Annotated in this window: 46 protein-coding genes and 1 tRNA gene (1 of these 47 only partly in view); 34 read left to right on the top strand and 13 right to left on the bottom strand. The window is 62.2% G+C overall.

Annotated elements, in window-relative coordinates; translation table 11 throughout:
• The 8 genes from ACCD07_RS07475 to ACCD07_RS07440 form a co-directional block, all read left to right on the top strand.
• Positions 1 to 869, top strand: partial view of an NAD(P)-dependent oxidoreductase gene (locus ACCD07_RS07475; RefSeq protein WP_413446985.1) — the 3' portion only. 502 nt of this gene lie to the left of the window's left edge; 869 of the gene's 1,371 nt are visible here — the last part of the coding sequence; its start codon lies off the left edge, out of view; the stop codon is at positions 867 to 869.
• Positions 869 to 2,164 carry an NAD-dependent dihydropyrimidine dehydrogenase subunit PreA gene (gene preA, locus ACCD07_RS07470; protein ID WP_353399979.1) on the top strand — a complete coding sequence of 432 codons (1,296 nt, stop codon included), beginning with the start codon at positions 869 to 871 and terminating at the stop codon, positions 2,162 to 2,164. Before ACCD07_RS07475 ends, preA begins: the two co-directional genes overlap by 1 nt.
• Before the next feature lie 60 nt (positions 2,165 to 2,224).
• Positions 2,225 to 3,709 (top strand): NCS1 family nucleobase:cation symporter-1, encoded by a 1,485-nt coding sequence (locus ACCD07_RS07465; protein WP_413446984.1) that lies wholly within the window; start codon positions 2,225 to 2,227, stop codon positions 3,707 to 3,709.
• Between the two features lie 18 nt (positions 3,710 to 3,727).
• Positions 3,728 to 5,122, top strand: coding sequence for a dihydropyrimidinase (gene hydA, locus ACCD07_RS07460; protein ID WP_176654554.1), 1,395 nt, complete (start codon positions 3,728 to 3,730; stop codon positions 5,120 to 5,122).
• A 110-nt stretch (positions 5,123 to 5,232) separates the two neighbouring features.
• Entirely contained in the window at positions 5,233 to 6,468 is a 1,236-nt protein-coding gene (locus tag ACCD07_RS07455; protein WP_413446983.1) for a Zn-dependent hydrolase, read from the top strand.
• Between the two features lie 80 nt (positions 6,469 to 6,548).
• On the top strand, positions 6,549 to 8,228 hold the full coding sequence (locus tag ACCD07_RS07450) for a putative bifunctional diguanylate cyclase/phosphodiesterase (protein WP_413446982.1): 1,680 nt from the start codon (positions 6,549 to 6,551) through the stop codon (positions 8,226 to 8,228).
• On the top strand, positions 8,228 to 9,616 hold the full coding sequence (locus tag ACCD07_RS07445) for a tetratricopeptide repeat protein (RefSeq protein ID WP_413446981.1): 1,389 nt from the start codon (positions 8,228 to 8,230) through the stop codon (positions 9,614 to 9,616). Before ACCD07_RS07450 ends, ACCD07_RS07445 begins: the two co-directional genes overlap by 1 nt.
• An 88-nt stretch (positions 9,617 to 9,704) precedes the next feature.
• On the top strand, positions 9,705 to 10,565 hold the full coding sequence (locus tag ACCD07_RS07440) for a PEP-CTERM sorting domain-containing protein (RefSeq protein WP_413446980.1): 861 nt from the start codon (positions 9,705 to 9,707) through the stop codon (positions 10,563 to 10,565).
• On the opposite strand, the gene ACCD07_RS07435 is transcribed toward ACCD07_RS07440, so the two are convergent.
• Together ACCD07_RS07435 and ACCD07_RS07430 are read right to left on the bottom strand one after the other, a co-directional pair.
• Positions 10,556 to 12,319, bottom strand: a complete 1,764-nt coding sequence (locus tag ACCD07_RS07435; RefSeq protein ID WP_413446979.1) for an allantoate amidohydrolase — start codon at positions 12,317 to 12,319, stop codon at positions 10,556 to 10,558. The genes ACCD07_RS07440 and ACCD07_RS07435 overlap by 10 nt on opposite strands.
• Before the next feature lie 36 nt (positions 12,320 to 12,355).
• Positions 12,356 to 13,291 carry a LysR substrate-binding domain-containing protein gene (locus tag ACCD07_RS07430; RefSeq protein WP_176654549.1) on the bottom strand — a complete coding sequence of 312 codons (936 nt, stop codon included), beginning with the start codon at positions 13,289 to 13,291 and terminating at the stop codon, positions 12,356 to 12,358.
• Positions 13,292 to 13,417: 126 nt separating this feature from the next.
• Between ACCD07_RS07430 and ACCD07_RS07425 the strand changes: the two genes are divergently transcribed.
• The 9 genes from ACCD07_RS07425 (at position 13,418) to ACCD07_RS07385 (ending at position 22,437) form a co-directional block, all read left to right on the top strand.
• Positions 13,418 to 14,635 carry a urate hydroxylase PuuD gene (locus ACCD07_RS07425; protein WP_413446978.1) on the top strand — a complete coding sequence of 406 codons (1,218 nt, stop codon included), beginning with the start codon at positions 13,418 to 13,420 and terminating at the stop codon, positions 14,633 to 14,635.
• A 10-nt stretch (positions 14,636 to 14,645) separates the two neighbouring features.
• Positions 14,646 to 15,878 carry a M20/M25/M40 family metallo-hydrolase gene (locus ACCD07_RS07420; RefSeq protein WP_413446977.1) on the top strand — a complete coding sequence of 411 codons (1,233 nt, stop codon included), beginning with the start codon at positions 14,646 to 14,648 and terminating at the stop codon, positions 15,876 to 15,878.
• Positions 15,879 to 15,880: 2 nt separating this feature from the next.
• Positions 15,881 to 16,324 (top strand): thioesterase family protein, encoded by a 444-nt coding sequence (locus tag ACCD07_RS07415; RefSeq protein ID WP_176654546.1) that lies wholly within the window; start codon positions 15,881 to 15,883, stop codon positions 16,322 to 16,324.
• A 67-nt stretch (positions 16,325 to 16,391) separates the two neighbouring features.
• A complete protein-coding gene (locus ACCD07_RS07410) occupies positions 16,392 to 17,654 on the top strand; it encodes a paraquat-inducible protein A (protein WP_413446976.1) in 1,263 nt (420 codons plus the stop codon).
• Complete coding sequence (locus tag ACCD07_RS07405; RefSeq protein ID WP_176654544.1) at positions 17,647 to 19,278, top strand: intermembrane transport protein PqiB; 1,632 nt, start codon at positions 17,647 to 17,649, stop codon at positions 19,276 to 19,278. The genes ACCD07_RS07410 and ACCD07_RS07405 overlap by 8 nt, the downstream gene beginning before the upstream one ends.
• The gene (locus ACCD07_RS07400) at positions 19,275 to 19,877 is read left to right on the top strand and encodes a PqiC family protein (protein ID WP_176654543.1); all 603 of its coding nucleotides are present in this window, start codon (positions 19,275 to 19,277) and stop codon (positions 19,875 to 19,877) included. The genes ACCD07_RS07405 and ACCD07_RS07400 overlap by 4 nt, the downstream gene beginning before the upstream one ends.
• Positions 19,878 to 19,896: 19 nt before the next feature.
• On the top strand, positions 19,897 to 21,690 hold the full coding sequence (locus ACCD07_RS07395) for an amidase family protein (protein WP_413446975.1): 1,794 nt from the start codon (positions 19,897 to 19,899) through the stop codon (positions 21,688 to 21,690).
• 82 nt (positions 21,691 to 21,772) lie between these two features.
• Positions 21,773 to 22,036 carry an antitoxin gene (locus tag ACCD07_RS07390; protein ID WP_413446974.1) on the top strand — a complete coding sequence of 88 codons (264 nt, stop codon included), beginning with the start codon at positions 21,773 to 21,775 and terminating at the stop codon, positions 22,034 to 22,036.
• The gene (locus tag ACCD07_RS07385) at positions 22,036 to 22,437 is read left to right on the top strand and encodes a PIN domain-containing protein (protein WP_413446973.1); all 402 of its coding nucleotides are present in this window, start codon (positions 22,036 to 22,038) and stop codon (positions 22,435 to 22,437) included. Before ACCD07_RS07390 ends, ACCD07_RS07385 begins: the two co-directional genes overlap by 1 nt.
• Before the next feature lie 9 nt (positions 22,438 to 22,446).
• On the opposite strand, the gene ACCD07_RS07380 is transcribed toward ACCD07_RS07385, so the two are convergent.
• The gene (locus ACCD07_RS07380) at positions 22,447 to 23,361 is read right to left on the bottom strand and encodes a LysR family transcriptional regulator (RefSeq protein WP_413446972.1); all 915 of its coding nucleotides are present in this window, start codon (positions 23,359 to 23,361) and stop codon (positions 22,447 to 22,449) included.
• 93 nt (positions 23,362 to 23,454) lie between these two features.
• Here ACCD07_RS07380 and ACCD07_RS07375 point away from each other — a divergent pair, with 93 nt between their 5' ends.
• The 7 genes from ACCD07_RS07375 to ACCD07_RS07345 all read left to right on the top strand — a co-directional run bounded on the left by ACCD07_RS07375 (position 23,455) and on the right by ACCD07_RS07345 (position 33,578).
• Positions 23,455 to 24,159, top strand: a complete 705-nt coding sequence (locus ACCD07_RS07375) for a histidine phosphatase family protein (RefSeq protein ID WP_413446971.1) — start codon at positions 23,455 to 23,457, stop codon at positions 24,157 to 24,159.
• 10 nt (positions 24,160 to 24,169) lie between these two features.
• Positions 24,170 to 25,408 carry an acyl-CoA dehydrogenase family protein gene (locus tag ACCD07_RS07370; RefSeq protein WP_413446970.1) on the top strand — a complete coding sequence of 413 codons (1,239 nt, stop codon included), beginning with the start codon at positions 24,170 to 24,172 and terminating at the stop codon, positions 25,406 to 25,408.
• A 31-nt stretch (positions 25,409 to 25,439) separates the two neighbouring features.
• Entirely contained in the window at positions 25,440 to 26,513 is a 1,074-nt protein-coding gene (locus tag ACCD07_RS07365; RefSeq protein WP_413446969.1) for a LacI family DNA-binding transcriptional regulator, read from the top strand.
• 278 nt (positions 26,514 to 26,791) lie between these two features.
• Positions 26,792 to 29,254, top strand: a complete 2,463-nt coding sequence (locus ACCD07_RS07360; RefSeq protein WP_413446968.1) for a TonB-dependent receptor — start codon at positions 26,792 to 26,794, stop codon at positions 29,252 to 29,254.
• A gap of 106 nt (positions 29,255 to 29,360) precedes the next feature.
• A complete protein-coding gene (locus ACCD07_RS07355) occupies positions 29,361 to 31,733 on the top strand; it encodes a DNA polymerase II (protein ID WP_413446967.1) in 2,373 nt (790 codons plus the stop codon).
• Between the two features lie 49 nt (positions 31,734 to 31,782).
• Positions 31,783 to 32,757, top strand: coding sequence for a diguanylate cyclase (locus ACCD07_RS07350; RefSeq protein WP_413446966.1), 975 nt, complete (start codon positions 31,783 to 31,785; stop codon positions 32,755 to 32,757).
• A gap of 8 nt (positions 32,758 to 32,765) precedes the next feature.
• The gene (locus ACCD07_RS07345) at positions 32,766 to 33,578 is read left to right on the top strand and encodes an isocitrate lyase/PEP mutase family protein (RefSeq protein WP_413446965.1); all 813 of its coding nucleotides are present in this window, start codon (positions 32,766 to 32,768) and stop codon (positions 33,576 to 33,578) included.
• Between the two features lie 20 nt (positions 33,579 to 33,598).
• Here ACCD07_RS07345 and ACCD07_RS07340 read toward each other — a convergent pair whose 3' ends face one another.
• Together ACCD07_RS07340 and ACCD07_RS07335 are read right to left on the bottom strand one after the other, a co-directional pair.
• Positions 33,599 to 33,811: a DUF2783 domain-containing protein gene (locus tag ACCD07_RS07340; protein WP_413446964.1), complete on the bottom strand. Its 213-nt coding sequence runs from the start codon at positions 33,809 to 33,811 to the stop codon at positions 33,599 to 33,601.
• Entirely contained in the window at positions 33,808 to 35,025 is a 1,218-nt protein-coding gene (locus ACCD07_RS07335; protein ID WP_413446963.1) for an MFS transporter, read from the bottom strand. Before ACCD07_RS07335 ends, ACCD07_RS07340 begins: the two co-directional genes overlap by 4 nt.
• Positions 35,026 to 35,126: 101 nt before the next feature.
• On the opposite strand from ACCD07_RS07335, the gene ACCD07_RS07330 reads away from it, so the two are divergent.
• On the top strand, positions 35,127 to 36,035 hold the full coding sequence (locus ACCD07_RS07330; RefSeq protein WP_413446962.1) for a LysR family transcriptional regulator: 909 nt from the start codon (positions 35,127 to 35,129) through the stop codon (positions 36,033 to 36,035).
• Positions 36,036 to 36,050: 15 nt separating this feature from the next.
• Here the strand turns inward: ACCD07_RS07330 and ACCD07_RS07325 are convergent, their stop codons facing one another.
• Both ACCD07_RS07325 and ACCD07_RS07320 read right to left on the bottom strand, forming a co-directional pair.
• Positions 36,051 to 36,467, bottom strand: a complete 417-nt coding sequence (locus tag ACCD07_RS07325; protein WP_413446961.1) for a DoxX family protein — start codon at positions 36,465 to 36,467, stop codon at positions 36,051 to 36,053.
• A 19-nt stretch (positions 36,468 to 36,486) separates the two neighbouring features.
• Positions 36,487 to 37,308, bottom strand: a complete 822-nt coding sequence (locus ACCD07_RS07320) for a pirin family protein (RefSeq protein WP_413446960.1) — start codon at positions 37,306 to 37,308, stop codon at positions 36,487 to 36,489.
• Positions 37,309 to 37,409: 101 nt separating this feature from the next.
• Between ACCD07_RS07320 and ACCD07_RS07315 the strand changes: the two genes are divergently transcribed.
• The 3 genes from ACCD07_RS07315 to ACCD07_RS07305 all read left to right on the top strand — a co-directional run bounded on the left by ACCD07_RS07315 (position 37,410) and on the right by ACCD07_RS07305 (position 39,823).
• Entirely contained in the window at positions 37,410 to 38,300 is an 891-nt protein-coding gene (locus tag ACCD07_RS07315; protein WP_413446959.1) for a LysR family transcriptional regulator, read from the top strand.
• A 117-nt stretch (positions 38,301 to 38,417) separates the two neighbouring features.
• Positions 38,418 to 38,717 carry a hypothetical protein gene (locus ACCD07_RS07310; protein ID WP_413446958.1) on the top strand — a complete coding sequence of 100 codons (300 nt, stop codon included), beginning with the start codon at positions 38,418 to 38,420 and terminating at the stop codon, positions 38,715 to 38,717.
• Positions 38,718 to 38,833: 116 nt separating this feature from the next.
• Positions 38,834 to 39,823, top strand: coding sequence for an SLAC1 anion channel family protein (locus tag ACCD07_RS07305; protein WP_413446957.1), 990 nt, complete (start codon positions 38,834 to 38,836; stop codon positions 39,821 to 39,823).
• Here ACCD07_RS07305 and ACCD07_RS07300 read toward each other — a convergent pair.
• From ACCD07_RS07300 to ACCD07_RS07275, 6 genes are all read right to left on the bottom strand, one after another.
• Positions 39,815 to 40,792 carry a GlxA family transcriptional regulator gene (locus tag ACCD07_RS07300; protein ID WP_413446956.1) on the bottom strand — a complete coding sequence of 326 codons (978 nt, stop codon included), beginning with the start codon at positions 40,790 to 40,792 and terminating at the stop codon, positions 39,815 to 39,817. The genes ACCD07_RS07305 and ACCD07_RS07300 overlap by 9 nt on opposite strands.
• Positions 40,789 to 42,135, bottom strand: a complete 1,347-nt coding sequence (locus ACCD07_RS07295; protein ID WP_413446955.1) for a diguanylate cyclase domain-containing protein — start codon at positions 42,133 to 42,135, stop codon at positions 40,789 to 40,791. Before ACCD07_RS07295 ends, ACCD07_RS07300 begins: the two co-directional genes overlap by 4 nt.
• Before the next feature lie 122 nt (positions 42,136 to 42,257).
• Positions 42,258 to 42,332: transfer RNA gene (locus ACCD07_RS07290), tRNA-OTHER, on the bottom strand.
• Positions 42,333 to 42,700: 368 nt separating this feature from the next.
• The gene (locus tag ACCD07_RS07285) at positions 42,701 to 44,689 is read right to left on the bottom strand and encodes a UvrD-helicase domain-containing protein (RefSeq protein ID WP_413446954.1); all 1,989 of its coding nucleotides are present in this window, start codon (positions 44,687 to 44,689) and stop codon (positions 42,701 to 42,703) included.
• A gap of 1 nt (position 44,690) precedes the next feature.
• Positions 44,691 to 46,439, bottom strand: coding sequence for an ATP-dependent nuclease (locus ACCD07_RS07280; protein WP_413446953.1), 1,749 nt, complete (start codon positions 46,437 to 46,439; stop codon positions 44,691 to 44,693).
• Positions 46,440 to 46,805: 366 nt separating this feature from the next.
• Entirely contained in the window at positions 46,806 to 47,051 is a 246-nt protein-coding gene (locus tag ACCD07_RS07275) for a helix-turn-helix domain-containing protein (RefSeq protein WP_413446952.1), read from the bottom strand.
• A gap of 187 nt (positions 47,052 to 47,238) precedes the next feature.
• On the opposite strand from ACCD07_RS07275, the gene ACCD07_RS07270 reads away from it, so the two are divergent.
• The 6 genes from ACCD07_RS07270 to ACCD07_RS07245 all read left to right on the top strand — a co-directional run bounded on the left by ACCD07_RS07270 (position 47,239) and on the right by ACCD07_RS07245 (position 56,979).
• The gene (locus tag ACCD07_RS07270; protein WP_413446951.1) at positions 47,239 to 47,616 is read left to right on the top strand and encodes a hypothetical protein; all 378 of its coding nucleotides are present in this window, start codon (positions 47,239 to 47,241) and stop codon (positions 47,614 to 47,616) included.
• 104 nt (positions 47,617 to 47,720) lie between these two features.
• The gene (locus ACCD07_RS07265; RefSeq protein ID WP_413446950.1) at positions 47,721 to 48,143 is read left to right on the top strand and encodes a hypothetical protein; all 423 of its coding nucleotides are present in this window, start codon (positions 47,721 to 47,723) and stop codon (positions 48,141 to 48,143) included.
• 66 nt (positions 48,144 to 48,209) lie between these two features.
• Positions 48,210 to 48,770, top strand: a complete 561-nt coding sequence (locus ACCD07_RS07260; protein WP_413446949.1) for an HAD domain-containing protein — start codon at positions 48,210 to 48,212, stop codon at positions 48,768 to 48,770.
• Positions 48,771 to 50,034: 1,264 nt separating this feature from the next.
• Complete coding sequence (locus tag ACCD07_RS07255) at positions 50,035 to 51,447, top strand: hypothetical protein (protein WP_413446948.1); 1,413 nt, start codon at positions 50,035 to 50,037, stop codon at positions 51,445 to 51,447.
• Complete coding sequence (locus ACCD07_RS07250; RefSeq protein WP_413446947.1) at positions 51,444 to 53,318, top strand: hypothetical protein; 1,875 nt, start codon at positions 51,444 to 51,446, stop codon at positions 53,316 to 53,318. The genes ACCD07_RS07255 and ACCD07_RS07250 overlap by 4 nt, the downstream gene beginning before the upstream one ends.
• Positions 53,311 to 56,979: a DEAD/DEAH box helicase gene (locus ACCD07_RS07245; protein ID WP_413446946.1), complete on the top strand. Its 3,669-nt coding sequence runs from the start codon at positions 53,311 to 53,313 to the stop codon at positions 56,977 to 56,979. The genes ACCD07_RS07250 and ACCD07_RS07245 overlap by 8 nt, the downstream gene beginning before the upstream one ends.
• Positions 56,980 to 57,671 lie beyond the last annotated feature (692 nt).

Below are 57,671 nucleotides of genomic sequence, written 5' to 3'. Positions count from 1 at the left end.
TGATCTACGAGGCCAAGGAGAAATCCGGCGGCCTCAATGAATACGGCATCGCCAAGTACAAGCTGACCGACAACTTCGCGCAGAAGGAAGTGGACTTCCTGCTGCAAATCGGCGGCATCGAGATCAAGCACGGCCAGGCACTCGGCGGCAATGTGCTGCTGAAGGATTTGCACGCGCAGTACGACGCCGTGTTCCTCGGCCTGGGACTTGGCGCCAGCAAGCAGCTAGGCCTGACCGGTGAGGACGCGCCCGGCCTGCTGGCGGCCGTCGACTACATCGCCGCGCTGCGCCAGGCAGATGACCTGAGCAAGCTGCCGCTGCCCGCGCGCGCCATCGTCATCGGCGCCGGCAATACCGCCATTGACATGGCGGTACAGATCCAGCGCCTGGGCGCGGAAGAAGTCACGCTGGTGTACCGCCGCGGCTTCGACGCGATGAGCGCCACCGAACACGAACAACATATTGCGAAGGAAAACCAGGTCCGCATGCGCACCTGGGCCCAGCCGCAGCAAGTGCTGCTGGACGAAGCGGGCCGCGTGCGCGGCATGCGCTTCGAGAAAACCGCAATCACCAACGGCCGTCTGGCTGGCACCGGTGAGACTTTCGAGATCGCGGCCGACGCGATCTTCAAAGCCATCGGCCAGAGCATGGACGAAACGAGCATCAGTGATCCACTGGCGAAAACGCTGAAACGCGACGGCGACAAAATCCACGTCGATGATCAGTTCCGCACAGTCCTGCCGCGTATCTACGCCGGCGGCGATTGTGTGGCGCCCGGACAGGACCTGACCGTGCAGGCGGTACAGCACGGAAAACTGGCGGCGCACGCCATTCACCAAGACATCAACGGTATGAAGGAGGCTGCATAATGGCTGACCTGAGCATAGAATTCTGCGGCATCAAGTCCATCAATCCGTTCTGGCTGGCGTCCGCGCCGCCGACCGACAAGGCCTACAACGTGGTGCGCGCATTCGAAGCGGGATGGGGCGGCGTGGTGTGGAAAACGCTGGGCGAGGATCCGGCCGCCGTCAATGTGTCGTCGCGCTATTCGGCGCACTACGGCAAGAACCGCGAAGTCCTCGGCTTCAACAACATCGAGCTGATTACCGACCGTTCGCTGGCGATCAACCTTGAAGAGATCACGCAGGTCAAGAAGGACTGGCCGGACCGCGTCATCATCGTCTCGCTGATGCTGCCGTGCGAAGAAAAACTGTGGGCCGATATCCTGCCGCTGGTGGAAGCGACCGGCGCCGATGGCATCGAACTCAATTTCGGCTGCCCGCACGGCATGCCGGAGCGCGGCATGGGCGCCGCCGTGGGCCAGGTTCCCGAGTACGTGGAGATGGTCACGCGTTGGTGCAAGACGCACTCGAAGCTGCCGGTCATCGTCAAGCTGACGCCGAACATCACCGACGTGCGCGCCCCGGCGCGCGCCGCCAAGGCCGGCGGTGCGGACGCGGTTTCGCTGATCAACACCATCAACTCGATCACGCACCTGGACCTGGACCAGATGGTGGCCTTCCCCATCGTCGGCGGCGCCAGCACCCACGGCGGCTATTGCGGTTCGGCGGTCAAGCCGATCGCACTGAACATGGTGGCCGAGATCGCACGCGATCCGCAGACCAAGGGCCTGCCAATTTCCGGCATCGGCGGCATCGGCAACTGGCGCGATGCGGCGGAATTCATGGCGCTGGGTTCGGGCTGCGTGCAGGTGTGCACCGCCGCCATGCTGCACGGCTTCCGCATCGTCGAAGAGATGAAGGACGGCCTGTCGCGCTGGATGGACGAGAAGGGCTACAAGAGTATCAGCGAATTCGTCGGCAAGGCTGTGCCGAATACGACGGACTGGAAATACCTGAACATGAACTACCAGGTGATCGCGCAGATCAACCAGGACGACTGCATCAAGTGCGGCCGCTGTTACGTGGCATGCGAAGATACCTCGCACCAGTCGATCGCGCAGCTGATCGACGCCGCCACCGGCACGCGCACGTATGAAGTCATCAAGGAAGAGTGCGTTGGGTGTAACCTGTGCGAGATCACTTGTCCGGTGCAGGGCTGCATCACGATGGTGCCGCAGGATACCGGCAAGCCATACATGAACTGGACGCAGGACCCGCGCAACCCGCGCGCGGAAAACGTGAAGGCGACCGAAACGGCATAGACATCTCGGGTACGGAACTTGCAGCGATAGAAGGATACATCAACCTTTGGAGAAAGCCCCGTGAGCAAAGAACTCTCTGGCAGCACGCAACTCTGGAACGAAGACCTGGCCCCGACCACGGCGGCGCAGCGTACCTGGCGCTGGTATCACTTCGCCGCGCTGTGGGTCGGCATGGTGATGTGCATTCCGGCCTACACGCTGTCCGCCAGCTTGATCGAGGGCGGCATGTCCGGCTACCAGGCGGTGCTCACGGTGTTCCTCGCGAACGCGATCGTGCTGCTGCCGATGCTCTTGATCGGCCACGCCGGCACCAAGTACGGCATCCCATACGCGGTACTGGCGCGTTCCTCGTTCGGTACATCGGGCGCGCGCTTGCCCGCGCTGATGCGCGCCATCGTCGCCTGCGGCTGGTACGGCATCCAGACCTGGTTCGGCGGGCAGATGATCTACACGCTGCTGGGCGTTCTGATGGGCGGTGAAATCGGCGGCGAAAAAATCGCAGGCCTGGGCATCAACGGCGGACAGCTGCTGTGCTTCCTGGCCTTCTGGGGCATCCAGTTCTGGTACATCGTGCACGGCATGGACGCGATCCGCAAGCTGGAAACCTACACCGCGCCGCTGAAGATATTGATCTGCTTCGTGCTGCTGGGATGGGTCTACAACAAAGCCGGCGGTTTCGGCGACCTGCTGTCGGCGCCTTCGCAGTTCGTCGAAGGCGGCAAGAAGGCGGGCCAGTTCTGGTCCGTGTTCTGGCCTTCGCTGACTGCGATGGTCGGCTTCTGGGCCACGCTGGCGCTGAACATCCCCGACTTCACCCGCTTCGCCAAATCGCAGCGCGACCAGGTCATCGGCCAGTCGGTCGGCTTGCCGGTGCCTATGGGCCTGCTGGCGATGATGGCGGTGATCGTCACTTCGGCAACAGTGGTCTTGTACGGCAAGGCGATCTGGGATCCAGTCGACCTGTCCAGCCGCATGACCGGCGCCGCCGTGCTGATCGCATTGGTGATCCTGTTGATCGACACCGTCTCCGTCAACCTGGCCGCCAACCTGGTCGGCCCGGCCTACGATTTCTCGTCGCTGGCGCCCAAGCATATTTCGTATAAGGTCGGCGGCTACATCACGGCCAGCATCGCGATCCTGATGATGCCCTGGAAGATACTGGAATCCACGCAGGGCTATATCTTCACCTGGCTGATCGGCTATTCCGCGCTGCTGGGTCCCATCGCCGGCATCCTGATTGTCGACTACTACCTGGTGCGCAAGACCGAGTTGAACGTCGGCGAGCTGTATCGCGAAGACGGCCAGTACTCGTACGGCAAGGGCTGGAACATGGCCGCGCTGGTGGCGTTCGTGATCGGCGTGTTGCCCAACATACCCGGCTTCCTCAATGCCGCATTCCCGGCTTCCTTCCCCGACGTGGGGGCCGGATTCAAGACGATTTATACCTACGCCTGGTTTGTCGGAATCGCTATTTCGGCATTGGTGTATGGGGTTATGATGAAGGGTAAAGCCGTGCCCGCGATACGGGCGCCGGCCCACCCCTAAAAGATTCAGGAGATGTCCATGTCAACTATCATTCGCGGCGGTACCGTCGTCAACGCCGACCGCGCCTTCAAGGCCGATGTGCTGTGCTACGGCGACAAGATCATCGCCGTGGGCGAAGGCCTGGACGCCCCGCCTTCGGCCAAGGTGATCGACGCCAGCGGGCAGTACGTGATGCCTGGCGGGATAGACCCGCATACGCACATGAATTTGCCGTTCATGGGCACCGTCACGCAGGATGATTTCTACACCGGCACCGCCGCAGGGCTGGCCGGCGGCACCACCACCATCATCGATTTCGTCATCCCCGCGCCGAAGCAGAACCTGATCGAGGCCTACCACCAGTGGCGCGGCTGGGCCAAGAAGGCCGCCGGCGATTACAGCTTCCACGTGGCGATCACGTGGTGGGACGAGACCGTGCACCGCGACATGGAGATCCTGGTGCGGGATCACGGCGTCAACAGCTTCAAGCACTTCATGGCGTACAAGAACGCCATCATGGCCGACGATGAAACGCTGGTGAAGAGCTTCCGCCGCTGCCTGGAACTGGGCGCGATGCCGACCGTGCATGCGGAAAACGGCGAGCTGGTATTTCAGCTGCAGCAGGATCTGCTCAAGCGCGGCTTGACGGGACCGAGCTCGCATCCGCTGTCACGGCCGCCGGAAGTGGAGGCGGAGGCCGCAAACCGCGCCATCGCGATTGCCAACGTGATGAACACGCCGGTCTATATCGTCCACGTCTCCTGCGCCGAATCGCTGGAAGCCATCACCCGCGCGCGTGCCCATGGGCAGCGCGTGTACGGCGAAGCGCTGGCCGGCCACCTGGTCATCGACGACAGTGTGTATCACAGCGACGATCTCGAATATGCGGCCGCCCATGTGATGAGTCCACCGTTCCGCAGCAAGCATCACCAGGCCGCGTTGTGGCAAGGGCTGGTGGGGGGCAACCTGCATACCACGGCCACCGATCACTGTACCTTCTGCGCCGAGCAAAAGGCCGCCGGCAAGGATGATTTCACCAGGATCCCCAACGGTTGCGGCGGGGTGGAGGATCGCATGTCGGTGGTGTGGGACGCGGGCGTCAACACCGGTCTGCTGACGCCGTCGGAGTTCGTCAAGGTCACCTCGACCAACACCGCACAGATTTTCAACATGTATCCGCGCAAGGGCGTGATCGCCGTGGGCGCCGATGCCGACATCGTCGTCTGGGATCCGGAAGGAACCCGCACCATTTCGTCGCTGACGCAGTTCGCCAAGGGCGGCTTCAACGTTTTCGAAGGCCGCACCGTGCGCGGGATTCCGAGCACCACGCTGGCCGCCGGCAACGTCGTGTTCCATCGCGGCGTGCTGATGGCGGTGGAGGGCGCGGGCCGCCACATCGACCGCCCGGCATTCAAGCCGACGTCGGCGCGCTAACCATACCAACCGTCATTCCCGCGAAAGCGGGAATCCATAGGCCATCACCAGGGCGGCGAAGTATGGATTCCCGCCTGCGCGGGAATGACGGATTTAACGGAGATTTGATTATGAGCGACATGCGTATTAATGGCGACCGCCTGTGGGCGGCGTTGATGGAACTGGCCCGGATCGGCGCAACGCCCAAGGGCGGCGTCAAGCGACTGGCGCTGACGGACCTGGACAAGCAGGGCCGCGACCTGGTGGTCGGCTGGGCGAAGGACGCCGGCATGTCGGTCACCATCGACCAGATCGGCAACGTGTTCATGCGCCGCGACGGCACCAACAACGCGCTGCCGCCGGTGATGACCGGCAGCCATATCGACACCCAGCCCACCGGCGGAAAATTCGACGGCAACTACGGCGTGCTGGCGGGCCTGGAAGTCGTGCGCACGCTGAACGATCTGAAGATCAAGACCGAGGCGCCGATTGAAGTGGCCTTCTGGACCAACGAGGAAGGCTCGCGTTTCGTGCCGGTGATGATGGGGTCCGGCGTATTTTGCGGCGCCTTCAGCCTGGAGACGGCCTACGCCGCCAAGGACACCGAGGGCAAGTCCGTCGGCGAGGAACTGGCGCGCATCGGCTACAAGGGAGACCAGGTTCCGGGCGACCATCCTATCGGCGCCTACTTCGAAACCCATATCGAGCAAGGCCCCGTGCTTGAAGACGCCGACAAGGTGATCGGCGTGGTGCCGGCGGTGATGGGCCTGTCCTGGTACGATTGCGTGGTTACCGGCATGGAGGCGCACGCCGGGCCGACGCCGATGGGCCTGCGCAAGGATGCGCTGCAAGTGTCGACCAGGATCATGCAGGAGGTGGTGGCCATCGCCAACCGCTACCCGCCGTATGGACGCGGCACGGTAGGCATGGTGCAGGTATTCCCGAACAGTCGCAACGTGATCCCTGGCGAAGTCAAATTCAGCATCGACCTGCGCAACGTGAACGACGAGCTGCTCAATACCATGCACGAAGAGATGCTGGCCTTTATCGACAAGACCCGCGTCGAGACAGGGTTGAAGATTTCGATTGAGCGCGTGTCCTACTATCCGCCATGCCCGTTCCATCCGGAGTGCGTGGACGCGGTGCGCAACGCCACCGCCAAGCTGGGATATTCGACGATGGACGTGGTCTCCGGCGCAGGTCACGACGCGATCTACGCCGCCCGCCTGGCACCGGCGGGAATGATCTTCGTGCCCTGCAAGGACGGCATCAGCCACAATGAAATCGAGGACGCCAAATCCGAGCATCTGGAAGCCGGCTGCAACGTCCTGTTGCACGCCATGCTGGAGCGCGCGCGCATCGTCTGATTTGCTGCCTCGGCCAGCCGGTGTGGCGCCTGAATGTGATAGGCTAACAACCTATACATCACGCCGCACCGGCTACTAACATGCAAGGACCACCAAAATCGCACGCGGCGGCACTGGAGACGGCCTGCCTGACAGCGACCCTCGAAAGTATCACCGATGCGGTGCTGATGCTCGACGGCAGCTGGAATATCCGCTACATGAACGGCAACGCCGAGCGTTTGCTGCAAGTGCAGCGTGCCGACGTGATGGCGAAGAATGTTTGGTCGGTGTTCCCCGAGGCGGTGGGCGGGCCTTATTACCTTGCCTATCACCGGGCGGTGGAAACCAACAGCGTCGTATCGTTCGAGGAGCACTACGCGCCGCTCAACCTGTGGACCGAAATACGTGCCTATCCGTCGGAGGAGGGCGTGACGATCTACTTCCGCGACATCAGCGAGCGCAAGGCTATCGAGGCCGAGATTCACAACCTGGCCTTTTACGACAAGCTCACGGGACTGCCGAATCGCCAGCTGCTGCTGGAGCGGATCGGGCATGCGCTGTCGCTGTCCCGGCCCGGCGCGATCCTGTTCATCGACCTGGATAACTTCAAGACCATCAACGATACCCGGGGCCACGACAAGGGCGACATATTACTGCGGCTCGCTGGCGAGCGTATCAGCACGGCGGTACGCAGCGACGACACGGTGGCCCGCTTTGGCGGCGATGAATTCGTCGTGCTGCTGGAGGACCTGGGCGATACGCCGGAAGATGTCGCGACTGCGGCGTATGGCCTTGCCGCCAATGTTGTCCGCGTCTTTTGCGACCCGTTCGATATCGCCGGCGTGGAGCACTACAGCACTCCGAGCATCGGCGTCACGGTCTTCGACCATGAAGCCAACGGTGTGGACGACCTGCTCCAGCGTGCCGACCTGGCCATGTACCAGGCCAAGGCCGCCGGCCGCAATACCGTGTCCCTGTTCGACCCCGCCATGCAAATCCGCGTCAACGCGCGCGCAACGCTGGAAGCCGACATGCGGCGCGCCGTGCAGAATGATGAATTCATGCTGCACTATCAGCCGCTGATGGGTGTCGATGGACGCATGGTCGGCGCCGAGGCGCTGGTGCGCTGGAAGCATCCGCAGCGCGGACTGGTGCCGCCGTGCGAGTTCATTCCGGTGGCGGAGGAGTCCAACCTGATCTTGCCGCTGGGCCGCTGGGTCATGCGGGAAGCCTGCCGCCAGCTGGCGCTCTGGAGTCGAGACCCGCATTCTTCGACGCTGGAGATGGCTGTCAATGTCAGCGCAACGCAGTTTCACCGCCCCGACTTTGTCGAGCAGGTGCTGGCGGCGCTGGCCGAGACGGGCGCGCACCCGTCGCACCTGCGGCTGGAGCTCACCGAGAGCCTGCTGCTCAAGGACGTGGAGGGCACGGTGTCGAAGATGCAGCGGCTGCGCGATGCGGGCGTCAGCTTCGCGCTGGACGATTTTGGCACCGGCTACTCGTCGCTCTCCTATCTGCACCGGCTGCCGCTGGATCAGTTGAAGATAGACCGTTCCTTCATCTGGGGCGCTTTCAAGGAAGGCAGCGGCGCGGAGATCGTGCGCATCATCGTCGCGCTGGGCAAGGCGTTGAATATGTCGGTGCTGGCCGAGGGCGTGGAGACGCAGGAGCAACTGGCCTTCGTGGCCGCCGAAGGATGCCAGTACTACCAGGGCTATTTGTTCAGCAAGCCGCTGCCGGCGGCGGAGCTGGCGACACTCATCTCGCATCTGCCGGATTGATGTTTTCAGACCCCCAGCAAGCCTACCTCGATGGCAATCACCGCATGGCCGCCGGCGACCTGGCCGGAGCGGAGGACAGCTTCATGCAGGCCTTGCTGCTGGAGCCGTTGCACGGCGCGGCCCGCGCCAATCTTGGCTATCTGAAGGAGCGGCAGGGCGCGCTGGCGGAAGCGGAGTTCCACTATCTGCAGGCGATAGCGCTGATGCCCGATCACGCGCAGCTGTATCAGAATCTTGGCGTGCTGCTGCTGAAGACCAGGCGCTTCGGCGACTCGGAGGCGTCGATGCGCACGGCTGTCGAGTTGGAGCCGGAGTCGCCGTCCGCGTGGAGCCAGCTGGGCGTTCTGCTGGCTTGCGTGAAGCGAGAACGGGAGGCGGAGCAGTGTTATCTGCGAGCGCTGTCGCTGGACCCGGGCCATGCGCGGGCGCGCTTCAATCTGGCCTATGTGCTGCTGCGTCAGGGACGCTTTGCCGAAGGCTGGCCGTTGCTGGAGGCGCGCTGGCAATTCGACGACCTGGCCCATGCCTTCCATTGTCCGCGCTGGGACGGCGAGCCGCTGCAAGGCAAATCGCTGGTGATCGCGCTGGAAGCGGGGCAGGGCGACATGATCCAGTTTTGCCGTTACGCCGCGCTGCTGAAGGCGCGCGGTGCCGCGCGGATCGCGGTGGTCTGCCATCCGGCGTTGCGGCGCTTGTTCACGACGCTGGCGGGCGTCGATGAGGTGTATGCGATCGACGGCACCGTGCCGGCCGAGGGCTGGGACTACTGGATGCATCCCATGCGCTTGCCGGGATTGTTCGGCACCGGTCTTGCCAGCATCCCGTCGTCGGTGCCCTATCTCGCGGCGGAGCCGGAACTGGTGAAGCATTGGCACGGTCTTTTGCCGCGGCAGGGCTTGCGCGTTGGCCTGGCATGGAAAGGCAATCCGGACTTCGAGAACGACGCGGATCGCTCGCTGCCCTCGTTGCTGACCCTGGCGCCGCTGGGCGGCGTGCCGGCGCATTTCGTCAGTCTGCAAAAAAGACCGGGAGAAGAGGAGGCGCCGCCCGCCGGCATGACGCTGCACGCCATCGGTCCGCAACTGCGCGATTTTGCCGACACGGCGGCTGTCATCGCCAATCTGGACCTGGTGATCAGCGTCGATACGGCGGTCGCTCACCTGGCCGGCGCGCTGGGCAAGCCTTGCTGGCTACTGCTGCCCGACTACCGGTGCGACTGGCGCTGGATGACGGAGCGTAGCGATACGCCGTGGTATCCGTCGATGCGCCTGTTCCGCCAATCCTGCGCTGGCGATTGGACGCCGGTGATCGACGCCGTCGGGCGGGAACTGTCGGCTTTCCTGACAAGCGGTGCCGTGGCGACGGCATCTGGTAGTGCAAGCCCCTGATTTCATTGGGCCGTATTCCGGGGCACAGTTTGTGCATCGCGCCTGAATGGCCGGCAATCCCGTTGGCCATTGACCAGGGAGACGCGACATGAACATCCATTCCAACATCCGGCGCGGCTGTGCGCTTGGCGCACTGCTTGCCGCGATGGCGGCGGCGTTGCCGGCATCGGCCGCGCCGTTCTTTTTCAGCACCGGCACGCCGGACGGCCTGATGGCCAGCGCGACACGGCCCGGTGCCGGCGGAAAAATAGAAATCGAAGCGGCGGACGATTTCATCCTGCCCTCGGAAACGCGGATCAACACCGCCATCTTCACCGGCTTGCTGACCGGCGGCGCCAGCGCCGCCAATATCGGCCAGGTGGTGGCGGAAATCTACCGGGTGTTTCCCAAGGATTCGACCAGTCCCCCCTCGGGCCGGGTGCCGACCCGCGTCAATTCGCCTTCCGACGTGGCCTTCGACAGTCGCGACAGCGCTGGCGGCGGCCTGACCTTCAACATCACCACGCTGGGCACCTTCACCGCCGCCAACAGCGTACTCAATGGCATCAACCCGATACCCAACCAGACCACCGGCGGCGACGGTGCGGTCACCGGCACCGAAGTCACTATCACCGTCAACTTCGGCACGCCATTCGATCTGCCGGCGGACCATTACTTCTTCGTGCCGCAGGTGGAAGTGACTGGCGGGGAGTTCTACTGGCTGTCCGCGCCGCGCCCCGTCGTGGGCGGTTCGGGGCCGTTCGTGCCGGATCTGCAAAGCTGGATACGCAACGAGCCGCTGGCCCCTGACTGGCTGCGGGTGGGAACGGACATCGTCGGCGCGGGCACCTTCAACAATTCGTTCGCGCTGATCGGCGAGGTGCCCGAACCGGGCAGCATGGCGCTGCTGCTGGCCGGCGTGCTGCCGTTGGCGCTGGTGCGGCGCCGGCGCGCCGTGGTTCAGGCGTAATTGCGCAGGAAATCGAGCAGCACCCGGGCGGCGATATCGGCGTCGTCGGCCGTCATCGTCTCCAGCGGATTGTGGCTGATGCCGCCGTTGCCGCAGCGGGTGAACAGCATCGCCACGTCGGTGATGGCGGCCATCGCCATCGCATCATGGCCGGCGCCGGACAGCAGGTCGAAGCGCGGCAGGCCGGCGCGTTCGATGGCGGCGCCGAACTGCCGCATCAAGCGTGGCGCGCAGGGCGCGGCCGAGGCATCGACGATTTGCTGCAGGCTGAAATCCACCTGGCGCCGCGCGCAGATGGCGGCGATGCCGTCCAGTACATCCTTCACCGCCGCCAGCCGCGCCGCATCGTCGGCGGCGCGGATATCCAGCGACAGCTTGCACGCGCCGGGTATCACGTTGACCGAGCCGCCGGGTACCTGCAATTGGCCCACCGTGCCGACCAGCGATGCCCCTTGCCCACAGCGTCGCTCAACCAGCAGCACGATCTCCGCCGCCGCGGCAGCGGCGTCCTTGCGCATCGTCATCGGCGTGGTGCCGGCATGGCTGGCCAGGCCGGTCAGCTCGACCAGGTAGCGCGAGCTGCCGGCGATCGCCGTCACCACGCCCAGCGCCAGGTCGCGCTCCAGCAGCACCGGCCCTTGTTCGATATGGACTTCGACAAAGCCGAGCAGTTCGGCCGGATCGCGGGCGATGGCCGGAATACGCGTCACATCATGGCCGGCGGCCAGCAGGGCGTCGCGCATGGTGATGCCGTCGGCGTCGGTCTGGTCCAGCAGCGACAGGTCGAAGCGGCCTGTTACCGCGTTACTGCCGAGGAAAGTGCTCTTGAAGCGCACGCCTTCTTCCTCCGCGAAACCGACGATCTCGAAGTGGAAAGGCAGCTTCTCGCCGCGCTGGTGCAGATGGCGCACGATGGCGATCGGCAGCAGAATGCCGAGGCGGCCGTCGTACTTGCCGCCGTTGCGCACGGTGTCGTAGTGGGAACCGGTCATCAACGTCTTCGCTCCCGGCGCGTCCGAGCGGTAGACGCCGACCACGTTGCCGACGGCGTCGATGTGCGCGTCCATGCCGGCTTCGCGCATCCAGTCCGTCAGCTGCGTGGCGGTCCTGCGGTGCGCGGGCGTCATGTAGGCGCAGGTCAGGTCGAAGTCCGCGCCGTCGCTGTTGTCCACGTCGCTCCATGCGCCTAGGGTTTCGCACCACTGCATGATGGCCGGGCCGAAGTCCAGCGCGACGCCGAGCAGATCGTTCAACCGCAGCTCGGCGATGCGCTTGATCTGGCGGAGGCATTCGGCGATTTCGTCGGCGCGCTGGCTCTTCAGGCGGCGCGTGAAAGTGGCGATGATCGCGCGGCGCGTCAGCCCCTGTCCATCCGGACCTTTGACGGCGAGGATGAAGGGAAATCCGAATTTGTCGTTGTAGTCTTGGTTGAGCCGATGCAGCGTGGCGAATTCCTCGGCGCTGCACAGATGCAGGCCGGACCTGGCCTGCTCGCTGGTCGATTCCGCCGTCAGCTGTCCGGCCACGGCGGCCTTGCCCGCCAGCTCGGGGTGCGCGCGGATCAGGCCCAGTTGCTCATCCAGCGACGCGGCGCTGACCACGCCCTGCAAGCCCAGCTTGAGCGCCGTGATATTGACGAACGGCCGCTGCGCCGCCGCCCGTTCCGGTATCCATGGCGAATGCTCGTAGATACCTCGAAGGCGCTCGATGAAGGTGGCTGCGTCACAACTGTTTAATTCTGAAAGTGTCGTCATGGATAGGTGGTATCCGTTGCGGTTTATATGGGCGGCCTACTTCCCCAGCGCCTTGGCCGCGGTGGACACCTGCTCGCGCAGCCACTTGTGTTCCGGCGCCTGATGCACGCGTTCATGCCACAGCTGGTAGAAGCGCATCGGTGGAAACTTGACCGGCACCGTGAATGTCTTGAGGGGCATGTTGCGTTCGTAGTAGCGGACGAACTGGCGGCCGGTGGTCAGCACAAGGTCCGTTTGCGTCAGCATGTAGGGGATCAGGCCGAAGTAGGCCGATTCCACCGCGACGTTGCGCTGCAGGCCCTGGCGTTCGAGGAAATCGTCGATGACGCCGTGATAGCCGGGCAGTATCTGCGTCGGCGCCACGTGGGGCAGCGACAGGTAGTCGTTGAGCGTCATGTCCTCGCTGCCGGTGCGCAGCGCATACGGGCAGTCGGAGCGCATCACGCAGATGATCGGGTCCTCGAACAGCTTGGACATGTGCAGGTGCTCGGGCGGTTCGTCCCAGTTGGCGATGACCAGGTCCATCTCGCCGTCCGACAGCAGGCGCACGTAGTCCACGCCCGGTCCCAGGCCGTGGATCTTGACGCGGCTGTTGGGCGAACCGCGCCGCAGCAGCGCCACCAGGTTGGGCAGGAACTGGCTGTCCAGGTAATCCGGCGCGGCGATGTGGAAGGTGCGCGCTTCTTCCTGCGGCACGAACGGCGACTTTTTCAGGAACAGGTTCTCGGTGTCGTCGAGGATGCGCTTGGCGGGAATCAGCAGGCTCTCGCCGTGCTGGGTCGGCACCATGCCGCGCGCGCCGCGCACCAGCAGCGGATCGCCGGTCAGTTCGCGCAGCTTGCGCAGCGACGCGGAAATCGAGGGCTGCGGCTGATTCAGCTTGAGGGCGACGCGCGAGACGTTCTTCTCTACCAGCAACAGATAGAGAATGCGGATCAGGTGCAGGTCCAGGTGTTGCGGCAGGGCGGCCATATGCGTGTATTTCTGTACTTTGTTATACGGGATCGGATATGTTTAATATACTCCAATGTTCATGTAGCCGGAATCAAATCCGTTTATCTTCTGTAAATTAGCCACAGCCTTTACCTGAAAGTATCCATGGAATCATTCGCCTATCTGATCCCGTACGGCCTTGAGTGGCTCAATCTGATCGTGCGCTGGCTGCACATCATCACCGGCATCGCCTGGATAGGCGCCTCGTTCTACTTCGTCTGGCTGGATAATTCGATCCGCCCGCCGGCACCCGGCTCGGAGCTGGCGAAGAAGGGCGTGTCCGGCGAACTGTGGGCGGTGCACGGCGGCGGCTTCTACAACCCGCAAAAATACCTGGTGGCGCCGGCGGAACTGCCGAAGGAGCTGCACTGGTTCAAGTGGGAGGCATATTCCACCTGGCTGTCCGGCATCGCGCTGCTGACCATCGCCTACTACTTCAACGCGCAGGCGATGATGATCGACAAGTCGGTGGCCGACATCGGCAGCTGGCAGGCGATCGGCATCGGCGTCGGCACGCTGGTCGTCGGCTGGACCGTGTACGACCTGCTGTGCCGCTCGCCGCTGGGACAGCGCGACCTGTGGTTCGGCGTGGTGGTGTTCGCGCTGATCGTCGGCGCGGCCTACGGCCTGACCCATGTGCTGAGCGGCCGCGCGGCCTATATCCACGTCGGCGCGCTGATCGGCACCATCATGGTCGGCAATGTGCTGATGCTGATCATTCCCGGCCAGCGCAAGATGGTCGAGGCCATGTCGGCCGGTCGCATGCCCGATCCTATCCATGGACAGAAAGCCAAGCAGCGCAGCGTCCACAATAACTACTTCACGCTGCCGGTGCTGTTCATCATGATCAGCAACCACTACGCGATGACCTATCGGAACGACCGCGCATGGCTGGTGCTGGCCTTCATCATGGCCGCAGGCGTCTTCATCCGTCACTTCTTCAACCTGCGCCACAAGGGGCGCGTGGAGTGGCGTTACCCGGCCATCGGCGTGGCGCTGCTGGCCGGCGTGGCCGTGGCGATCGCGCCGGCGCGCCCGGTGGCGGTCGCACCGGCCGCCGATCCGGCGGCGCAATTCGCCAAGGTGAAGACCATCATCGACCAGCGCTGCGTGGCATGCCATGCAGCGCACCCAACGCAGCCGGGCTTTGCGACCGCGCCGTCCGGCGTGATGTTGGAGACGCCGGAGCAGATCCACCAGAACGCGGAAAAAATCTACAAGCAGGCGGTCCAGCTGAAAGCCATGCCGCTGGCGAACCTGACCAACATCACCGACGCGGAACGGGCGCAGCTTGGCGCCTGGTTCGAAGCCGGCGCAAAGTGAGAGAAAAATAATGAGCACTCAAAAAGAACAACTGGCGCAGTGGATCGATGCGCATTTTGACGAGGAAGTCCGCGTGCTGCAGCAGTTGCTTGGCGTGCCGACCGATACGCCTCCAGGCAACAACGCGCCGCATGCGGATATGGTGGCCGACCTGGTCAAGGGCTACGGCTGGAGCGCGGAGAAGCACGCGGTACCGGAGCAGGTGGTGCGCGATTACGGCATGGAGACCATCACCAACCTGATCGTGCGCCGCCCCTATGCGGCCGGCGGCCCGACCGTGGCGCTGAACGCCCACGGCGACGTGGTGCCTCCGGGCGATAACTGGACCTATCCGCCGTACGGCGGCGTGGTGGAGAACGGCTACATCTATGGCCGCGCCGCCGCCGTCTCCAAGTGCGACTTCGCCACCTACATCTTCGCCACGCGCGCGCTGGAGGCGCTCGGTGTACCGCTGAAGGGCGGCGTCGAGCTGCACTTCACCTACGACGAGGAATTCGGCGGCCTGCTCGGGCCGGGCTGGCTGCTGGAGCAAAAGCTGACCAAGCCCGATTTCGTCATCGCCGCAGGTTTCAGCTACAACATCGTCACCGCGCATAACGCCTGCCTGCAGCTGGAGATCACGGTGCACGGCAAGTCCGGCCACGGCGCGATGCCGGAAACCGGCCACGATGCGCTGCAAGCCGCCACCCACATATTGAACGCCATCTATGGCCAGCTGCCGGAGCTGAAAAAAATCAAATCGAACATCCCTGGCATTGACTCGCCGACCATGCTGGTGGGCCGCATCGACGGCGGCACCAACACCAACGTGGTGCCCGGCAAGGTGGTGCTGAAGATGGACCGCCGCATGATACCGGAAGAAGATCCAGTGGCGGTGGAGGCGCAGGTGCGCGAGTTGATCGAAGATTCGGTGAAGGGCCTGCCGGGCATCACGCTGGAGATCAAGCGCCTGCTGCTGTCGCACGCGTTGCGCGAACAGCCGGGCACTGAAAAGCTGGTGGCCAGCCTGCAGCAGAATGCGCAGACCTGGATCGGCGAGAAGATCCCGGCGCAAGGCACGCCGCTGTACGCGGACGCGCGCCTGTACGGCGAGCAGGGCATCCCGGCCGTGCTGTATGGCGCCGGTCCGCGCTCGGTGCCGGAATCGAACGCCAAGAAGGCCGACGAGCGCTTGCTGCTGGAAGACCTGCGCAAGGCGACCAAGGTGGTAGCATGCACACTATTGGATTTCCTTGGAGAGTAGAGATGTTTGAGAAAAAGATGATGGCGGGCTGGGGCGATATGGATTTCAACAGCCATATGCGCAACACCGCCTTCCTGGACAAGGCGGGCGACGTGCGCATGCTGTTCCTGTCGGAGAACGGTTTTCCGATGAGTGAGTTCATGCGCCTGAACATCGGCCCGGTGGTGATGAAGGACGAAATCGCCTACTTCAAGGAAGTCATGCTGCTGGAAGAGATCACCGTGACGCTGGGCGTCGCGGGTTTGTCCGCCGACGGCAGCCGCTGGTCGCTCAGCACCGACATCATCCGCGCCGACGGAAAGCTGGCGGCGCGGGTCACCAGCACCGGCGGTTGGCTCGACCTGGCCGCCCGCAAGTTGATCGCGCCGCCGGCCAACCTGCTGGCCACCTGGCAGGCCTTGGGCAAGACGGAGAATTTCCAGGAGCTGGCCACCAGCATCAAGTAAGCCGGTTTCGTTTGGATATAGGCTGATTGTCGTATGATATGGTCATTATTGACCAAACGGCCAGCCAGTGCATCGATACGATTTGATCAGTTGCCATGACTGCGGTGTCCTTCACCGCCGAGGCCCGGTGCGCCCTCGCGAGAAGGCGCGCTGTGTGCGCTGTCGTTCGATCCTGTACCGTGGCATCCATTCGGATGTCGACCGCATGGCGGCCATCACGCTGGGCGCCATCTTCACTTTCCTGATCGCCCAGGCCTGTCCCATCGTCGAACTGGATGTCAACGGCTACACGTCCAGCGCCACCTTGCTGGGCGCGATCCGCGTGCTGTGGACGGAGCAGATGCAGATGGTGGCGGTGGCCGTGACCCTGTTCACGGTGCTGCTGCCCGCGGTGGAGCTGGGTGCGCTGCTGTACGTGACGCTGGCGCTGCGCAGCGGCGTGCGGCCGCGCGGCTTCGACCGGCTGCTGCGGGCGGTCGGCGCGGCACGGCGCTGGGGCATGACCGAGGTGCTGATGATCGGCATCCTGATCACCATCGTCAAGATGACCAGCCTTGCGCAGGTGATGGTGCAACCGGGCCTGTTCGCGTTCGGCGCGCTGACGCTGATGCTGGCCATCGTCACGTCCTTCGATCCGCAAATGCTGTGGAATATCGGCGAGCACCTGCCCGGGCCGGGAGGGCCTGCCCAAGCCGATTTTCAATACAAGCCGCACGCGCGGCTGGCCGCCTGCCACAGCTGCGGTCTGGTGGCGCAACTGAATCAGCCCAATCAGAAGAAACAGCATTGCGCCCGCTGCGGCGCCGTGCTGCACCGGCGCCGTCCGGACAGCGTGGGCCGCACCTGGGCCTTCCTGCTGGCCGCCACCATCCTCTATATTCCCGCCAACCTGCTGCCGGTGATGTACACCCATTCGCTGTTCGGCAAGGAGGACGACACCATCATCAGCGGCGTGGTCTACTTCTGGACCAGCGGCTCGCCGGCGCTGGCGGCGATCATCTTCATCGCCAGCATCGTGGTGCCGGTGCTGAAACTGGCCGCGCTGTCGCTGCTGGCATTGACGGCGCAGCGGCGCTCGCGCTGGCGGCCCTTGCAGCGCACGGTGCTGTACCGGATCGTGGAGTTTGTCGGCCGCTGGTCGATGCTCGATATTTTCGTCATCACGCTGACGGTGGCGCTGGTGCGCTTCCAGTCGCTGGCCGTGATTACCGCCGGTCCCGGCGCAATGGCGTTTTGCGCCGTGGTGGTGCTGACCATGCTGGCCTCGATGCAGTTTGATCCGCGCCTGATCTGGGACCCGATCGATTCAAATGGAGAGAACCATGCCTGAAAACGAAGGCGGTCCGCCGCCGTTGCCCGAACCGAAAGTGGAGAAAGCCAGCCGCTGGCTGCCTTCGCTGGTCTGGCTGATTCCCTTGTTGGCGGCGCTGATCGGCCTGGCGCTGGTGGCCAAGTCGGTGATGGACCAGGGGCCGACGGTGACGGTGAGTTTCCGCAGCGGCGACGGGCTGGAGCCGGGCAAGACCAAGGTCAAGTTCAAGGATGTCGATATCGGCCTGGTGCGCTCGATCACGCTGGCGCAGGATTTGTCCAAGGTGCTGGTGACGATCGACATGAGCAAGGAGGCCAAGCGCTTCACCGCCGCCGACACGCGCTTCTGGGTGGTCAGGCCGCGCGTGGGCGCCAGCGGCGTTTCCGGCCTGAGCACCTTGCTGTCCGGCGCCTACATCGGTGTCGATGCCGGCAAGTCGCAGGAGAAGAAGGACGAATTCGTCGGCCTCGAAAAGCCGCCGCAGGTGGCGCTGGACGAGAAGGGTACGCGCTACACGCTGCACGGCGAAAGCCTCGGTTCGATCGATGTCGGTTCGCCGATTTTCTATCGCCGCATCCAGGTCGGACAGGTGACCTCTTTCGATCTGGACGAGAAAGGCCGTGGCGTCAAGATGGGCGTGTTTGTCAGCGCACCATATGACCAGTATGTCGGCAAGAGCACGCGCTGGTGGCATGCCAGCGGCATCGATGTGCGGCTCGACTCCAACGGCTTCAAGGTCAACACGCAGTCGCTTGCGGCGCTGCTGGTTGGCGGCATCGCCTTTGAGACCATCAGCGGCCAGAAGCCCGATGCGTTGGCGCCCGCCGGCACCGATTTCCCTCTGGCGGCCGACCAGGCTAGCGCCTTGCGCGAACCGGACGGCGTGCCGATCACCACCGTGCTGTATTTCGACCAGTCGCTGCGCGGCTTGTCGCCGGGGGCGCCGGTGGACTTCCGCGGCATCGTGCTGGGCGAGGTGCGTTCCGTCGGCGTGGAGTTCGATCCGGTCAAGAAATCCTTCCGCATGCCGGTGACGGTGGACATGTATCCGGCGCGGCTGGGACGCAGCTTCCAGGAAAGCGTCGCCAGCGAGCAGGAACGCAGCGCCGGGCCGTTGGTGCTGGAGCGGATGGTCTCGCGCGGCCTGCGCGGCCAACTACGCACCGGCAACCTGCTGACCGGCCAGCTCTACGTGGCGCTGGACTTCTTCCCCAACGCACCGGCGGTCAAGCTCGATATGGCGCAGTATCCGCTGGAGGTGCCGACGGTGCCGAACAGCCTGGACGAGCTGCAGACCCAGATCGCCAGCATCGCGCGCAAGCTGGACCAGGTGCCGTTCGGCGAGATCGGCAACAACCTGCGCGATACGCTGAAGAGCGCGAACGTGCTGTTCAAGCAGCTCGACGCGCAGGTGGTGCCGGAGATGAAGGATACGCTGGGCGCGGCGCGCAAGACTTTCGGCGCGGCCGACCAGCTGCTGCAGAAGGATTCGCCGGTGCAGTCCGACCTGCGCGAGGCCTTGCAGCAGTTGACGCAAACGATGCAATCGCTGAACGCGCTGACGGACTATCTGGAGCGGCATCCGGAGTCGCTGATACGCGGCAAGCAGAGCAAGCAAGACACCAAGGGAGAACCTAAATGATGCGCTATCGAACCGCGCTGGCCATGGCGGGCTCGCTGCTGCTGGCCGCTTGCGCCGCCAGTCCGCCCGAGCACTTTTATAGCCTGAGTAACGGCATGGGCGTGCCGGCGCAGCCGGCCGCGTCGCCGGGCTTTTATATCGAACTGCCCACGGTGACGGTGCCGCAGCAGGTGGCGCGTTACCAGATGGTGGTCAGCACCGAGGCCGGGCGCGTCGACCTGCTGGAGCACGAGCGCTGGTCGGCGATGCCCGCGGCGGAAATCAGCCAGTCGCTGTCGCTGGCGATCACCGGTGAGCTGGGAACGGTGGACGTGTTCCGCACGCCGACCACCGACGGCGCGCCGGTCTACCGCATCAGCACCAACGTGCAGCGCTTCGAGTCGGCGCCGGGCCGGTATGCGCTGATCGACGCCGTGTGGAGCGTGCGGCTGGTCGGCAGTACGAAGGTGCTGACTTGTCGCAGCGTCGCCAATGAACCCGTCGGCGCCGGCTACGATGCGCTGGTCGCTGGCCACCGCCGCGCCGTCGCCCGCATCGCCGCCGAGATGTCCAAGGCCGTGCGCGGACTGGCAGCCGGTGGCAGCGCAGGTTGCCAATAATTCGACATAGAGGGAGCTCATGAAATTCCGCAGACAATTCCTGATCAACGCATCCACCACTTTGGCCGCGCTGGCTGCCACGCGCGGCGCGCAGGCGCAGGTAACAAACGAGGCGCCCGCGGGCTCACCGCCGACCTTCGGCACCTTGCCCGCCGTCGGTCCGGAAGTATCGCCCGCCACCTTCGCCGAGGCGGAAAAACTGGTGCAGGCCGCGATGACGCCGGCCCAGCGCGCGATGGCCGCCGCCAGCTGGCGCACGTCGATGGCGTCGATGCTGGAGCGCCGCACCGGGCCGCGCAAGGTCGCGCTGGCCGATGGATTGGCGCCAGCCACCGTATGGGATCCCGCCATGGGCGCCGCCTCGCCAGGTCCGTCGCGCGCGCGCTTTGTGCGGACCAGGGCCGATGCCGGCGCGCTGCCCGCCAGCGCCGACGATATCGCTTTCGCCACCGTGACCCAGCTGTCGCGCTGGATCGAGAACCGCAAGCTGAGCTCCGAGCGCCTGACGACGATTTACCTGGGCCGCATCCAGCGTCTCGATCCGAAGCTGCGCTGCGTCATCACCGTGACGCGCGAGCACGCGCTGGCGCAGGCGCGCCAGGCCGACAAGGAAATCGCCGCCGGAAAATACCGCGGCCCGCTGCACGGCATACCATACGGCGTCAAGGATTTGCTGGACACCGCCGGCATCGCCACCACATGGGGCGCGGAACCGTTCCGCAACCGCGTGCCGGCTGCCGATTCCACCGTGGTCGCGCGCCTGACGGCAGCCGGCGCGGTGCTGATCGCCAAGCTCAGTCTCGGCGCGCTGGCTTTGAATGACATCTGGTTCGGCGGCCAGACCATGAATCCTTGGCTGCTGGAAGAGGGCGCGTCCGGTTCCAGCGCCGGTCCCGGTGCGGCGACGGCGGCCGGGCTGGTTGGCTTTTCCATCGGCAGCGAGACCGGCGGCAGCATCGTCAGCCCCAGCATGCGCTGCGGCGTGACGGGCCTGCGTCCCACCTACGGCCGCGTGCCGCGCGGCGGCGCGATGACCTTGTGCTGGTCGCTCGACAAGCTCGGGCCGATGACGCGCTGCGTCGAGGATGCGATGCTGGTGCTGCAAGCGATATCGGGACCGGATGCGTCCGACGTCGCCAGCGTTCCGGCCAGGCTGGACTTCGACAGCGGCGCACCGGTGCGCGGCCTGAAGATAGGCTATTTCCCGTCGTGGATGAACGAGGCGCCGGCCACCGATATCGACCGGCAGGCGCTGGAATCGGCCAGGAAGCTGGGCATGATCCCGACGCCGGTGACGCTGCCGGACTGGCCGTATCAATCGCTGAACGTGATCCTGTTCGCGGAAGGCGCGGCGGCGTTCGAGGAGATCGTGGAGGACGGTCGTATCGACCAGCTGCGCGAGCAGACGCCCGATGCCTGGCCCAATCTGTTCCGCGAGGCGCGCTTCCTGTCGGCGGTGGATTTCGTGCAGTCGGACCGGCTGCGGCGCAAGGTGGCGCAGGAGATGGCGCGCATCTTCTCGCAAGTGGACCTGCTGCTGGTGCCGTCTCTGCGCGACGAGATGCTGACCATCTCCAACAACACCGGCCGTCCGTCGCTGACCTTGCGCACCGGTTTTGTTGACGTTGGCGAGACGCGCAGCGACTGGGCGCCCGATCCGTCGCATCCCACGGTCAAGCTGTCGCCGCCGCGCCGGGTGCCACATGGCGTCACGCTGATCGGCCGCCTGTTCGACGAAGGCACCATCGCCCGCGCCGGCATGGCGCTGGAAAAAGCCGCTGGCGTGGCGGCCCAGCGCCCGTCTGGGTTCTAAGCTTAATCCGCATCAAATTCATCGACTTGACCTCTCCCATGGACGGCATATATTGAAATGTATGCCTGTCAGGGAGGTCGTTATGACTGAGAAAGTTCGATTATTCAGCGATGGTCTTGATCAAATTGTGCGCTTGCCCGGATCGTGCCGGTTCGATGGCGAGGTGGTCTATATTCGACGCGATCCTGAGACCGGTGATGTGATCTTGTCCAGCAAGCCGACCTCATCTTGGGGCGCTTTTTTTGCTGAGGACACCAGCAACATCGTGCCTGACGATTTCATGACCGCAGAGGACCGTCGGCAAGGACAACATGATCGCGATCCGCTTGCCGACGTGGGGCTCTGATGATTTATTTGCTCGATACGAGCATAGTCAGCCATGCCATTCGCGGTGACCGTCCGCAACTGGCCCGCCGTCTGTCGAGCGCGGCAGCCGATAGTCTTGTCATTTCAGTTTTGACGGAGGTGGAGCTGCGCTACGGCTTGGCCAAGCGCGGCGAACCGGCGGGACTGAAGCTGCGTATCAATAAATTTTTAGGATTGATAGTGATATTGCCTTGGAGTCGCGATATCGTATCCGCATATGTTGCGCTTCGCATACGGCGCGAAGCGGCTGGCGCGCCACTCTCGCCCATGGATATGTTGATTGCAGCGCATGCCAGCGCGATAGGTGCCACGCTTGTCAGCAGCGACGCCGCATTCGCAGTATTCCCTGCCGGGCTAAAGCTGGAGGACTGGACCAAATAATTAGCGCCGTCAGTCCACCGCCCGCATGGCCTCGATGATCTGCTCGCGCAGCCACAGGCCGGCGGGATCGGTGTCGATGTTGGCGTGCCAGTAGAGGTAGATGTCGAGCGACGGCATCTGCAGCGGGAAGGGCCGGATCTGGTTGCCGAACTGCTGGTTGACCACGCGCGCCAGCCGCTCCGGCATCGTCAGCGCCAGGTCGGTCTGGCTGACCACGCGGCAGGCCGCGAAGTAGTGCTGGCAGCGCAGCCGCACGCGGCGCTGCAATCCCAGCCGGCTCAGTTCAAAATCCTCCAGCCCCGGTCCGCGCCGGCGCGAACTGGTCTGGATGTGTTCCAGCGCCAGGTAGCCGTCGAGATCCAGTCCTTGCCCGTCCCGCACCAGCGGATGGGCCCGCCGCACCAGCACCACCGTCTGGTCGGCCGCCAGCAAGGTGCGGCGGATCTCGTTCGACAGCGGCAGCATGACGTCGATGGCGGCGTCCAGCGTGCCGGCCGCCAGTTCGCTTTCCAGTTCGCGGCGCCCGACCTGCAGCGTGTTCAGGCCCACCGTCGGCGCATCCTGAGCCATGCGCGCCATCAGCGGCGGCAGCACGCTCGCTTCCAGCACGTCGCGCAGCGCCAGCGAGAAGCTGCGCCCGCTGGTGGCGGCGTCGAAACGCTCTGCGCCGTTCAGCGTCACTTCGAAGCCGCGCAGCGACTGCCGCACCGGATCGATGATGGATCGCGCCAGCGGCGTCGGCACCATCACGTGGCCCTGGCGCTCGAACAGTGGATCGTCGAACAGCTGGCGCAGGCGGTTCAGCGCATGGCTGATGGCCGGCTGCGTCAGATTCATCTTCAAACTGGCGCGCGTGATGCTGCCTTCGGCGTAGATAGCCTCGAAGACGATGAACAGGTTGAGGTCCACCTTGGATATATGCATGATATTTATCGGGCCAAATTAAAACTATTCATTTGATGAATTATAGGCCGGGCGGTAAGCTGGGGGCTGTTTTGATCTGACGGCGGAAGCGAAATGGGACAAATTTATCTGGTGCGCCACGGGCAGGCCTCGTTCGGCAGCGCCAATTACGATCAGCTGTCGACGCTGGGCTACGAGCAGGCGCGCCTGCTGGGGCAGTGGTATGCCAATAGCCGCCAGTCGTTCCATTGCGTGGTGGTGGGCGGCATGGCGCGCCACCGCCAGACCGCCGACACCTGCCTGGCCGAGCTGCCGAAGCCGCAACTGGCCGATACCGAATGGATCACCGACGAAGGCTTCGCCGAATTCGACCATCACCAGGTGCTGCTGCGCCATTGCCCGGAATTCGGCGACGCCGTCGCTTTCAAGGAGATGATGGCGCGCCATGTGGAACCGCAGCGCGCGCTAGAGCATCTGTTCCGCGCCGCCATGCAGCGCTGGATGAGCGGCTGGCATGACAGCGACTACGGCGAAACCTGGCCGGAATTCCGCCGCCGCTGCGTGGCCGCGCTGGAGCGCCTCGACACCGGCAGCCGCGGACAATCGACCATCGTGTTCACCTCCGGCGGCGTGATCTCCACGCTGATGCAGCACCTGCTGGGATTGCAGGACTACCAGGTGATGGATATGACCTGGACGCTGGCCAATTGCGCCGTCACCAAACTGCTGCAGCGGCCCGGCCAGATCACGCTCAGTTACCTGAACAACTACGCGCACCTCGAATGGCTGGGACAACCCGGCGCCGTCACGTACCGCTAAGGAGCACCACATGGATTTCGACTATAGCCCGAAAGTAAAGCAACTCCAGGCCAGGCTGACCGCCTTCATGGAGCAGCACATCTACCCGAACGAGGCGCGCTTCCACGCCGAGATCGACGCCAACCGCGCCGCCGGCAATGCCTGGATACCGACCAGGGTGATGGAAGAGTTGAAGCTGAAGGCGCGCGAGGCGGACCTGTGGAATCTGTTCCTGCCCGACTCCCAGCATGGCGCCGGCCTGACCAACCTGGAATATGCGCCGCTGTGCGAGATCATGGGCCGCGCGGTGTGGGCGCCGGAGGTGTTCAACTGCTCGGCGCCGGACACCGGCAACATGGAAGTGCTGACCCGCTACGGCACCGAGGCGCAGCAGCGCGAATGGCTGGAGCCCTTGCTGGACGGCCGCATCCGCTCCTGCTTCGGCATGACCGAGCCGGACGTGGCGTCGTCGGACGCGACCAACATCGCCAGCTCCATCGTGCGCGACGGCGACGAGTACGTGATCAACGGCCGCAAATGGTGGTCGTCCGGCGGCAACGACCCGCGCTGCAAGATCTTCATCTTCATGGGCAAGAGCGATCCGGACAATCCGAACCGCCACCTGCAGCAGTCGATGATACTGGTCCCGCGCGACACGCCCGGCGTCAACGTGCTGCGCCACCTGCCGGTGTTCGGCTTCGACGACGCGCCGCACGGCCACGCCGAAATCGTCTTTGACAACGTGCGCGTGCCGGCTTCCAACCTGCTGCTGGGCGAGGGCCGCGGCTTCGAGATCGCCCAGGGCCGCCTGGGGCCTGGCCGCATCCACCACTGCATGCGTTTGATCGGCCTGGCCGAGCGCGCGCTGGAGCAGATGTGCAGGCGCAGCCTGGGCCGCGTCGCGTTCGGCAAGCCGGTGGCGGAGCAGGGCGTGACGCTGGAGCGCATCGCCGAATCGCGCATCATGATCGACCAGGCGCGCTTGCTGGTGTTGAACGCCGCCCACATGATGGACACCGTCGGCAACAAGGTGGCGGCGAAGGAGATCGCCATGATCAAGGTGGCGGCGCCGGCGATGGCCTGCAAGGTGATCGACTGGGCAATCCAGGTGCAGGGCGGCGGCGGCATGGCCGATCCCTTCCTGGCCTCGGCCTATGCGGGCGCGCGTTCGCTGCGGCTGGCCGACGGTCCGGACGAGGTGCACCGCAGCCAGATCGGCAAGATGGAACTGGCGCGCTATAAAACCAAAGCAGAAACTAAAGCACACTAGTCAACTGATGTTGCGGTGTTAGAATCATTTCATGGATGATACTGATACCAACAACCCCAATCCTCTGGAACCGCCGCTGGCGCGCCGCAGCCGCCGCAAGAGCGGCGGCACCACGCTGCGCGATGTCGCCAAGTTGGCCGGCGTGGCGCCGATCACTGCATCGCGCGCGCTCAACACGCCGAACGCGGTGTCCGAGGCCATCCTGCTGCGGGTCCGGCAGGCGGTCGAGCAGACCGGCTACGTGCCCAATATGCTGGCCGGCGGCCTGGCCTCGCGCAAGAGCCGGCTGGTGGCGGCGGTGATCCCCACCATCTCCGGCAACGTGTTCCTGGAGATGGTGCAGTCGCTGACATCGGCGCTGGCAGGATACGGCTACCAGCTGATGCTGGGCCAGTCCGGCTACGAGGATTCGCGCGAGGACGAACTGCTGGAAACCATCATCGGCCGCCGGCCGGACGGCGTGGTGCTGACCGGTATCATGCGCTCGCCGCAGGGCCGCCAGCGCCTGCTGACTTCCGGCATCCCGGTGGTGGAAACCTGGGACCTGACGCCCAATCCCATCGACATGCTGATCGGCTTTTCCCACGAAAAAGTGGGCGAGGCCGTGGCGCGCTACCTGTATGGACGGGGCCGCCGCCGGGTCGCCACGCTGAGCGCCAACGACCAGCGCGCCATGCGCCGCATGAAAGCCTTCTCCGACACCGCTGTCGCGCTCGGCATGGCTATGCCTGGTGAAACCACGGTGCCGGGCTGGGTGGTGTCGGCGCCGACCAACGTCGGCATGGGCCGCGCCGGCCTGCGCGAGCTGCTGGCCCGCCATCCGGACGTCGACGCGCTGTTCTGCAGCTCGGACATGGTGGCGTTGGGCGTGCTGACCGAGGCGCAGGCGATGGGCGTCGCCGTGCCGGGCCAGCTGGCCGTGGTCGGCCTGGGCGACCTGAGTTTTTCGCGCGACCTGAATCCGGCGCTGACCACGGTGCGCATCGACGGCGCCCGGATCGGCAGCACTGCGGCGCGCTTCATCTTCGAGCGCTCGGAGGAGCGCGTGGTGCAGGATTCCATCCTCGACATCGGCTTTTCCATCATGGAGCGCGAGAGCGCCTGAGCGCCCGCCGCCGTCTCCGAAGCCCGCTCCCTGAGTTGGTTTTTTTCTATGATCTGTTGCATCCCGTCGTCATTTTCAAACCGAATGGCGGTCATTCCCAAAAGTGATTGACGTACAAAATGGAATGCATTAACCTAAGTCATCGTACAACTGGTACCGGTACCAATAAACGGTTACCTAACTTCCAGCCGCATCACCGTAAAGCAGCTGCACCTCAGTTTTTATCTGTTAATTAGGGGACAATAGTGTTTAACAACAATTACAAGCAACAATCGACCATGAAACCCATCAAGATGACGCCGATGGCGTCCGCGTTGGCATTGGCGCTGTTTGCTATGACCGCGCAAGCGCAGGACCAGGCCACCGCCAAGCCGGGCGAGCTGGAAACCGTGGTGGTGACCGCCAACAAACGCGTCGAAAAACTGGAAAGCGTTCCAATGGCGATTTCGGTCATGAGCGAGCAGGAAATCCAGCGCACCAACATCCGCGAAATCGAAGACGTGGTCAACATGATGCCGTCACTGACCATCAGTTCCGGCACCACGGCCGCCAATAACGCGATCTTCATGCGCGGCATCGGTACCGTCTCGGTCGGCATCGGCGTCGAGTCCGATGTTGCCGTCATCATCGACGACATCCCCATCGCCACCCAGTTCCAGGCCTTCAAGGACCTGGCCGACGTATCGCGCATCGAGGTGCTGAAAGGCCCGCAGAGCACGCTGTTCGGCAAATCGGCCGTGGCCGGCGCGATCAACATCGTCACCAAGCCGCTGTCGGGCCCGATGACCTACCGCGGCAGCGCCTACCTGACCAACGACAATGAATGGCGCCTGAACGCGTCGATGGGCGGCCGCATCAACGACCAATTCGCCATGCGCATCGCCGCCAGCAACACCCGCCTGGCCGGCACCTTCCACAACCTGACCGACGGCCGCGACGTCAACGGCTCGGGCGGCAAGACTTTCCTGGCCAAGCTGCAGTGGACGCCGCTCGACAACCTGTCGGTCGACCTGACGCCGCACTACAACTATTCGGAAAACACCAAGGGCGTGACCGCCATCAACGGCTTCTTCCTGAAGGGCGTGCCGGTCGGCCTGGACGGCGCCTACTTCAACGGCAACGCGCTGCTGCCGGCCACCAAGGTACTGGCGGGCATCAACGTCAACGATCCGAACAACCGCAACGTGCGCCGCGACTTCCCGACCGGCCTGGTCTCCAGCGACCGCGGCACCGGCCTGAAAGTGTCGTACACGCTGCCGAACGACGCCACGCTGATGTCGATCAGCTCGGTGGACCAGTACCTGGCCAACGACTTCCGCGACCAGGACTTCACCGACGTGCCGACCATCGCCGAAGCCGGCAAGACCGCCCTGACGCAAGGCAACAACCAGTTCGGCACCTACGACATCCGCACCAAGACGCAGGAGATCCGCTACGTTTCGCCGGACAAGGGCAACTTCAAGTACGTGGCCGGCCTGTGGGCGGCGCATAACGAAATCTACCGCCACTTCATCCGCGGCTACTGCGTGGCGCCGACCAATTGCAGCGGCACCTCGCCGTCCAGCCCGACCAACTACTACACCGACATCTACAACACCAACAAGGCGGTGTTCGGCCAGGCGTCGTGGGAGTTCGTGCCGACCTGGACCCTGGAAGCGGGCCTGCGCGACAACCTGGAAACCTCGGGCTTCCACTATGCGCGCAACTACTACACCAACCAGGTCGACCGCGCCAGCTTCGTGCCGGGCGCCGTGGGCGTGGACCAGTTCCAGAGCACCGGCAACGCCGACCGCGCCTACACCGGCAAGGTCAGCCTGCAGAAGCAAGTCACGCCTGAGCTGATGGTCTACGTGATGGGTGCCACCGGCTACAAGGGCAAGGCCTACGACGTGACCTCCGGCCTGAAGGCGGCCGCGGCATTCCCTGTGCGTCCGGAAACCAGCCAGACCTTCGAGATCGGTACCAAGGCCAACCTGTTCAACAACCGCATGTCGGTCGCCGCGACGGTGTACAACTCGGAATTCTTCAACTACCAGCAAAACGTCACCTACGTGCTGCCGAATGATCCGACCATCTACAGCCAGCTCAATTCGATCCCGCGCATCCGCACCCACGGCTTCGAAGTCGACAGCCATCTGCTGGTGGCCAAGGACCTGACCTTCAACGCGGCGCTGGCGTTCACGCTGCCGACCATCGAGAAGTGGGCCAACGGTCCGTGCTACGCCGACGCCACCAACGTCGCCGTCGGCACCACCAAGCTGGCCGCCAACGGTTCGATCGCCGGCCAGAACACGGCCTGCTTCCCGATCGCTCCCGGCTCGACCACCGGTGTGCAAAACCTGGACAACAGCGTGTTCCCGGGTACGCCGAAGATCAAGCTGAACATCGGCGCCAACTACGAGTTCCTGGTTCCGAGCATGCCGTTCAAGGGCTTCGTCAACTTCAACACGCGCTACCAGAACGACTACCAGACCAACATCAACAACGATCCGCGTTCGGTCAACGCCGGTTACAGCATCACCGACCTGGGCTTCGGCATCAAGGAACCGGCGGGCCGCTACCAGTTGAGCTTCCGCGTCAACAATCTGTTCGACCGCTTCTACATTCCTAACGCGAATGCCAGCGGCCCGTCGTTCCGCGAAGGCCCGACCGCGACCTCGCCGTCGCTCACGGTCAACAGCTGGGTGCCGCCGCGCGACGTGTTCCGCTTCTTCAGCGTCAAGCTGGACGTCCGCTACTAAGCATCAGCCAGGCTTTGGCAGTACCTGAAATCGCATGCCGCAGTCCCGGGCATGCGATTTTTTTTGAGGACGGGCAGCCTGTATGCGCATACAGTATAATTCTGGCATGACGCACGCACCCCAACAAGGATTCATCCTGACCCGCCACTGGCGCGACACCGCCCAGGGGACGGAGCTCGAATTCTGGCTGGCGACCGACGACGGCCCGAAGAAAATCCGCCTGACCGCGCAAACCTCGGTGGCCTTTGCCGAGGCCGGGCAGCGTGACGCCATCGCCGCCCTGATCGACGCCAACTCCGGCATCGAACTGCGCGAACTGGAGCTCAAGACGTTTGAGCAGCAACCGGTAATCGGCGTCTACTCCTCGCGCTACAAGCAGCTGACGGCGCTCGAGCGCACCCTGCGCGAGCACGGCATCAAGATGTACGAGGCCGACATCCGTCCGCCCGAGCGCTACCTGATGGAGCGCTTCATCACCGCCGGCGTGCAGATCGAAGGCGGCCGCCCGGAAGGCGCGCATTCCATCCACAACTGCAAGCTCAAGCCCGCCCCGGATTACCGGCCCAAGCTGAAAATGGTGTCGCTGGATATCGAAACCAGCGCCTACGAGGACTTGTATTCGATCGCGCTGGAAGGCTGCGGCCAGCGGCAGGTCTACATGCTGGGCGAGCCGCAGGAGTCGTCGCAGCAGATCGATTTCGATCTCGAATACTGCGCCACGCCGCGCCAGCTGATCGAAAAGCTCAACGCCTGGATCGCCAGCCACGACCCCGACGTGCTGGTCGGCTGGAACGTGGTGCAGTTCGATTTGCGCGTGCTGCAGAAAAACGCCGACAAGCACAAGATCCCGCTGACGCTGGGGCGCGAAGGCAAGACCATCGAATGGCGCGAGCATCCCGGCAAGCAGGGCTATATGTTCGCGCCGGTGGTCGGCCGCATCGTACTGGACGGCATCGACGCGCTGAAGGCGGCGTCGTGGATGTTTCCGTCCTTCAGCCTGGAAAACGTGTCGCAGGCGATGCTGGGCGAGGGCAAGGACATCGGCGACGTCTACGACAAGATGGCGGAGATCGAGCGCCGCTTCCACGAGGACAAGCCGGCGCTGGCCCACTACAACCTGAAGGACTGCGAGCTGGTCACCCGCATCTTCGACAAGGCCAACCTGCTGGCCTTCATGATCGAGCGCGCCACCGTGACCGGGCTGCAGGCCGACCACCTGGGCGGCTCGATCGCCGCCTTCGGCCACCACTACCTGCCGCGCATGCATCGCGAAGGCTATGTCGCGCCGAATGTGGGCGACGTCGCCGGCGGCGCCTCGCCCGGCGGCTTCGTCATGGACTCCAAGCCGGGCCTGTACGACTCGGTGGTGGTGCTCGACTACAAGAGCCTGTACCCGTCCATCATCCGCACCTTCCTGGTCGATCCGGTCGGGCTGATCGAGGGCGAGCACGCCGACGATCCGGCCGCCGTGGTGGAGGGCGTCAACGGCACCGTGTTCTCGCGCACCCGCCACTGCCTGCCCGAGATCACCACGCAAATCTGGAAGCAGCGCGACGCCGCCAAGCGCGCCAAAAACGAACCGCTGTCGCAGGCATTGAAGCTGTTGATGAATTCCTTCTGCGGCGTGCTGGGCGCGACCGAGTGCCGCTTCTTCAATCCGCGCCTGGTGTCCTCGGTCACGCTGCGCGGCCACCAGATGATGAAGCAGACCCGCGAGCTGGTGGAGGCGGAAGGCTACGACGTCATCTACGGCGACACCGACTCGATCTTCATCTGGCTGAAGAAGGAGTACGAGAACGGCGAGGCGCTGGCGATAGGGCAGGGACTGGCCGACAAGATCAACACCTGGTGGCGCACCATGCTGAAGCAAAAGCACGGCCTGGAATGCCACCTCGAGATCGAGTTCGATACGCACTATCAGAAATTCTTCATGCCGACCATACGCGGCACCGAGATGGGCAGCAAGAAGCGCTACGCCGGCCTGACCATCAACGGCAAGGGCGAGGAGGAAGTGATCTACCGCGGCCTCGAGGTGGCGCGCAGCGACTGGACGCCGCTGGCGCAGCAATTCCAGCAGGGGCTGTTCAAGCGCATCTTCAAGGATGAGCCTTACCAGGACTTCGTGCGCGAATATGCGCAAAAGACGCTGTCCGGCGACTACGACGAGCTGCTGGTGTATCGCAAGCGCCTGCGCCAGCGGCTCGATGAATACAAGGTCAACGTGCCGCCACAAGTGCGTGCCGCGCGCCTGGCCGACGAGTACAATCAAGCGCAGCACCGGCCGTTGCGCTACCAGAATGGCGGCTGGATCAGCTACGTGATGACGACCGGCGGCCCCGAGCCGCTGGAGGTCATGCGCTCGAACATCGACTACGAACACTATTTGACCAAGCAGCTGCAGCCGATCGCCGATTCGATCCTGCTGCCGATGCACGACAGTTTTACCAGCCTGACGACGGCGCAAGCCAGCCTTTTTTGACAGCTTATCTTCTGACCGCTTATTTCACGTACAGCCCGGAGGGAACATCATGTCAGCACCGCAGATGCCTGCCAATGAAACCCAGCGTATCCATGTCCTGCATTCGCTGGGCTTGCTTCACAGCGCGCCGGACGAGCGCTTCGACCGGCTCACGCGGCTGGCCAAGCGCCTGTTCAACGTCCCGGTGGCCAAGGTCACGCTGGTCGACACGGACGCCGTGTATGCCTTGTCCTGCGCCGGCCAGTCCTCGGCGCCGGTGCCGCGCGAACTGTCGTTCTGTTCCCACACCATCGTCAATGACGGCATGCTGGTGGTGCCGGACACGCGGACCGACCCGCGCTTTTGCGACAATCCCTACGTGACTTCCGCGCCCTATATCCGTTTTTACGCCGGCTATCCGCTGGCGGTGCCGGGCGGGGCGCGGCTGGGGGCCTTGTGCCTGGTGGACTTCGACCCGCGCAACTTCGGCGACGAAGACGTGGCGCTGCTGCGCGACCTGGCCACGATGGTGGAGCAGGAAGTGGCGGCCGTGCAGATGGCGACCGTCGACGAACTGACGCTGCTGCTGAACCGGCGCGGCTTCGAGGCGTCGGCGCCGCAGGCGCTGCAGCTGTGCACGCGCATGAGCAAGCCGGCGTCGCTGCTGTTCTTCGACCTGAACCACTTCAAGCAAATCAACGACACCTTCGGCCACGCCGAGGGCGACCGGGCGCTGAAGGTGTTCGCAGAAACGCTGCGCAAGGTCCTGCGCAGCAGCGACCTGCCGGCGCGCTTGGGCGGCGACGAATTCGTCGCGCTGCTGATCGACTCCAACCGCGACGAAACGGCGCTGGTGGTCGAGCGCCTGCGCACCGCGATCAACGAACGCAACGAGGTGGACCGGCGCGGCTACGACATCCGCTTCAGCGTCGGCCAGGTAGAACTGCCGCCCGATGCGCGCGGCGCCATCGCCGACCTGCTGGCGCGGGGCGACGCCGAGATGTACAAGAACAAGCAAGCGACAAGAACCACCACCAACCATTAGGAGACGACGTGAATCCAAGCTTTACCGCATTTGAAAAACTGCACGACGGCAGCAAGCTGCTACACCTGCCCAACGCCTGGGACGCCGGCAGCGCGCGCCTGTTCGAGAGCCTGGGCGCACCGGCCATCGCCACCACCAGCGCCGGCGTGGCCTGGGCCGCCGGCTACGCCGACGGCGACAACATGCCGGCCGATGTCGCCCTCGGCGTGGCCGCCAACATCGCGCGCGTGCTGACGGTGCCGTTGACGGTGGACCTGGAAAACGGCTACTCGGAAGATCCGGAAGTGGTCGCCCGTCATGCGCTGCGGCTGATCGAGGCCGGCGTCGCCGGCATCAACCTGGAGGACGGCAACGGCACGCCGCAGGCGCTGGCCGCCAAGGTCGCCGCCATCAAGAAGCTGGCGTCGCAGTCTGGCCAGGATATCTTCATCAACACTCGCACCGACGTATATCTGAGAGGACTGGCGCCGGAAGGCGAACGCGTCGCCGAGGTGCTGAAGCGCGCCGCCATCTACAAGGCCGCCGGGGCCAACAGCCTGTTCGTGCCGGGCATCTGCAAGGTCGCCGACATCAAGGCCGTGGTGGCGGGCGCCGGCCTGCCGGTGAACGTGATGGACTGGCCGGGTGTGCCGTCGGCGGACGAATTGCACAAGCTGGGCGTGCGCCGCCTGAGCGCCGGCTCCGGCATCCCGCAGGCACTGTGGGCCGTCGCCGCCGAGATGGCCGAGGGTTTCCTGGCCACCGGCAGCGCCGGCCCGCTGATCGACAAGGCGATGCCTTACGGCGATCTGCAGGCCTTGTTCGTCAAGCCGGCGAAGTAGGGGCCTGGTGGCGCAAAGCCTCAGTGCGCTTCCGTCATTTCAGCGTGAACACGCGCCAGCGCGAATGCCTGGCGTAGCACGGCCATGTCGCCTATGTGGCTCGACAGCAGCAGGATCAGCTGGGCGTTCAGTATCTTGCTCTGTTCGTCGCTGAGGTCTTGATGGCTGTCGGTCAGCATGTCGTAGAAGGCGTCGTAGTCGCCCAGGTTCTGGCCGAGATTGATGATGTTCATGCCTTGCTCCTCGAGGGTGTGCCGAGCCAGTGGATGGCGGCCGCGGCCAGTCCGAGCACGATGCCCAGCGCGACCACGCCTTGCCAGCCGAAGCGCGTCATCAGCCAGCCGCTGGCGACGACGCCGAGCGCGCCGCCGGAGAACGTCGCGGTCATATACAGGCTGTTGATGCGTCCCTGCGCCTTGGGATCGACCGCGAAGGCGCACGTCTGGTTCGACACCAGGCCGGACTGCACGCCGATGTCGAGCACGATGACGCCGATCACCAGCAGCGCCAGCGACGTATCCGCGCCGGCCAGCAGCACGTAAGCCAGCGTGACGATGCCGATGCTGGCGCCGATGACGCTGCGCGATCCCAGCCGGTCGGCGGCGCGGCCGCCGAATGAGGCTGCCAGCGCGCCGGCCGCGCCGATGATGCCGAAGCCGCCGGCCCAGGCGCTGCCGAGGTGCCAGGGGCCGTTCGCCAGCAGCGTCGCAAGGTTGACCCAGAAAGCGTTGAAGCAGGCCCACAGCAGCGCCTGCACCATCATCGATTCGCGTATCGGACGATGGTCGCGCGCCAGCGGCCACAGCGAGGCAAGCAGGCGGCCGTAGGACAGGTCGGTGCTCTGCACGCCGCGCGGCAGCAGCAGCAGCGCGGCGGCGATCCAGACCGGGACCATGAACGCCGCTTCCAGCCCGTAGACGGCGCGCCAGCCGTAGGCCGCGCCCACCGCGCCGCTGATCGTGCGGCCCAGCATGATGCCGACCATGATGCCGCTGACCACCGTGCCGACCGAACGCCCGCGCTCGGCGGGCAGCGACATGACGGCGGCAAAGGGCACCAGCTGCTGCGGCACGCAGCTGACCACGCCCAGGCCAAACGACGCCGCGACCAGCGACCAGATGCCCGGCGAGACCGCCGCCGCGACACCGAAGCCGCAAGCCACCGCAATCTGCCCCAGCACGAGCTTGCGGCGGTCGAAGCGGTCGCCCAGCGGCAGCAGCAGCGCCAGCCCGGTGGCGAAGCCCAGCAGCGCCGCGCCGGCGACCAGGTCGACCGTCGCCAGGTCGATGGCCAGGCCGGCCTGAATCAGCGGCAGGATCGGCTGCGTGCAATAGACGTTGGTGATCACCGCGCCGGCGATGACCGCCATCATGACGATCTTGCCGCGCGACGCCATCGCGGGAGTTTCCGCACTGGCGGAGGGGATGGGCTGGGACTGGCTGCTCATAACGCTTTTCTTTCAATGTATGGTCGCAGCTTACGTGCTTGCATACACAAAGAGAATCCCATAGGATCGGGAATCATCCTTCCATAATTTGATAGAGTCAGATGAGCCGTCTTGAATCCATGTCCGTCCTGGTCGCCGTCGTTGACGCGGGCAGTCTGTCGGCCGCGGCGCGTCGCCTCGGCATGCCGCTGGCGACGGTCAGCCGCAAGGTGGCGGAACTGGAATCCCATTTGAAGACGCGTTTGCTTCACCGCACGACGCGGCAGCTGTCGCTGACGGAAGCCGGCACCTCCTATGTGGCCGCGTGCCGGCGCATACTCGAGGAAATCGGCGAGGCCGAGCGCGCCGCGACGGGGGAATATGCGGTGCCCAAAGGCGAGCTGGTGGTCACGGTGCCGGTGGTGTTCGGGCGTCTGCACGTGGTGCCGGTGGTGGCGGAGTTTCTCGCGCAGTATCCGGAGATCGACGTCAATCTGGTGCTGACGGACCGTGTGGTGCATCTGATGGACGAAGCGGCCGACGTCGCGGTCCGCATCGGCGAGCTACCCGACAGCACCTTTGTCGCGACGGGCGTGGGCGCGGTGCGCCGGGTTGTCTGCGCCAGCCCGGCCTATCTGGCAACGCATGGCGTGCCGGCCAAGCCGCGCGACCTTGCCGGCCATGAGTGCATCACCTTCGAAGTGCTTGCATCCAAGCGTGCCTGGGTGTTCGGGGCGGGCAAGTCGGAGTTGGCTGTGCCCGTGCATTCGCGGCTTGCCGTCAATACGGCGGAGGCGGCGATCGCGGCGTCGATGCTGGGCGTCGGACTGGTGCGCGTGCTGTCCTATCAGGTGGCGGACGCCCTGCGCGACGGTGCGCTGCGCGTTGTGCTTGACGGGTTCGAGTCGGCGCCGTTACCCATCAGTCTGGTGCACAAAGGACAGGCGCCGCTGCCATTGAAATTGCGCGCCTTCCTGGATTTCGTCGCGCCGCGCCTGCGCAGCCGCGCGCAACTTTTTACGGCTGCGTGAGTGCCGCGCCTTGGCTTATGCCGGTTTGCGGCCGGTGCTGACGGCGCCGCGGTTGTCGATGCTGTACGCGCCGGCGCCGAAGGCCACCACTTGCAGCAGGCCACCGGCCATCGCGAAGTTTTTCAGCAGGTGGATCATCTGGTTCTGGTCGCCGACCGCATGGTGGAAGGCCAGGCCGGTGACGATGGAGAAGCCGGCCAGCACGGCGGCCACCAGACGGGTTTTGTAGCCGACGGCCAGCAGCAGGCCGCCGCCCAGTTCCACGACGATGGCGATGGCCAGGCCCAGCGTGGCGAACGGCAGGCCGGACGACGCGATGTAGCCTATCGTTGCCGCCGGCGCCATCAGCTTGCCGAAGCCGCTGAGCACGAAGATGGCGGCCAGCAGGATGCGGCCGATGACCGGGACGACGGTGGTGTTGGTGGTGTTCATGGCATTTCCTTTCAATGGATTAAATTAAGTTTGCTGAGCGCAGTTGCTTGCCGATGCGCTGGATTTCGTTTTCGCCCTGCGCCAGCGCGGCTACGCTGGTGTGTACCGAGTAATAGCCCGTGACCAGATCGTAGGGATGCTTGACGGCCGATCCGAGCACGAATTCCGTCGCGCCTTCCGCGACGAAGCTTATCTCCGCCTGGCCCTCTTCAAACACCGCCACTTCGCGGCCGATCACTGTGCCGGCGGCATGCAGCGCGCCGTTGCCGACCGATACCCAGGCCACGTCATGGCCGGCGGGCGGCGTGTAGGTCCAGCGCTGGCCATCGTCCAGCTTCACGTGCAGGTAGTTGATCGACGCGCGCGGCTTGATCGGGCTGACTACGCCGTCGTAGCGGCCGATGATGACGCGCGCCGGGCCGGCTTGCGGCACCTGCGGCGCCGCCAGGTACTGGCTGTGCGACGGACCGTTTTCATCCTCGGCCGGCAGGGCCAGCCACAGCTGGAACCCATGCACGCCCTGGCCTTCGACCGGGCCGCCGTCGTGCCAGACGCCGTTGCCCGCCGCCATCCACTCGACGCCGCCTGTCTGCAGCACACCTTCGCTGCCGGTCGTTTCGCTGTACTGGATGGCGCCGTCCATGATGACGGTGACCGTGGCGATGCCCGAATGCGGATGCATGCCCATCTTGCCGCCGCGGCCGGCCTCCATCTGGAAGCGGTCGAGGAAGACGAAAGGCTTGATCAGCTGGCCGACGTCGCCGGGGCTGACCAGCCGGGTAATGCCGCCGCGCCGGTTGCCGGCGGTGCGGTGGGCCAGTTGTCGTTGTCCTTGGTTCATTGCTTGCTCCTTGTTTGTCAGTGCATGGTGCTATGTTAGGCTGGGCCTATGTATCTTGGAAGCCTATATAATTAGATATATAGCATCCAGGGAGTAGATACATGCTTGACGCCATGTCGATGGACCAGCTGCGCACCTTTATCGCCGCCGCTGACGAAGGAAGTTTTTCCGCAGCGGGCCGCAAGCTGCGCCGGGCGCAGTCGGTGGTCAGCACCACGCTGGCGAACCTGGAGCAGCAGGTCGGGTTTGCGTTGTTCGAGCGCACCGGGCGCTATCCGCAGCTGACCGAGGCGGGCAGGGCATTGCTGGAGCAGGCCAGGGAGGCTGCCAACAGCATGGACGCCTTCAAGGCCAAGGCGCGCACGCTGGCCGAAGGGCTGGAACCGGAACTGGCGGTCGCCGTCGACGTGATGTTCCCGATCGAGACGCTGACGGCCGCCGTGCAGGCGTTTCACCAAGCCTTCCCGGCGACGCCGCTGCGGCTGTATGTCGAAGCGCTGGGCGCCGTGGTGCAGCCTCTGCTGGATGGCAACTGCCGGGTGGCGATCATCGGCTCGCTGCCGGAAATTCCACCCGGCTGCGTCTCCGAATTCCTGCTCAGCGTGGCGGCGGTGGCGGTGGTGGCGCCCGGCCACGCGCTGACGCTGGCGCGGCAACCGATAGCGCAAGCCGAGACCGCGCGGCATGTGCAGCTGGTGCTGACCGACCGCTCGACCTTGACGGCCGGCCGCAACTTCGGCGTGATGTCATCGCAGACATGGCGGCTGGCCGACCTGGGCGCCAAGCACGCCTTCCTGCGCGCCGGCCTGGGCTGGGGCTACATGCCGCTGCATATGGTGGAGGAGGATCTGCGCACCGGCAAGCTGGTGCGCATCGAAGTGCAGATGCACGCCGGACAGGCGCCGGGCTTCTCCATGCATGCGATTCACATGAAGGATCATCCGCCGGGCCCGGCCGGCAGGTGGTTCGTCAACCGGCTCAAGCTGACTTAACCGTAAGGTTGAACGTGCAAAAAAAACAGGCTGTCATTTCGACGCGTGATAATCCGCGTACATTTCGGGTGCTTTGCTCACGTATAGTTAGATATTTAATATCATGCCCTCGAAAATATGACCAAGCAAAATGAAAGCAACCATGCCTTCTTTGAAGTCGAGACCCTGACCTCTCTGGCTGTTGCCGATGAAATCCGGGCTTGCCTGGCGACTGCCGGGGCGCACGCCGCGCTCATCCGTCTCGGCGAGGTAACCGACAACAACCTGCTCAGTTTGACGCAATCCCAACGGCTGCTGGATCTGATCGCCGGCGGATACCGGCTTGAGAGCCTGGCCCAGGAGTTCAAGGCCGAGTGGTGGCAACGCGATGGATGGAGTGGCGTTCTGAAGCGCTTCGGGCAAAAGCATCTCGCTTAGCGTTTTTTGGGACAACACAGAGCGCTTTGGGGTCAGGCAGGCACCGGGGTGCTCACGGATAGCCATTGCTCCGGCAGAATGCAACGCACTAGTTTGCATAACCCACTGGAGCCGTCATGGAATCTGCCCAATCAAGCCGCGATATTGCGCCGCGCACACCGCTGTCTGTTCAATATTTACCCGTTAGCCTGTTCGGCTCGGTGATGAGCCTGGCCGGGCTCGCACTGGCCTGGCGGCTTGCCAGCAAGGCCTATGGCACCGACATCGCCGTGTCAAACGCGATCGGCCTTGTGGCGGTAGCGGTGTTCATCGTGCTTGCCGGATCGTATCTGCGCAAGCTGTTCAAGCATCCCGATGTCGTCCGGAAGGAGTTTGCGCATCCGGTCGTTGGCAGCTTCTTCGGCACCATCGGCATCAGCATCCTGTTGCTGTCGAGTGTGTTTAGCAGTTATAGCGATTTTGCCCAGCTGCTGGTCTGGAGCGTCGGCACGGTGGTTGTGCTGGCGCTGAGCGTGATCATGATTTCGCGTCTGCTCAATGGCAACGCCGATCCCAGGAGCGCTGTCCCTGCCTGGTTGATCGCAGGCGTCGGTAGCCTTGATATCGTGGTGACGGGCGGCGCGCTGACGGCGGAATGGACGCATGAAGTCAATTTGCTGGCGGCCGGCATCGGCAGCGTGAGCGCGCTGGTTTTCTTCATCCTGATTTTCTCCAGGCTGGTTCACCACGAGCCGATGGCTGCCGGCATGCGTCCCTCCAAGATGATCCTGGTGGCGCCGTTCTCGGTCGGCTTTCTGGCGTATGTCCACATGGTGCACAAAGTGGATATGTTTGCGGCTCTGCTGTTCTACTTCGGGCTGTTCCTGTTCTCGATTATCTTTTATCGCCTGCTCACCAGGCCAACGCCGTTTTCACCGTCGTGGTGGGGGATAGGCTTCCCGATGGCCGCGCTGTCCAACGCCGCCCTAGTGTACTCCGGCGCCGTTGGCGGCAGGGGGCTGGCATTGATCGCCGTGCTGCTGCTGGCCTTGCTGACGGTGGTCATCGTCGTCCTGGCCTTGCGCACGCTGCATGCGCTGGCCAAGGGGCACCTGCTGTCAGCCTAGCGCGGGTGCCGCATCGTTTGCACGGTGGCGTTCTCGGTACAGTTTGGGCGTGGTGCTCAGCTGGCGCGAAAAAATCATGCGCATCTGCGTCGCGGTGTGAAAGCCGCAGCGGAACGCCACGGTCTTCAGCGGCACATCGGTTTCTTCCAGCAGCTTGCGGGCGAAATCGATGCGCAGCTGCTCGACAAACACCGATGGCGTCACGTGGGCATGCTTGGCGAACGCGCGCGAGAAGGTGCGCCGGCTGACGCCCACGGCATCGGCGATGTCTTCGATGGTCAGCGTATCGCTGATGTGGTCGGTGACATACTTCAACACCCTGGCGACCAGCGAGTTCTCGTCGGGGCCGACCGCCAGGTAGGGGCTGTACTGCGACTGGCCGCCGTCGCGGCGGATGTAGACGATCAGTCGCTTCGCCACCTTGACCGCGAGCTCGTGGCCCCAGTCCTCGGCCACCAGCGACAGGCACAGGTCGATGCCGGCGGTGACGCCGCCGCAGGTGAACAGATTGCCGTCCCGGACGAATATCTTGTCGGGCCGGACGGTCGAGTCGGGGAACTGTTTCGACAGCCGCTCCGCGTGATCCCAATGGGTGGTGATCTCGCGGCCCGCCAGCAGCCCGGCGTGCGCCAGCAGGAACACGCCGTTGCACACGGCGCCGAACCTGCTGGCGCCTTGCGCGCGCTGGTTCAGCCAGTTCAGGAAGGCGGGGGCAGGGCGGTATTCCGGCAGTCGCGGGCCGCCGGCCACCAGCAGCAGGTCGCTCTCGGCGTGAAAATCCGGATACGCGCAATGGACCCTGAATTCCAGTCCGCTTGAACACCTGACGCTGCCCGGGCGTTCTCCGACCAGCGTCACCACGTAATGGTCTTTCTTCGGCAACAGCAGGTTCGCCTCGGCGAAGACATCCAGCGGGCCGGCCACATCCAGGGCCTGCACGTCGTCAAAAACCACCAGGGTCAGCCTCATTCCGCATGTTCCGTCTGTAATTTGTTTTTGTACATGGACTGATCGGCATGACGCAACAGCTGCTGCACGTCGGCGCCATGCTCCGGATAGTGGGCAACGCCGATGCTCGCGGTAATGGACAGACTGCGGCCGTCGGCCAGCAGTACCGGCGCCGCCAGCGCCTGGTGGATTTTTTCCTTGATGTGCAGTGCGTCCCCGGACACCAGCACCTCTTCCAGAATGATGACAAATTCGTCGCCGCCGAGGCGGGCCACGGTGTCGGCTTCCCGCACGCAGCGCTTCAGGCGTTGCGCCACTTCGCGCAACAGCAGGTCGCCGCTGGCGTGGCCATAGTGGTCGTTAATCTGCTTGAACTTGTTCAGGTCGATGAACAGCAGCGATAGCTGGTCCTTGTGGCGCTGCGCCCGCGCCAGGGCCATGACCAGCCGGTCGTGAAACAGGCGGCGATTGGGCAGCTGGGTCAGTTCGTCGTGTTGCGCCATGTGGCGCAGCCTGGTATGCAACTGCTTGCGGTGGATCGCCGTCGCCACCTGTTTGGAGACGAACATCAGCAAGTCCTGGTCCTGGTCGGTATAGCCGGTCCTGCTTTGTTCGCCGCCGCTTTGCAGCAGCAACACGCCGATCAGGTCGTGGCTGGTGGCGAGCGGCGCACCGATCCAGCAGTCGGTTTCCAGGCCGGCGGCTGCCTGCAGTGCCGGCGACAGCAACGGCAGGGTGGCCGGCGTCACCAGCACCGGCAAGCCACTGCGCAGCACTTCTTCTCCCAGCAGGTGCGCCAACGGTTGCGGGGGCAGGGCGCCGCTGGTGCTGGCATGATAGGCGAACTGCAAGGACTGGTCGTGCTCTCCGCACAGTGCGACGCCAAACACGGGGGCCGGCAACAACGCGCCGATGATCTGGTGGATGCGCTGGAACAGGGCGGGCAGGTCATCGCTGGCATGGGCTGCCTCGGAGATCGCATACAGCGCGGCTTGCATGGCGTCGGTCCGCTTGTTGGCCGTGATGTCGCGCGCCACGGCGACGCGCAGCTGGTCGGCCTCGGACCAGCGCGCCGACCACATGATGTGGACGATTTGGCCATCCTTGCGGATGTAGCGGTTTTCAAAGCGGGAATTCGGATGGCCATCCATGATGGAGCGCGCCGCGGCAAGCGTGCGCTCCCGATCGGCCGGCGCGACCAGGTCGATCATCTCCATGCCGATCATTTCCTGCTGGGTGTAGCCGAAGATGCGCTCGCCGGCGGCGCTGACAAACACAAAGCGGCCTTGGGGATCAACCATGCAGACGGCGTCCATCAGCAAGTCGGCGAAATGCGCGATCGTGGAAGTGAAAGGCTTTTTCATATGGGATGATTTTAGTCCCAATTGTCCAGGGCGAGGTGCAATGCAAGTAGTTGTCACGAAATGTTAACAACTTTGGGTGCCCGGATTCTGCAAGGATCGGCTTGGCGGGAAGGGGGAAGTCCTGGTCGGGGTGAGAGGATTCGAACCTCCGGCCTCTGCGTCCCGAACGACAATTTTATGATCTATACCGTACCCCGGTTGCGGGTGATTCATTATAAATCAAAGACTTACAAGTATAGTTTTTTTCTTTTGGGAAATTAAAAAGGGTGGCGAAAAGAGAAAACTGCCACTGATTTGGCACTGTTTTTTGAACCGGTTGATCCGCCACAGATTTGCCATTGGCAACGTTAAAAACCCTGTGACTCGATTTTCAGGGCCGGAAGATGTTTCGGCAAATGAGGTTCTATGGATTCAAAGGATGTGAAGCAAATCCAGCCTAGACGCGGATGAATCCGCGGTTCTGAAGCGATAGCTACAGGATTGCCAAGAGAATAAAGAGCCTACGCAACCGGCACCAACCGATTTCTCTCGTATTTTTTTATTGCATCATTGTGCCGGACGTAAGTCAGTAAGCTCGGACGATTTCCCACTCGTTTCTATCTAACTCTGCCTCGATTTTCTCAAACCTCGCTTCGTGTACTGCGAGGCAGAGCAGGTGGGTCGGCCGGGAGAACCCGACGTAGACCATCTTGGCAGACTGCTTGATCAGACCGTGTGTCGCGGCTTCGAGAGTGCCGCCCTTTAGCTGTACTGCCAGGCGTTCGGATTCGAAGTTTCCTCCCTGCCCCCTCTCGTAGTAGGTTTCCATGTACAGGGTCGCCGTGTGCGTTTCCCCTTTTACGCCATGAACGGTCGAGACGTCGATGGAAAATCCGTCGCATTGCAATACGTTGGTGGGTCCTTTTAGCGCTATCTCAGGCGCGGCCGCTGCGACTACCGGGGCTGAAACGAACGCGGCGCTGTGCTTGACGGCGCTATCGAACTGGAGGAGAAATTCCGGCAGGTGCGCCCTAAATTCCTTGAGCGCGGCCGTCTTTTGTCCGCGTACCACGTCCATGCACCACCCGAATAGCTTGGCCTGAAACAGCGGCAGGTAATCCGGCCTCGACTCTTTAAGGAACCCGAACAGATGCCGTCTCGAAAACGGTGCACCGGTGGTGTCTGAGACATTTTCCTCCCGCAATATCCTGAGCAGCGCATTGCAGAGGTTTCTCTCAACTGGAGACAAGTTGCGGTCCCGGTCGTCATGGTCAAAGTAGCTTTCCAGCGATGCATGGTCCGCCTTGGTCTTCGAATCCGTTCTGGAGTAGGTCGGAAAGTAGTTACAGAGCCTCAGTTTCCCGTCCTCGCGTTTCGCTACCCATCCTACAGCCTTGTACTTGTTGCGCGGGTCTGCCGGCATTGAGCCGTCGTCAATAAGCGACTTCACCAAGGCAGCGAACTTCGGAATTACCGAGGCTTCTTTATCTGCGGCGAAAACGATCATGTGCGGTTTAATGGCGATCCCTTTGCCGCCGGCACCCTTTGCCTTGCCGTCGATTCGCAACGGGCTCACAGCGAAGCGGCTGACCAAGGAGGCTACTGCCTGGCTGAGTCGGTGGCTGCCGTTCAAGCGCAAGACGACCGCCCTGTCAGTCCAGAACTGGCCCGCTTCGGCCCGTCCGTCATAAATCGACTGGTTCTTGTCGCCGATTCGTTGGTATACCGCCCGGCTCGCGCCCCCGTCGAAGAAGACATCTTCGAGAATGCCGTATTGATGCGGCCTCATGTCTTGCATCTCGTCAACGAACACCATAGCGAACCGGTTCTGGAGCAGCAATTTGACGCAGGGGTGTTTGTGGACGAATGCGTCCGCCAGGAAGTACGCGTCGTCGAAGCAGAGGTATCCGGCCTTTAGGATTCTCGTCTTGAAGGTCGATACCCACGACTGGACCCTTTCCTTTTCCGCCTCGCTCCAGTCCTCATAGTTCTGCTTGGCGGTCCTGCCCAGCGGCCGCTTGAAGTCGATCTTCTTTCCGCGTATTCCGTTAGTGAGGCTGGCGCTTCCGTCGGCAAACGACCAGCGGATTTCCTTCCTGTTCAGCCTTAAGAAGTAGAGAGCGTTCTTGTTCTCCTGTCTGCTGAACTTGGCAAGGGCAGGGGGCGGGCGCGAGAACCTCTGGTTGTAGATGTCGTCGTCGATCCTTACGGGAGCATGCTTGTACTGGCTGACGAAGAACGGGACGGCCAGGAACTCGTCGACGAAGCTTTGGATGGTTCCGACAAAATTTGGGTACCTGAATAGCTTCGTGCAGTGAAGGCCAATCCGCTTTCTGATTTCGTCCATTGCCGCATTCGTGTGCGATATCACCAGGATGCCGGAGCCGTCCACGAAAGGCATGTGGCGGTCCAGGATAAGAAGCTTGGCGAGCAGTGCGGTGGTCTTACCGCTGCCGGGAACCGCCTGCAGGTCGAGCGTGTCGAGGTTCCTTATGAATTGCCTCCGCTCTTCGTCGAACGACTCTCCCGGGGCAAGCAGGACATTCTCTGCAAAGGCGATATCCGCCTCCGTCACTTCAATCTCCGCAGGCATATCCGATGGCTTTCAAGAGGTAATCTATGCTCTCGTCTTCAGTGAGTTTCGTTCCGTCTACCTTTTTGTCGGCGATGGCCTGCGCTAACCGGCTAGCGATCTCGGTCTTCGCGAGTGACCGGTCCTTCAGCTTCCTCGCAAGCGTCCCATCGAAGTCGCTCCAATCCGTCCGGGTGTGGACGGCTTTGGTGATTTCTGCGAACTTCGCCTTGAACACGACTGACTGGGAGAGGCAATATTCAAGCGTCCAGTGCGGCGCAATGAACGCGCGTACACATTGGCCGTCGAAATTGTTTCCCTTGGCTTTCCGGGCTTCTATCAGCCTGGCCTTGTCGCCGGGCGTGCTTCCGTCCTCCTCGTCGATTGGGATGTCCACGTCCGTCACGACGGCGACCGGCTTCTTGAAATGGGGCTCGCTCTTCCGCTTAAAGATATTTGCGTACCGGGTGAAAGCCAGGCTTTGGACGTTGATGATCGCAACACCTTTCTCGGTAAGGTTGTACCCGGCAAGCTTCGCGAGTTCCGGCAAGATGAGTTCTTCGGACCAGCCTTCCACGAGGACTAGCCCTTTCGCGAAGAAAAGGTTTGCCTTCGTCACATCAAGGAATCGCTGTAGGAATTCGTAATCGCCGTCGTCCAGTTGCGTGTATTGCTCCCCGAGTGGGAACGCGTTCGTCCCATGGCAGACGATCAGGTTCTTGAGTTCTAGCTTCGAGCCTATGTTAGGGCTGTGCGTGGTCAGAATCAGTTGTACACCGCTTTGCTTCTGGAAGGTATCGATGGCTTGCATTTGCGCCTGAGGATGCAGGTGCGCCTCCAGTTCTTCCACCAGGCCAAGGCGTAATCCCGCCCAGTTCTTCTTGTTCAGGTGCAGCAGTTCTGACGCCATGAAAAGCCGGTTGAGGGTCCCCAGTCCTGGACCGACTTCGCCCTCGATTGAAAGCTCCAGCTTTTCCAGGAGGCTCTTCAGTTGCCCCCTTTCGGTCACTGCTAGGCCCGTGCTCTTTGATGGTTCGTACAGCGAGCGGATGTAAGTGTCGATTCCACTTTTCAGGTCCTTGCCCCGCTGGTCTTCGATTTCGTTCCCTTCGGTGTCCTTGCCATCGAAATAATTTTCGATGGAACCGTTGAATTCCTTCAGGTGCTTGATGAGCCGGTGGTCGTCCCCACGGCCCTTGAACGCCTCGTGCCCTATCAGAATCTGCGATAGCCGCGAGTTCTTTCTGGCGATCAGTTCTTCCTTCGCGTCCCTCAGCGGCTTGAGGTAAGTGACTTTCAGGTATTCTTTGGCCTCCGGGCTGAGGGCCCTGCCGTCGGCGTCCGCGCCTGCTCGCACTTCATAGGGTTGCACCTGGTTCGAAACTGGATTCCGCTGGATGTCCAGGATCAGGCGCAACGCGGGAAGGACCGCCTCTCCTGCTGGTTCCCATGAAAGGAATTCCGTGAAGTTCTTGCCTTCGTCCGGTTCGATGCCGCGCAGGGTTAACTCGATTCTCAGCCTGTATTGCCCTAGGTGGAAATCGTCCCCGTCTACCCGTATCCAATCGTAGCTGTGGGTTTTCAATACGTGCCGGATGGAGTCGATGATCGCGGATTTTCCGGAGTCGTTTTCACCGATCAGCACGTTGAGGCCCGGATTGAAGCTGAGGTCAAGATTCGGCGCGTCCATGAGGAGCGGTGCGTCGCTGCCGAACTTTCTGAAGTTCCACAGTTTCAGGTTGGATAGATACATGTTGGACTTTGTTCTGGTTATTATTTGAAAGTCACGAGATTAGAGAGCCGAGCTTGCCTAGATGTTGTCGAGCGATTCTTCGGAACCTGACTCGCATGATGACTGCGCCGTCGGAACGTCCGCTTAGTGATCTACAACGTAGCCAGGTTGCGGGTAATCCATTATAAATCTACGACTTACAAATATAGAATTTTTCGTTGTAGAAGTGGAAACGCGGGCAAAGAGAAAACTGCTACGGATTTTGGCACACGGTTTTTTGAACCGTCGCTATTGGCACCTTGCCGCAGTTGGGCGTGGTGAACTCGCACGACGACGATATGAGTACTAGGGGCGCGAACATCGCGGGTTGCAGGTTAGCAAAGCTAGCTAGGCGTCACCGGAATTTGAGTCGCTCAAGATGTGTTCCGCCTCTGACACCAGTTCTGCGGCAGAGCAGTTCAACGCTCGGGCGAGCTTCAGCATGGTTTGGAACGTGGCCTGCTTGTGGCCATTTTCCATCCAACTGATGAACACGCGCTCAAGCCCAGCTTCCAAGGCAAGGTTCTCTTGAGTCATGCCGGCAGCTAGCCGCCGCGCGCGAATGGCCTTTCCGAATCCAGCTGCAGGTTCCACACACTCTCCTTGATGAACGGTGAGGGTATGGAAGACCAGTAGCCAAGTCTTTATACTATGGTATACAATTGAAAAATTGCTGACTGGCAATTTCGCCTCTGTCGGGCACCCAGTTTTGACGTTGTGATGGGTACGCCAGCGGCGCCAGTTGGGATGACCTCTTGAAGCCAACAATATGAAGGTTCCGATGGCACATTACGAAATCGATATTAGTGAATTTGATCCTCTCACAAAGGGTGTACTGAACGCTGCCTTGATGCACGCACGCCAGCACCGTGAGACGAGAACTCATACGTTGCAATTGCAAGACTTTTATCAGCTCGCAGGTTTAACCGGCGAGGTCTACGTCGATAACTTTATGGGGCTCGTTTGCGAAGTGATGAAGGCAGTGGTGTGCTCTCCAGACTATGAGGAGGGAAGCCTGCGTTGTTGGCCAGTTTTCGACAGCATCATGGTTACAAAAAACAGGTTTGAGTTTGTAGTTAATCCGAATGGATTGGACGCTGTGGAATTCCCCTTGCGACCCGATCAGGTAAAAGCAATGATGGGGGCTGCCCCCAACTAAGCAATCAATCACAATCCAAGCTGACTATTACAGACAGCGGTCCGAAAAATTCCCGCTAGTTCGACGCAGGGGACTTTGATTAACAAAATTTGAAACCTTAAAAGATGAAGATCCTTGCTTTTATAACTCTTTTATTCATATCCTTTTCATGCGCCGCTTGCGAGTTCGAAACTGTAGACGATGCCATCGTTCGGAGTGTGGTTAAACCCCGAGGAGGTTATCCGATCTCTGAACAGCAATGCCGCCTCCTGAGTGGAAATGGCCTTGCACTATCAGTCGCTGGGGCTTATGGCGTAATGGAGGGTGTTTCTATCGGTTGGGCAAAAATCACGTTGATGGATTTTAAAACTCATGCGACATCTACTGTTTACCAAGTCGCGACCAATTTGAATACACGTAATGCTAGTAAAGATGCAGCAGAAAAATTACTTTACGACTCAATTACCAAAGCACTGGGCGAATTTGACTTCGAGGGTGCTGTGGTTGAAATTAATGGTTACCGCACTAAGATGAAACCCGCGCGGTAATTCTTTGCTATCGCCGTCCTTCGACCCATCTCGCCGTAGTCAAAAGATGATGAACTTGGAGTTCAGATGAGAGAGTCAAATCACAAGTGTAATACCGGTGAATTTCCGGTATGCGTGGCGTACTTGGATTTCGATGGAGTACTACACGATGATGACGTTGTCTGGTCTCGTAAGCAGGGCATACACATGCGTACGCCAGGTCGATTTCTATTTGAATGGTCGCATGTCTTAGAAGAGCTTCTGCGACCCCATCCAGAAGTTAAAATCGTTCTCTCAACCAGTTGGGTCCGAGTGAAGAGCTTTGATTTCTCTAAGAAACAGCTTACCCCAGAGCTGCAAAGTCGAGTCATCGGTGCGACTTTCCACCGCGGTCAAATGAGCAAGTTCGAATTCGATAATCAACCCCGCGGCGCGCAGATTTTTTCTGATGTGATGCGTCGTCTTCCAGCAGTATGGTTCGCTATCGACAACGACGATGAGGCCTGGCCAGCTCATTCTCGCCAACATTTGATAAAAACGGATGATCGTCTTGGCTTGAGTGACCTCAAAGTTCAAGCAGCGGTACGCGAGCGCTTGGAAGCGCTTGCAATTGAACTCAGAGTTCGGAGAGAAGCTAACGATGTCTGAGCAAATCGAACATAGCTGCGTGCCCGATGACTTTCCTCGGCAGCTAGTGCTCGGCGCTGTCTCCGGCGCCGCCCCAAAGCTTCTCTTGATCCGTACTGCGAGCGGTGGATACGCGGCACCAACTCAATCTGCGGAAGAGCGGGAGCACCGTTGGCAGAAATGCGAGGTGTTAGCCGGCAAGGTGGCGCGAGCAGCCGTGCGCAGTAAAGCTGAAAAATGCTCGCACATGACCGAAGAGTCCATCTTGGAACTCTACATACCACGCATGCAAACCACGTTCCACGCAAGCTGTGATGAGTCGGTTTGGATAGTTCGAAGGGCTGCATTAATTCTCGGCTGGCCTCTCCCCAAGTCAACATAGAAAAATGGCGCTCGCACTCGACGCCATGGCCTTTAGACCGGGGGCGAACCGGCAGCTGCTGCCCTTCGGATCATGCGCGAAGCCAACAGATCGGTGCGGCCCTAGGGGGTACTCAGAGCGGCCATCTTAGTGCAAGCTAACCCGGTGCGCCGCGTGCGAACGGCGCGATGGGGCCCCACGCGTCGGTAGCAGCGCACAGCGAGGTGGTGGTGGCTGTGGTGCAGCCCCACCCTGGCAATGTCCCACAATCGCGCCTAGTATTTATTTTTCTTCTGTGTCAATGGTAAATTCAACGGCTATTTCGTTGCTGATAAGAAAAAGAAGATCAATGACCACTTCTTTTTGCGTTTAAATCTAGTTGGAGGCGTCGCACCAGCGTATTTGGGAAGCGCGTACGGTTAGCGTTGGGGCAACTTTTTAAGGTGAGATTTTTCTGGTACTCGATATTCGTCATCTCTGAACACCCGAGGGACTTCGGCGTTTAGTAACCAAGTAATCCCTAGTGTTTAGTCGGAAAATCGTAGACCAGAATGAAATAGCAAAGATCAGCACGCGGCGGGGAATACTTTCTGTCTCAATAACAACTCCTACCATGCCGACCGATGGCCGGCGCCACGTCGGGTGAAGAATCCTACTTGCAGGCATGAACTGCGGACACCGTCCGCTCTGGTCGTGATCATGCTGCTCGCCGTAGTGATAACTGGGTGGTCGTTTTCATCCGAAGTCGCCAGGAAGGGGCATGTGGCATCGAGTAGCTCTCTGATCGCTGCCTACCGACGCTGCGGCTAACGCTCCGCTTGCGGATTATTTCTCTGCTGGTTTCAGTCAATGTGTATTTTTGGTTTACGGGTACTATTTCCACATGGAATTTGATAGGATGACAACTCCATTGATTTAGCTCAGATGCTGCAAGATATGAATCTCAAAGCGCTTTTTACCGAATATGACGACAGCATTGCCGGCGACATCAATCTTGACCCGCTAGGTTTATTGACAATCTGGTCTGGATACGGCCAGAAAATATTCAAAAACCGCATCAGCTCTATTTCGAATGACGTCCGGAGCTATACGCTGAACCTGTTCCACCATCACGTCATCCGCAACCTGATCCGGGATGACTCGCTCATCTTGTCGGCCGGAGTGACGAAAGCCTATCCGGGGGGGAAGGACAGTCTTGCGTTCAAGCAGGCGTGTTTGATTCACTTGGAAAACCTGTTCGTCTTCGCCCATTTACAAAACGAGCGCACGGGCATGAAATGGACTCCTCAGGCCGTCGTTGGCGGCTTGTTTGGTGCCAGCAAGGCGCGTCGCCGCATGGGGACAGGAGATGACGTCACGCTGCAATTTTCCGGGTCAAAAGAAGCTCAATTGCTGGTGCGCCAGCTGTTATTGGGGGTAAGCGGGCGATATAAGACGCCGATGATAGCCATGGGATTTTTCGACCGGCTCTACAATGATGGCGATGCGCGCGCCACAGCAATGTGGGCCGACGCCAGGCAATTCATTGACGGCCAGAAGCCGTTGCGCGGCTTGGCAGAGTCGCTGCTGACACACTTCAAGCACCTGTTGGCGGTGGACCAAAAGGTCCCCACAATTGAATTCTCCGCCGTTAATATCAAGCTCAAGAAAGGCTATGTACAGGCCTTCGCAAGCGCCGAAGTGGTGGGCAGCTATGCGCGCGACTACTGGCTTGGCGTCACCGAACTAGACCGGGGCGCCGCCGGCGCGATCCTGAACGTGATTGACGGCGACATCGCTCATGGGCGCAAAGTGGTCGCCAGCAGTGTATTCGTCCGGGCTCTAGCGCTGCGGTGGCAGGCAGACGCGGCGGCAGACCGTTTGCAGCTGGAACATGTGCTGGCAATCGAGCCCTTCCTGACCAACCTGGATTTGCTGTTCGGCCTGATTTTGGCCAAGCAAAGCCACAACCTGGACGATGTGGCGGCAGCGTGGGGGCGCTACGGCCGCAGCGCCGTGACGTTGCCGGCCCAGGCTGCTGCAATCAAGGAGGATACGACTCTGTGCTCCGTGCTGGCGGGCACGGGCCGCAGCCGATTGACGCGCTTGGTCGCACTAGCCGGTTGTGGCTCGCTAGCAGAGCAGGTGACGCTACTGCTTGCCTATCACAAGGACGTGATGTCGTCGCGCGGCCAAGCGCCATGGCTGGCGTTAGAGGCGGATACCTGCATCAAAGTTTTCGTGCGCCGCCCGGCCCAACCCGCCGTCGAGAAGCGTACTGCGGCCTATTGGTCGAACCAATATTACATTGCGCAGTTCGCCAACTTGGTGCGCGGCTTCCGGGGAGTGCAGGCATGAAGCTGATGAATGAATTGAAACGGAATTTGGCCCAGTTGGGACCGTTGAAACGCGTGTGGCTGACCTCGTTCAACCTGAGCATCGAATTTGTCGAAACCCATTTGCTACCTGCGTTGCTGGGCGACAGCAAGCCACCGGTCGGCCGCATGGACTTCGAGACTCTGCAGATGGAACTGCTGGAACAGCGCATCGATGTCCGCATCTTTGCCGACAAGCGGATGATCCACCGTTCCGACCGGAAGCGGACAGCCATCGAAGTACATGCCATCACGCCGCGCCAGCTGAAAAAATTCAACTTCAGCGCCGACAGCCTGTTCCACCCGAAGGTCATCTATCTGGAGGACGAGGATGGCCGCGCGGTGCTGGGGACAGGCAGCGCTAACTTGACGGTTAGCGGTTGGGGCCGCAACCAGGAGGCGATGTTGTTTCGCAAGGTTGCGACGCAAGCCCAGTCCGAACAGATTAAGGCTTTCTTCAAGCCATTGCTGGAGGTTTCCCAAAACGGCATGCCGCGCTGGACCGGCAAGAAATATTGGGGTACGGACGAGTCGTGGGAGTTCGTGCATAGCCTGGCGGGCCGGCCATTCCTCGAACGCTTGCTGCCTGCCGATGTCGCCGTGCGCAAGTTGACGGTCTGGTCGCCGTATTTTTCCGGCGACCTTGCCGGTTTCCTGGATAAGCTGCGCAGCACGCGCAACCAACCCGGCCTGACGGTACAGATCGTCCCCGATCTGCTGGACGGCCGCGTCCGCACCAGCTGGCGGGACGCGATAGAACTGCAACTGCAGTCCGGTCGGCTCAGCTTCCACCCCAATCAGGTCGAACGCCATCCGAACTCGGAAATGTGCCACGCCAAGATTTGGGTGACTGCCACGCAGATGGCGGTGGGCTCCTGGAATTGCACTGGGCCGGGCAGCAATATCCTGGTGCCCGGCCCGGACGGGTTCAGCGACAACAACATCGAAGCCGGCATGCTGCTGGGCCAGGCGTCCAGCCTGGGCGGGCTTATTGGCGAAGCGTGGGATATGTCGCGCTCGAATTTTTCCACCCAGGAGCAGCTTGACGAGCAAAAATTGGATGTGCCGGAGGAGCTGCCTTTCGATATTGCGGTGGACTTCGATTGGAGGGAGCAGGTCTACACGGCGCACATCGACTGGATCGATAACAAGCGGGAAGGCTATACGCTGACGCTGCCCGATGTAGCGGCCCCGCAGCCGGTAGCGCCACTGAAGCGCCTGCCGCTTCAGATTGCCGTGACCAATCCCAAGCATCTGCTGTCCAACCATTATTTCGTCGTGCGCGACGGCGCTAACGAGGTCTACCAAGGCATCATCAACCAGACTTGCCTGGAGCAACGGCGCGCCGAAGGCTATGCATCTCTGGATGAGCTACTGGACAGCCGCATCCCCAACCGGCAGGGAAACTGCGGCGATGGCGACACCGTGCTGCGCGGCGAGAACAGCGACATCGATAGCGACGCCGATCCCTTGTCTCCGCCGGCGACGGTTCATTCGTCGAGCTACTTTCGCCTGTTCCGGGCGATGGAAACCTTTGCCGGGGAAATCGAGAACGCAAAGTCACCAGATCAGCTGGAGCGCAATATATTCGTCCGGCCCGGCTGCCTGGCCGAGTTGCGCGAGAAGATAGTCCAGCGCGCGGAGGCCAGCGAGGCCAGCACCGTGTACCAATGGTTTTTGGTGCGGGAGTATCGCCGCTTGGTCCAAGCAGCCCGGAAAAAATACCGCCAACTGTTGCAGGTGAAGGCGGTCGGACCACGCTGGGATGGTTTGGCCCTGTCAGCTGGTCCGGCGCCGCGCGGTGCCGATCCACGTTACATCGAGATGATCATCAAGGATGGCGCGTATGCGTAAATGGGGAATGCTGACGCCGCAGACGGTATCGGACTATATCAATTTCGACGGTGGCGACCGGCAGTGGACTTACCGCGCAGCCGATGTATCGATGGCGGCGCGCCAAGCCGAAGGCGTGGCCTACCTATGGAATACGCTAGCCGCGCAGGACGTAGCCCTGCTGGCCGATGAAGTCGGCATGGGCAAGACCTATCAGGCGCTAGGTGTCATCGCCATGCTGTGGCAGGCCAAGCCGGACGCGCGTATCTTGATCATGGCCCCGAACCGAGACATCTGTCGTCATTGGAAGCGAGAATACAAGGCATTCCTGCAACAGCACTACCGTGAACAGGATCACATCGTGCGAAACGGCGCCGACGGTGGTCCTGTGAATGCAATGGCATTCTGCACCAATCTGCCTGCGTTGGTGGAGGAAGTGAAGCAGGGTTGGGGCCGGGTATTCCTGACCACCATTCACTCGCTCAGTGGCTTGCTCAAGGGCGATACAGGCAACAACAAGAGCGCCAAGGCCGCCTCGATAGCGCGCGACCTTCGCCTCAAATTGCGGGAGCTGCTGGACGAGCAGGGCTTTGACCTGCTGATCATCGACGAGGCGCATTCACTACGTAACGTACACGGCGGTTCGCAGCGGGTAGAGGCAGCACGCGCGTTCTTCGGCAAAGGAGAAACGCCGCTCGCCCGGAAGGCCTTGCTGTTGACGGCGACACCAAGTCATTCCGGCTTGCATGATGTAGCAAATATCCTAGGCTACTTCAAGAACGTCGAACCCAGCCTTCCGGCGCAGGAACTGCTGCAGCAGCATGCGCTGCGGCGCCTGCGTCTGATGCGAGGGGCAAACGGCGTTCATCACAACAAATTCGCGTACCGGCATGAGCAAGCGATGCCTGCCCGTTTCGGCGAAGACGCCAATGCAGAACTGTTCTTCGCCATGTACCAGAAGGAGCTGGCCTGCGATCCGGACATACACAGCGGCACACGGCGCCCCATGTACGGCTACCTGGAAGGATTCGAGTCAGTCGGCGCGGACCTGAAGGACAGCAATGGGGGCGGTACCGATGACCCGCTGGAAGAAGTTCGCACTGAGGACTTCAGGCAAGCGGCCGATACGCAACTGCTGCGCATGCTGTCGGAGCGCTACTACAGCGTGTTCAAGGCATTCCCGCCCCATCCAAAATATGGAGCGTTGGTCGAGCGCGTGGTCAACCCGAACCTGTTCACTTCTGCGAAGACCGAGCTGCACCTCGACAAACACCTAGTGTTTGTGCGTCGCATCCCCTCGGTGCGCGAGCTGACGCAGCGCGTAAATCGGGCGTACGACGACGTATTCCTGCCCAAGATATGCGAAGCATTGGGTGTGTCGCCGGACAGTCGCCTAGTGCAGAAATGGAAGGATGACAACTGGAGTCGCGCCGGCTTTGTGCAATTGTGCGCGCAGTTAGACGATGGCGATGGCGACAGCTCTGAAGATGAGGCTGGACTTGATGTGCATGAGAGCGATGGCGGGAGCGCGGATGATGATTCCAGCTTGAATTCAAAAATCGCGCAGCTGTTTGTCGTCAAGAAGGACCTGAAGCGGGGCTCAACCGACGTGGCGCGTACCGACTGCTCCAATGTACGTCAGCGCTTCCGCAAGCCGGAGTCGTTGTTTGCTGTGTTCTTGGAGCCAGCGTCGGACTATGCGGACGGCCACTACGAGTGGTATTGGAAAGGCAAGGCTGATCTGAAGGACAATTTTTTGGCGCCGGCCCGCGAGCAACGCTTCAGCCGCTTCGATGCGGTACGGCGGCAGGCGGCTATGGGCCGCAGCGACGACGGCGCTGCCGCCAAGTACGACGGCGCGGTGCACACCGCCTGGGGCCTGGTCTACCAGTATCTGAGCGTCGATGAGCGGGACAAGCTCACAAGATGGCACACCGAGGACATCGGTATCTTGGAGAATTTCGGCAACTACCTGAATGCCGGTTTCCTGTTTGCTAGTCCGGTGATGATAGAGCTGTACTGCTGGTACAAATGCAGCGCGCGCGCGACCCGCGGGGCGGGCAACGTACAGCGCCGCTATGCCGCGTTTGTGGATTATGCCCGCCAGCGCATGGCCGGCTCGCTTCTACTGCGCTATTTCCGCGATGCGCTGACCAGCTTCGACAGCCTCTGCGGGAAAATCACCGACCATGATCTGGGCGACTGGAAGAACGACTGGCGCACGCTGACCGGCTTGCAGGACCCGGCATGGTTCGCCAGCGGGCAGTCAGGCAATCGCCAGCGCCTGATCCTGGGCTTCAACAGCCCGTTCTTCCCGAACGTGCTGATTGCCACGTCGGTGTTCCAGGAAGGCGTCAATCTGCACCTGCAGTGCCGCCAGGTGCATCACTACGGGATCGCCTGGACGCCCGGCGACAACGAGCAACGTGTGGGGCGAGTGGATCGCCTGTTCGGTTGCGTCAACCGCCAGTTGCTCGCGGGTGGCGATGGGCATCTGGGGATAGGTTTCCCTTACCTAGAAGGCTCGTTCGACGAGGACCAAGTGGCGTCGTTCGTGTACAAGAAGCGGCGTGTGGAGCAGCAGATGGACAACTGCGTGCACGGCGAATTCGACCGGGTCATCGATACCGAGGTAAAGGCGGTGGATTGGAAGGCAGCTCTACGCCTGCCGCACCTGAACGCCAATGCTGACCCGTATCCCGCCAAGTTTCCCGATGGCCTGCCTAACTGGAATCCAGGTCCGGCATTCGCCATGCGTAGTGGACGTTCGCTGCGCGATGAACTGGCGTCCCGCGTCGAAGACGCGCTGGAAGGGCATGATCTGTATCGTCCCGAGGTAGGCGGTAGCCACGGCAACGCCTTATTCCTGGCCGATCCGATACTGGCAGCCCTCGGCGGCGTGCGGCGCCAGCCCATCCTGATCAGCAAACAGTTCTCCACCCGGTTTTCCGGCCTAGCTGGGGCCACTGCTTACCACTTGAACTTCCAGACGCCGCTGGCAACGCGGGCTAGGCTGGCGCAGGCCGGACATGAGAAGCTGAGCGCGGCGTTTCATACGCTGGAGGCCGACTATCCGATGGTAAGGCTAGCTCTGAATGTCGATGAACCGAATAGCTGGTTCTACCTGCATATGAAAACCGACTTGCCGGTGCTGATAGAGGACGGCGCCATCGACATGCTGTCAGCTGAAGAAATCGGAATCGCCTTCCAGCAGCTGCGCGATTGTTCGGACCAGCTGGAGCAGATGGTCTTCGGCGCCGATCAAGACCTGAGCAAGGACGACCTAGCGATCAGCGGCACGCTGGCGGCGCGGGATGCTAGGCCGGTAGCAGCTGCGCGGCCTCGCCGTAAGTACACGCTGTCCGCAGGCGATGGACGCTGGCAAACCATGTTGCCGCAATCGGTGCGTACACGCTGCCTGAAGGTGACGCTGCCGCGCGAACAGTTTGTACTGCGCTTCCCGCTGGACCGGCGGGAAAATGGCAAAAGCAAGGGGGCCAGCGAAGAGCAACGAATGGATGCACACCTGCTGCAGCTGAACCATCGGCAGCCATTCCTAAAGTTCGCGCGCCACGCCAGAGGGATCAGCATTTCGCTACCATTCCCGACGGTCGACGCGCAGCAGCGCGAAGTTACACTGTTGGAAGCTTGGTTTGATACCGTCGTGGGTGATACCATTTAAGGAGCTGAGCATAAACGGATACACCGAGTAGGGTGCTGGCACGCCTGACTATAAGTCGATCAGCTGGAAGATACACTACGTGGTGGAGACCATGCGACGCTGCAGGAGGGCGTGCCGATTACCTCGTCAAGATGCTTTCCACACTTGCAAACGAAATCTGAAAAGTATCGTTCGCAGATGCTCTGCAAAGCGCCCTGGGCAATACCGCTACTGAGTAGCATTAAGTGGCACACGTGAAGAATTGACATCGCCGCAATGTGCTCCGGCTCAAATGCCATCCCCTCAGTAGGCACTCGCGCGGCGTAGCAGGTACGACATCTGAGCTCCGCCAGCTACCTCGGGGTAATCTGCGCCTTAAAGGGCAGGTCGGCACGTTTGTGCTCTGCTAGTTACCCCGGAGTAATCGGTGCCTTGAACTACTTGTCGTCACCTATGCGCTCTGCCAGTTACCCCGGGGTAATCGGCGCCTTGAAGGGCAAGTCGAGACTTTAGAGCTCCGCCATTTGCCCCGGAGTAATCGGATGCTTGGGAGGACAGGTCGAGACATCCGAGCTCCGTCAGTTACCCCGGGGTAATCGGGGACTAGCGAGGACAGGGCGATGCCTCTACAACCGGCCAGTTACCCTAGGTAGACAAGCTGCCGTTTCTTAATCGCCAGATGTCCTCAAATTTTTGCTTTCGACTGATCAAGT

It is taken from the genome of Duganella sp. Dugasp56, assembly GCF_047304105.1.
Taxonomy (GTDB): Bacteria; Pseudomonadota; Gammaproteobacteria; order Burkholderiales; family Burkholderiaceae_D; genus Rugamonas; species Rugamonas hordei.
The sequence above is the reverse complement of the archived record's forward strand: the minus strand, read 5'-3'. Positions and strand labels throughout refer to the sequence as shown.

Excerpts from the sequence above, each read along its gene's own strand:
- preA (WP_353399979.1), top strand. The coding sequence starts at position 869 with ATGGCTGACCTGAGCATAGAATTCTGCGGCATCAAGTCCATCAATCCG.
- hydA (WP_176654554.1), top strand. The coding sequence starts at position 3,728 with ATGTCAACTATCATTCGCGGCGGTACCGTCGTCAACGCCGACCGCGCC.
- ACCD07_RS07455 (WP_413446983.1), top strand. The coding sequence starts at position 5,233 with ATGAGCGACATGCGTATTAATGGCGACCGCCTGTGGGCGGCGTTGATG.
- ACCD07_RS07450 (WP_413446982.1), top strand. The coding sequence starts at position 6,549 with ATGCAAGGACCACCAAAATCGCACGCGGCGGCACTGGAGACGGCCTGC.
- ACCD07_RS07445 (WP_413446981.1), top strand. The coding sequence starts at position 8,228 with ATGTTTTCAGACCCCCAGCAAGCCTACCTCGATGGCAATCACCGCATG.
- ACCD07_RS07440 (WP_413446980.1), top strand. The coding sequence starts at position 9,705 with ATGAACATCCATTCCAACATCCGGCGCGGCTGTGCGCTTGGCGCACTG.
- ACCD07_RS07435 (WP_413446979.1), bottom strand. The coding sequence starts at position 12,319 with ATGACGACACTTTCAGAATTAAACAGTTGTGACGCAGCCACCTTCATC.
- ACCD07_RS07430 (WP_176654549.1), bottom strand. The coding sequence starts at position 13,291 with ATGGCCGCCCTGCCGCAACACCTGGACCTGCACCTGATCCGCATTCTC.
- ACCD07_RS07425 (WP_413446978.1), top strand. The coding sequence starts at position 13,418 with ATGGAATCATTCGCCTATCTGATCCCGTACGGCCTTGAGTGGCTCAAT.
- ACCD07_RS07420 (WP_413446977.1), top strand. The coding sequence starts at position 14,646 with ATGAGCACTCAAAAAGAACAACTGGCGCAGTGGATCGATGCGCATTTT.
- ACCD07_RS07415 (WP_176654546.1), top strand. The coding sequence starts at position 15,881 with ATGTTTGAGAAAAAGATGATGGCGGGCTGGGGCGATATGGATTTCAAC.
- ACCD07_RS07405 (WP_176654544.1), top strand. The coding sequence starts at position 17,647 with ATGCCTGAAAACGAAGGCGGTCCGCCGCCGTTGCCCGAACCGAAAGTG.
- ACCD07_RS07400 (WP_176654543.1), top strand. The coding sequence starts at position 19,275 with ATGATGCGCTATCGAACCGCGCTGGCCATGGCGGGCTCGCTGCTGCTG.
- ACCD07_RS07395 (WP_413446975.1), top strand. The coding sequence starts at position 19,897 with ATGAAATTCCGCAGACAATTCCTGATCAACGCATCCACCACTTTGGCC.
- ACCD07_RS07390 (WP_413446974.1), top strand. The coding sequence starts at position 21,773 with ATGACTGAGAAAGTTCGATTATTCAGCGATGGTCTTGATCAAATTGTG.
- ACCD07_RS07385 (WP_413446973.1), top strand. The coding sequence starts at position 22,036 with ATGATTTATTTGCTCGATACGAGCATAGTCAGCCATGCCATTCGCGGT.
- ACCD07_RS07380 (WP_413446972.1), bottom strand. The coding sequence starts at position 23,361 with ATGCATATATCCAAGGTGGACCTCAACCTGTTCATCGTCTTCGAGGCT.
- ACCD07_RS07375 (WP_413446971.1), top strand. The coding sequence starts at position 23,455 with ATGGGACAAATTTATCTGGTGCGCCACGGGCAGGCCTCGTTCGGCAGC.
- ACCD07_RS07370 (WP_413446970.1), top strand. The coding sequence starts at position 24,170 with ATGGATTTCGACTATAGCCCGAAAGTAAAGCAACTCCAGGCCAGGCTG.
- ACCD07_RS07365 (WP_413446969.1), top strand. The coding sequence starts at position 25,440 with ATGGATGATACTGATACCAACAACCCCAATCCTCTGGAACCGCCGCTG.
- ACCD07_RS07360 (WP_413446968.1), top strand. The coding sequence starts at position 26,792 with ATGAAACCCATCAAGATGACGCCGATGGCGTCCGCGTTGGCATTGGCG.
- ACCD07_RS07355 (WP_413446967.1), top strand. The coding sequence starts at position 29,361 with ATGACGCACGCACCCCAACAAGGATTCATCCTGACCCGCCACTGGCGC.
- ACCD07_RS07350 (WP_413446966.1), top strand. The coding sequence starts at position 31,783 with ATGTCAGCACCGCAGATGCCTGCCAATGAAACCCAGCGTATCCATGTC.
- ACCD07_RS07340 (WP_413446964.1), bottom strand. The coding sequence starts at position 33,811 with ATGAACATCATCAATCTCGGCCAGAACCTGGGCGACTACGACGCCTTC.
- ACCD07_RS07335 (WP_413446963.1), bottom strand. The coding sequence starts at position 35,025 with ATGAGCAGCCAGTCCCAGCCCATCCCCTCCGCCAGTGCGGAAACTCCC.
- ACCD07_RS07330 (WP_413446962.1), top strand. The coding sequence starts at position 35,127 with ATGAGCCGTCTTGAATCCATGTCCGTCCTGGTCGCCGTCGTTGACGCG.
- ACCD07_RS07325 (WP_413446961.1), bottom strand. The coding sequence starts at position 36,467 with ATGAACACCACCAACACCACCGTCGTCCCGGTCATCGGCCGCATCCTG.
- ACCD07_RS07320 (WP_413446960.1), bottom strand. The coding sequence starts at position 37,308 with ATGAACCAAGGACAACGACAACTGGCCCACCGCACCGCCGGCAACCGG.
- ACCD07_RS07315 (WP_413446959.1), top strand. The coding sequence starts at position 37,410 with ATGCTTGACGCCATGTCGATGGACCAGCTGCGCACCTTTATCGCCGCC.
- ACCD07_RS07310 (WP_413446958.1), top strand. The coding sequence starts at position 38,418 with ATGACCAAGCAAAATGAAAGCAACCATGCCTTCTTTGAAGTCGAGACC.
- ACCD07_RS07305 (WP_413446957.1), top strand. The coding sequence starts at position 38,834 with ATGGAATCTGCCCAATCAAGCCGCGATATTGCGCCGCGCACACCGCTG.
- ACCD07_RS07300 (WP_413446956.1), bottom strand. The coding sequence starts at position 40,792 with ATGAGGCTGACCCTGGTGGTTTTTGACGACGTGCAGGCCCTGGATGTG.
- ACCD07_RS07295 (WP_413446955.1), bottom strand. The coding sequence starts at position 42,135 with ATGAAAAAGCCTTTCACTTCCACGATCGCGCATTTCGCCGACTTGCTG.
- ACCD07_RS07280 (WP_413446953.1), bottom strand. The coding sequence starts at position 46,439 with ATGTATCTATCCAACCTGAAACTGTGGAACTTCAGAAAGTTCGGCAGC.
- ACCD07_RS07270 (WP_413446951.1), top strand. The coding sequence starts at position 47,239 with ATGGCACATTACGAAATCGATATTAGTGAATTTGATCCTCTCACAAAG.
- ACCD07_RS07265 (WP_413446950.1), top strand. The coding sequence starts at position 47,721 with ATGAAGATCCTTGCTTTTATAACTCTTTTATTCATATCCTTTTCATGC.
- ACCD07_RS07260 (WP_413446949.1), top strand. The coding sequence starts at position 48,210 with ATGAGAGAGTCAAATCACAAGTGTAATACCGGTGAATTTCCGGTATGC.
- ACCD07_RS07255 (WP_413446948.1), top strand. The coding sequence starts at position 50,035 with ATGCTGCAAGATATGAATCTCAAAGCGCTTTTTACCGAATATGACGAC.
- ACCD07_RS07250 (WP_413446947.1), top strand. The coding sequence starts at position 51,444 with ATGAAGCTGATGAATGAATTGAAACGGAATTTGGCCCAGTTGGGACCG.
- ACCD07_RS07245 (WP_413446946.1), top strand. The coding sequence starts at position 53,311 with ATGCGTAAATGGGGAATGCTGACGCCGCAGACGGTATCGGACTATATC.